Raw genomic sequence first — 55,659 nt, 5'->3', positions numbered from 1 at the left:
GGGCGAAGAAGGCCGATGCCTTTTTTAGGATCAGGTTGTCCTCCTTCAGGCGGCGGTTTTCCTCTTCGAGCTGGCGAATGCGCTGCTGCTCAGGCGTCAGCGGCTTGCCCACTCCCTTGCCGCCAGCCACTTCAAGGTCATACTGGACCAGCCAGCGCCGTAGGGCGGTCTCCCCAATCGCCATCGTGTGGCAAACCTCGGCGACCGATAGGCCCTGATCCCGGACCATCCGGACTACCTCCAGCTTGAAGGCGGCGTCAAACTTGCGGCGTTGCTTTGTCATGTCGTCTTTCCTCGTCGATCGTGATTTTCCACCTATCGACCTGTCTGAGGAAATTGGACCACTGCACACTCCGCTCTCCCGCCTTACGAGGGAGGGAGAAACCGCCGGCAACCCTGAAGCCTTACGACTTCACGCACGCCGGCGTGATGCCCTTCTCCTTGGCGTACTGCGCGGCCGTGGCCTTGAACAGCGGGTGGATCAGGTTCTTGTTGCCCTCGATCCAGTCCGACACCACCACCCACTTGGTGCCGTCCCACTGCTGGATCTTCACCTTGCCCGATCCTTCGTGGTTGTCGCAGCTGGTCTTGATCTCGGGCAGCAGGCCCGTGGCGCCCAGTTGCTGCAGGCGAGCGCTCGTCAGGTTCAGGTTCTCGAAGGCCCAGCGCATCTCGTCGCCGGTCATGACCTTGCCCTTGCCAAACTTGCCCTGTGCCACGCGGATGGCCTCCACCGTCACCACCGCCGCCGACACGCCACGGTTATAGAGCACCGAGCCCACCTTGTTGCGGTCCTGCATGTTGCCCTTGTTGGCGCCGTAGACCACCTTCTCGATATCGGCGATCAGCGGCACGCTCTTGCCGGCCACATTCCACGTGGCGCTCATGTAGCCCTTGGCGGCGTCGCCAGCCGGCGTGGTGTCCTCCTCGGACCCGGCCCACCACGACCCGATCATCTTTTCGCGCGAGAATCCCACCTTCTGGGCCGCCTTCAGCGCGGTCTGGTTCATCACGCCCCAGCCCCAGAAGATCACATAGTCGGGGTTTTCCTGGCGGATCTTCAGCCATTGCGCGCCCTGCTCGTTACCGGGGTGCGCCACCGGGATCTCCACCAGGTTGAACTTGCCGAGCCTGGCCTCGGCCTCCAGCGCGACGATCGGCTCCTTGCCGTAGGCCGAGTCGTGATACAGGTAGACGATCTTCTTGCCGGCCAGCGACCCGCCGTTCTTCGACGCCAGGTACTTCACGATGGCCGACACCTGCATCTGGTACGTGGTGACCAGCGGAAATGCGTACGGGAACACCGATCCGTCCACGGCGTCGGTGCGGCCGTAGCCCATCATCACCAGCGGCACCTTGTCGGCGGCGGTCTTGTCGACCAGCGCGTACGAAATGCCGGTGGACATCGTGTGATACGCAGTGCCCTTGCTCTGGCCGTTCTTGGCCTTCAGGCGCTCATAGCACTCCACGCCCTTGGCGTTGTTGTACTCGGTCTCGCACTCTTCCCACGACAGCTTCACGCCGTTGACGCCCCCCTCCTTGAGGTTGACGTAGTTCAGGTAATCGACAAATCCGCCATAGAACGATTGCCCGTTCGAGCCATACGGGCCGACGCGGTAGCTGGGCAGCGCCACGAACTGGTCATTGGCCTGCGCCAGGGCCGGCAGGGCCGGCGCCAGCAGGGCAGCCGCGACGCTGACCACCAGGGCGGCGCGCTGCACATTGCGGAATACGGTTGTCATCACAGTCTCCTTCACCTCGAACGGGCGTTGTTATGGGAACGACTAATGGGGGAATGGCCAGAGGCGGAGCTTCTCCTTGGCAATCTGCCAGAGCCGGGCCAGGCCATGTGGCTCGACGATCAGGAAAAAGATGATCAGCGCGCCGAACACCATGAGCTGGATATGCGACACCGTGGCGTTCGTGAACGGCAGGTGCAGCAGCGCGGCCAGCGCGGGCAGCACGTTATCGAGAAAGATCGGCAGCAGCAGGATGAACGCCGCGCCCAGGAACGACCCCAGGATGCTGCCCACCCCGCCGATGATGATCATGAACAGGATGCGGAACGACAGGTCCAGCGAAAAGCCGTCCGGCTCCACCGATCCCAGATAGCAGAACGCGTACAGCGCGCCCGCCACGCCGCAGTAGAACGAGCTGACGGCGAAGGCCAGCAGCTTGGTGCGCATCAGCGGAATGCCGATGACCTCGGCAGCCACGTCCATGTCGCGCACGGCCATCCAGGCGCGGCCCGTGGCCGAGCGCACCAGGTTCTTGGCCAGCATCGCCAGCACCGTGACGATGGCCAGCACGAACAGGTACTTCCTGATCGGGGTATCGAACGCCACGCCGAACAGGTCCAGCCGCTGCGCCGTGATCACGCCCGACGAACTGTTGTTCGAGAACCAGGGGAACTTGGTCAGCGCCCACACCACGAAGAACTGCGCGGCCAGCGTGGCCACGGCCAGGTAGAAGCCCTTGATCCGCAGCGACGGCAGCCCGAATGCCACGCCCACCAGTGCCGACGACAGTCCGGCCAGGATGAACGTCAGCACCACCGGAATGCCTTCGATCCGCAGCTGGAAGTTATAGGCTGCATAGGCCCCCACGGCCATGAAGGCCGCCGTGCCCAGCGATAGCTGTCCGGCATAGCCGGTGAGGATGTTCAGGCCCAGCGCAGCCAGCGAGAAGATCAGGAACGGCGTCAGGATGGCGTTGAACCAGTATTCGCTGCCTGCGAACGGGATGACGACGAACGCCACCGCCATCAACAAAGCAAAGAAAATACGATCTTGCCGGATCGGGAAGATCTGGCTGTCGGCAACGTAGCTGGTCTTGAACTGTCCGGATTCGCGGTAGAGCATGAAATTCTCCAAATTTCAGCATGCGTGACGGCGTGGCGGATGCTTTTGCCTCCGGCCGCCGCTGCGCGACTTGACTTTGCTGCGCAAAGTCAGCCTTCGCCGACAACACATGGGCCCGCTATACGCGGTCAATGTGTTTTTCTCCGAATAGCCCCTCTGGCCGCACGAGCAGAAACAGCAGCGCAAACACATACGGGAACCAGCCTTCGATCCCGCCGAAGTTGCCGCCGAACGCCGACTGGAACACGGGCGGGATATAGATCTCGGCCAGTTTTTCCGATGCGCCGATGATCAGGCCGCCGACGATGGCGCCCGGCACCGACGTGAAGCCGCCCAGGATCAGCACCGGCAGCGCCTTGAGCGCGGTCAAGGTCAGCGCAAACTGCACCCCGTTGCGCGATCCCCAGAGCATGCCCGCCACCAGCGCGACAAAGCCGGCCACGCCCCAGACAATGGCCCAGATGTTCTGCAGCGGAATGCCCAGCGACAGCGCCGCCTGGTGATCGTCGGCCACCGCGCGCAGCGCACGGCCCACCTTCGTGTACTGGAAGAACAGCGCCAGCACCGCCACCAGCACGGCGGCAATCAGCGCGGCGGCCAGGTCGAACTTCGACACCACGATATTGAAGTGGGTCAGGATCGACTCGATGGGCTCATCGACGATGCCCAGCTGGATCGGCCGCACCTCGTTGCCGAACAGCAGGGGGCCCAGGCCTTCAAGGAAAAACGACAGGCCGATGGTGGCCATGAACAGCGTGATGGGCGGCTGGTTCACCAGTTTGCGCAGCACCAGGCGCTCGGTGCTCATGCCGACCACGATCATGACGATAAAGGCGCCGATCACGGCCGCCCACATCGGCAAGCCTTTGTCCATCAGCCCCACCACCGCCAGCGCCGCAAAGTACACCATCGCGCCCTGCGCGAAGTTGAACACGCCCGACGCCTTGTAGATCAGCACGAAGCCCAGCGCCACCAGCGAATACATCAGCCCCGAAAGCAGCCCGCCGATCAGGATTTCGAAGAAGAATGTCATCGTAGTTTCCTGATTTCTTCAGTGGGAAGTACCCAGGTAGGCCTTGATCACGTCGGGGTTGGCCTTGACCTCGGCCGGCGTGCCGTCGCCGATCTTCTTGCCGTAATCGAGCACCACCACACGGTCGGAGATATCCATCACCACGCCCATGTCGTGCTCGATCAGTACGATGGTGGTGCCGAACTGCTGGTTCACGTCCAGGATGAAGCGGCACATGTCCTGCTTCTCTTCCACGTTCATGCCGGCCATCGGCTCGTCGAGCAGCAGCATCGACGGTTCCGCCGCCAGCGCGCGCGCCAGCTCCACGCGCTTCTGCAGCCCGTATGGCAGGCGCCCCACCGGCGTCTTGCGGATGGCCTGGATCTCCAGGAAGTCGATCACTTCCTCCACCTTGCGGCGATGGCGCATTTCCTCGGCGCGCGCCGGACCCCACCACAGCGCATGCGCCAGCATGCCGGTGCGGAACTGCGTGTTGCGGCCCGTCATGATGTTGTCGAGCACGGTCATGCCCTTGAACAGCGCGATGTTCTGGAACGTGCGCGCGATGCCCTGGCGGGCAGCGGCCGTCGGATGCATCTTGCGGCGCTCCTGCCCCCGGAACACGATGCGGCCCTGCTGCGGGTGATACACGCCGTTGATCACGTTCAGCATCGAACTCTTGCCGGCGCCGTTCGGGCCGATGATGGCGCGGATCTCGTGCTCGCAGACGTCGAACGAGATATCGGTCAGCGCCTTCACGCCGCCAAACGAGAGCGAGATGTTCTGCAGGTCCAGAATCACGTCGCCGCGCGTGCTGGCGTGGGCCGGGGCATCGGGCCGATGGGCGTCGCCGGTGCGCGGGCTGTCGCCGTGGATGGTGTCCGCCTGGCCCGGCGGGGCGATGGTGCCGGGCGACGCCATGGTGCCCGTGGCATCGACACGGGCCATGCCGCCCTGCCACGCTGTCTGGGTTGCCGTCATCTGTGCGTCTCCCTGTCTCACGCCGCGCGCGCGCCGCCCACGGGCGGGAATCGCTTGACGTCCACCAGCTTCAGCGTGGCCGACACACTGCCCTCGCGGCCATCCTCGAACTTCACGCGCGTGTCGATGAACTGCTCCGGCTTGTCCGCGTACAGCGCGTCCACCAGCACCGCGTATTTCTCGGCGATAAAGCCGCGCCGCACCTTGCGCGTCCGCGTCAGTTCGTCGTCATCGGGGTCCAGCTCCTTGTGCAGGATCAGAAAGCGCGCCACCTGCGAGCCGGCCAGCATCGCGTCGGCGGCCAGGTCGGCGTTCACCTGCTCCACGCATTCGGCAATCATGGCGATCACATCCGGCTGGCCCGCCAGGTCCACGTAGCCGGCATACGGCAGGTGGCGGCGCTCGGCCCAGTTGCCCACCGCATCGAAGTCGATATTGATGAACGCGCAGACGCGGTCGCGGCCGGTGCCGAATGCCACCGCCTCCTTGATGTACGGGAAGAACTTGAGCTTGTTCTCGATGTACTTGGGCGCGAACATCGACCCGTCGGCCAGCTTGCCCACGTCCTTGGCACGGTCGATGATCTTCAGGTGCCCGTCGGCATCGATCACGCCGGCGTCGCCGGTCATGAAGTAGCCCTCGTCGTTGATGGCCTCGCGCGTGGCATCGTCGCGCTTGTAGTAGGCCTTGAGCAGGCCTACGCCGCGCACCAGCACCTCGCCGTTGTCGGCGATGCGGATCTCCATGCCCGGCGCGGCCGGGCCCACCGAATCGAACTTCACCTGGCCGTCCGGCTGCAGGCACACATAGGCGCAGGTCTCGGTCTGGCCGTAGAACTGCTTCAGGTTGATGCCGATCGAGCGGTAGAAGCGGAACAGGTCCGGCCCGATGGCCTCGCCCGCCGTGTAGCCCACCCGGATACGGCTCATGCCCAGCACATTGCGCAACGGCCCGTAGATCAGAATTTCGCCAATTCCGTAACGCAGGCGATCCAGCGCCGGCACGGGGCGCTTGTCCAGGATGTCCGATCCGCACCGGCGCGCCACGCCCATCGCCCAGTGGAACAGGCGGCGCTTCACCCAGCCCGCGTCTTCCATGCGGATCATGACCTGCGTGAGCAGTCCCTCATAGATGCGCGGCGGCGCAAAGTAGTACGTGGGGCCGATCTCGCGCAGGTCGGTCATCACGGTTTCGCGCGACTCGGGACAGTTCACGGTGAAGCCGGCCACCATGGCCTGCGCGTACGAGAACAGGTTGTCGCCCACCCAGGCCATCGGCAGATACGACAGCACGTCGTCATCGGCGCCGAGCCCGTCGAACTGGCAGCCGTTGCGCGCGGCGCCGATCAGGCCCGCGTGCGCATGGCAGACCCCCTTCGGCTTGCCGGTCGTGCCCGACGTATAGAGGATGATCGCGGTGTCATCGGGCGCGCCCGCCTGCACCTGCGCATCGTAGAAACCTGGATTCGCCCGATCGAATTCGCGGCCTATTTCCTGCACGCGTTCGTACGACAGCAACGACGGATGATCGTAGTCGCGCAGCCCGCGCGGGTCTTCGTAGATGACATGGCGTACGGCGCGGCCGCGCGACGCCAGTTGCGATTCCACTTCCAGCAGCTTGTCGACCTGTTCCTGGTCTTCGACGATGGCGAATTCGATCTCGGCGTCGTCGAGCACATAGACCATCTCGCCCGCAATGGCGTCCTGATAGAGCGGCACGGGCACGCCACCCAGCGCCTGCGCGGCGGTCATCGCCCAGTACAGGCGCGGACGGTTGTCGCCGACCACGGCCAGGTTCATGCCCCGGCGGTAGCCCAGCGCGGCCAGGCCACAGGCCAGCGCGCGCACTTCGGCCGCTGCCTGCTGCCAGCTGTAGGTCTGCCAGATACCGAGATCCTTCTCGCGATAGGCCGGATGATCGGGCCGCTGCCGGGCATGCGCCAGCAGCCATCGCGGAAAGGTCGTTGCCGACGATTCCTGCATCGCTGTCTCCTCTCCCCTTCGGATGGCCTAGGGACCATGCCGGGTATCAAGCCGCCAGACCGGTCGCTATACTGGGCGCGCCTTGTCCGGTGCGACGATTGCCGCACCGCATCACGCCCGCCTTGCCTTGTTGGGTGAGGAATGCTGGCAGGGGCGGTTCCGGGTGATCGTAAGATAGCCGATGCCATTCCGCCGGGTTGTCGCGCCGGCGACAATTCCGGGTTAATCCCTACGGGAGCGCAATGCCTGCCGCCGACACCTTCTCGTTCATCGACCGCTGCGCCTGGGCCGCCGACCTGAGCCCCGAACAGCGCGATCGTGTCAAACGTGTGATGACCGTGCGCGAATACGCACAAGGTGATTACGTCTGTCACAAAGGTGAAATGGCCGAGCACTGGCTGGGCGTGGTGGAGGGCATCGTCAAGATCACCACCGTGTCGCCATCGGGCAAGTCGGTCACCTTCACCGGCGTGCCCACCGGCGGCTGGTTCGGCGAAGGCGCCGTGCTCAAGCAGGAAATCCGCAAGTACGACGTGATGGCGCTGCGGCGCTCGCGTATCGCTTTCGTCCCACGCGAAACTTTTCAGTGGTTGCTGGATACCAGCCTGCCGTTCACGCGCTTCCTGCTGATGCAGTTCAACGAGCGGCTCGGCCAGTTCATCGCGGCGGTCGAATACGAGCGGCTGCTCGACATCGATTCGCGCGTGGCCCGCGCGGTGTCATCGCTGTTCAACGAACACCTGTATCCGGCCATCGGCTCGACGCTCGAGATCTCGCAGGAAGAAATCGGCCTGCTGGCCGGCATTTCGCGCCAGCGTGCCAACCAGGCCCTGAAGGTGCTGGAACAGCAGGGACTGGTGCGCGTGGACTACGGCGTGATCGACGTGCTCGATCTGGAGGGATTGCGGCAGTACGGGGAGTAGTTCGACCGCACTGCCGGGACTCCTCTCCCGCCTTGCGGGGAGAGGAGCGGCACCGGCGACCGGCTTACTTCGAATACACGTACACGCCGCGGCCGGTCTTGCGGCCCAGGTAGCCCGCAGCCACCATTTCGCGCATCAGCATCGCCGGGCGGTACTTCGGATCGGCGAACTCGGTGTACAGCACTTCCATCACCGCCAGCATCGTATCCAGGCCAATCATGTCGGCCAGGGCCAGCGGGCCGATCGGATGGTTGCAGCCCAGCTTCATGCCTTCGTCGATTTCTTCCGGCGATGCCAGGCCTTCGCCCAGCACGCAGAACGCCTCGTTGATCATCGGGCACAAAATGCGGTTGACCACGAAGCCCGGGCTGTTCTTGACCGTGATCGGGTACTTGCCCAGCTGCTTCGCCAGGGCCTCGACATCGGCGTGCGCGGCGTCGCTGGTCTGCAGGCCGCGAATCAGTTCCACCAGCGCCATCATCGGCACCGGGTTGAAGAAGTGCATGCCGATGAAGCGGTCGGCGCGGGACGTCACGGCGGCCAGCTTCGTGATCGAAATCGACGACGTGTTCGACGCAATGATCACGTCCGGGCCGACGAGGCCATCGATCTGCTTCAGGATCTTGACCTTCAGGTCGAAGTTTTCCGTGGCCGCCTCGATGACGATGTCGGCGCGCTTCAGATCGTCATACGACGTGCTGCCGTGGATGTGCGCGAGCGCGGCCGCCTTGTCGGCCTCGGTGGCCTTTTCCTTCTTGATCAGGCGGTCCATGCTGCCGGCCACCGTGGCGATGCCCTTCTGCACGGCGGCGTCGCTGATATCGACCATCACCACGTCCAGCCCCGCCACCGCGCAGGCCTGCGCAATACCGTTGCCCATCGTGCCGGCACCCACGATGCCCACTGTCTTGATTGCCATGTCTCGCTTCCTTGCTATTTCAATGATTGGATGGGTCTGCTAGATTCGGTGCGCCTGACGGACGGCTGAGGGGACGGCCGAAGGTCGCCGTTCAGCCCTGCAGCCTGGCCAGGGCAGCTACCACGCGTGCGGCATGCTGCTTGAGCAGTTCCATGTCCTGCTGCTGGCGGGCGTGGCCGCGCAGGGACTGGTCGGCATAGCGCGGCACGATATGGAAATGCACGTGCGGCACGGTCTGGCCGGCCGCCGCGCCGTTGAACTGGCTGATCACCACGCCGTCGGGCTGGAATGCCTCGCGCACGCCACGGGCCACGATCTGGGTGACGCGGATCGCCGCGGCCGCACCCTTTTCGGAAAGGCCGAACAGATCCACGGCAGCCTCCTTCGGCACCACCAGTGCGTGGCCGTCGGATTGCGGCATGATGTCCATGAACGCGATCGCGTCGGCGTCCTCGTAGATCTTGAAGCACGGGAGTTCGCCACGCAGGATGCGGGCGAAGATGTTGTTGCTGTCGTACTCGGCTTGCATGGGTGTCTCGGGAATGGATGGCCTGACGGCGACGGAGCAAAGAGTGTAGCCCCAGTGCTCCGCGCCGTGAACCGGCCGCCCGCCATTCACGGCGGGTTTTTTACATGTTGCGACGGTACTGGCCGCCCACCTCGAACAGCGCATGCGTGATCTGCCCCAGCGAGCACACGCGCACCGCATCCATCAACACCGCGAATACATTGCCATTGTCGATCACGGCCTGGCGCAGCCGCTCCAGCATGGCCGGGGCCTCTGCGCCATGGCGGCCGTGGAATTCCGCCAGGCGGGTCAGCTGACTCTGCTTTTCCGCCTCGCTCGACCGCGCCAGTTCCAGCGTTTGTGGCGTCGGGTCGCCATTCGGATTCCGGAAGGTATTCACGCCGATGATGGGCAGCGTGCCGTCGTGCTTGAGCTGCTCGTAGTACAGCGATTCCTCCTGGATCTTGCCGCGCTGGTAGCCGGTTTCCATCGCGCCCAGCACGCCGCCCCGCTCGGCGATGCGCTCGAACTCCTGCAGCACCGCCTCTTCCACCAGGTCGGTCAGTTCTTCGGTCAGGAAGCTGCCCTGGTTGGGGTTCTCGCACTTGGCCACGCCCCATTCGCGGTTGATGATCAGCTGGATCGCCAGCGCCCGGCGCACCGATTCGGCCGTGGGCGTGGTGATGGCTTCGTCATAGGCGTTGGTGTGCAGCGAGTTGCAGTTGTCGTAGATGGCGATCAGCGCCTGCAGCGTGGTGCGGATGTCGTTGAAGTCGATCTCCTGCGCGTGCAGCGACCGGCCCGACGTCTGGATGTGGTACTTGAGCTTCTGGCTGCGCTCGTTGGCGCCGTACCTGTCGCGCATCGTCACGGCCCAGATGCGGCGCGCCACGCGGCCCAGCACGCTGTACTCGGGGTCCATGCCGTTCGAGAAGAAGAACGACAGGTTCGGCGCGAAGTCGTCGATATGCATGCCGCGCGCCAGGTAGGCTTCCACGAACGTGAAGCCGTTGGCGAGCGTGAACGCCAGTTGCGAGATCGGGTTCGCGCCGGCCTCGGCAATGTGATACCCCGAGATCGACACCGAATAGAAGTTGCGCACCTGGTGGTGGACGAAGTACTCCTGGATGTCGCCCATCACCTTCAGCGAGAACTCGGTGCTGAAGATGCAGGTGTTCTGCCCCTGGTCTTCCTTGAGGATGTCCGCCTGCACCGTGCCGCGCACATTCTGCAGCACCCAGGCGCGAATCTTGGCCTCTTCGTCGGCGGTCGGCTCGCGCTGGTTATCGGCTCGGAATTTGTCCAGATTCTGGTCGATGGCCGTGTTCATGAACATGGCCAGGATGGTTGGCGCCGGGCCGTTGATGGTCATCGACACCGACGTGCTGGGGCTGGTCAGGTCAAAGCCCTCGTACAGCACCTTCATGTCGTCGAGCGTGGCGATCGACACGCCCGAGTTCCCCACCTTGCCGTAGATGTCGGGGCGCTCGTGCGGGTCTTCGCCGTAGAGCGTGACCGAATCGAACGCGGTGGACAGGCGCTTGGCGTCCATGCCCTCGGACACCAGCTTGAAGCGGCGGTTGGTACGGAATGCGTCGCCCTCGCCCGCGAACATGCGCGTGGGGTCTTCCCCCTCGCGCTTGAAGGCGAAGACGCCGGCCGTGTACGGGAAGCTGCCCGGCACGTTCTCGCGCATCAGCCATTTCAGGATCTCGCCTTCGTCCTCGAAGCGCGGCAGCACGACCTTGCGAATCTTCGTCCCGGACAGCGTGGTCGTCACCAGGCCGGTGCGGATTTCCTTGTCCCGGATCCTTACGACGTACTCGTCGCCGCTGTAGGCGGCCTGCATCTGCGGCCACATCGCCAGCAGCTTGCGTTCCACGCTGCCCAGCGATGCATCGCGCTCGGCAGCCAGCAATTCGAGCGCCTGCCCGTCGGCATCGCTATTCGACGATTTCAGCATCGCACCGGCTGCGCGCAGTTGCTGACGTTCGCGCGCCAGGCGGCTCTGTTCGGCCACGCGCCGATGGTAAGCGCGCACCGTATCGGCAAGCTCGGCCAGATAGCGGTTGCGCGCCGGCGGAACGATCACGTTCTGGCCCGACGAAATACGGCCGGCCAGCTTGGGCAGCACGCCCGGCCCCACATTCAGGCCGCGCTCGGCCAGCGATGCCACGAGGCCCTGGTAGAGCATGGTCACGCCGTCGTCGTTGAAGCGCGATGCCTGCGTGCCGTAGACCGGCATCTCGTCGGTCCTGGCGTGCCACTGCTCGCGGTTGCGCTGCACCTGCTTGGCCACGTCGCGCCAGGCGTCCTGCGCGCCCTTGCGGTCGAACTTGTTGATCGCGACGAAATCGGCAAAGTCGAGCATGTCGATCTTTTCCAGCTGGCTCGCGGCGCCAAACTCGGGCGTCATCACGTAGAGCGACAGGTCCACATGCGGCACGATGGCCGCGTCGCCCTGGCCGATGCCCGACGTCTCGACGATCACCAGATCGAAGGCGGCCGCCTTGCAGGCCGCGATCACGTCCGGCAGCGCCTGAGAGATCTCCGAGCCGGCATCGCGCGTGGCCAGAGACCGCATGAAGATGTTCGGATGGTTGATCGCATTCATGCGAATGCGGTCGCCCAGCAGTGCGCCGCCGGACTTGCGCCGCGACGGGTCGATCGAGATCACGGCGATGGAAAGCGCGTCCTGCTGGTCCAGGCGGAAGCGGCGGATCAGTTCGTCGGTCAGCGACGACTTGCCCGCGCCGCCCGTGCCGGTAATGCCCAGCACCGGTGTGGTGGAAGCCCCGGCCCGCTCCTGCAGCGCACTGGTCAGCGCCGGCGCGGCCTTGCCGTTTTCCAGCGCGGTGATCAGTTGCGCCAGCGCGCGGCGGTCGCCAGCGGTCACCGCATCGAGCGTGGAGGGCGCGTAGCGGGTCAGGTCGATATCACACCGCTGCACCATGTCGGCGATCATGCCGGCCAGGCCCATGCGCTGGCCGTCTTCGGGGCTGTAGATGCGCGCCACGCCGTAGGCCTGCAGTTCGCGGATCTCGTCGGGCACGATCACGCCGCCGCCGCCGCCGAACACCTGGATGTGTTCGCCGCCGTGCTGGCGCAGCAAATCGATCATGTACTTGAAGTATTCGACGTGGCCGCCCTGGTAGCTGGAGATGGCGATGCCCTGCACGTCTTCCTGCAAGGCGGCGGTCACCACCTCGTGGACGGAGCGGTTGTGACCCAGATGAATCACTTCGCAGCCATGCGACTGCAGGATGCGCCGCATGATGTTGATCGATGCGTCATGGCCGTCGAACAGCGACGCGGCGGTGACAAAGCGCACCTTGTTGGCCGGGCCCTGCCCTTGGGTCGCCGGGGTCGCCCGCGGCCGCGCGGCCGCCGTCCTGCTCACATCCGAAAGATCAGTCATTGTCTCCACCGCTCTGTTATGTGGCTGGCTGCCCATGCTGGCGATGCGCCGGCGGTTCTGCGACCGCACTGACAGGGCCGGACGATTATATGACGTTTACGTTAACGTAAGTCCAGGGGCGCGGGAAAGCACCGAGGGCCATGGCTGGCATCGTCGCACGGCGGCGGGGACGGAAAAAGGGGGGAAAACCGGGAAGAATGCGGAAGAAGGGCCCGGAAGCCGCCGCTTCGCCGCGGGAGGTCGGCGAAGGTGACGATGGCGGCTCCGGATCCCAGGAGAAAGTATCTGACGCCCTGTCAGGCGTGGATCTGCGGGCAGTCGCCGAAGGCGTCGGTCTTGCGGGCGTCCCAGCGACGCTTGAGCTGGCGGACGACGAACACCGCACGGCGCAGCGACCACCGCGCCGGCGTCTCGGTCAGCAGGAAGCGGGCCACCGGCGCCTCGCCGGACAGCCAGACGCGGTCGCCTTCGACCAGCGCGTACACATCGCCGGGGCGCAGCCAGATGTCGGCCATCTGCCCTTCCAGGGTCAGCCACAGGCTGCCTTCCAGCGCGGTCACGCTCTGGCCGTGGCGCGCACGCCAGCTGACGGGCCGGCCGGGTTCGTCGAGTTCGAAAGTCCTGAGTTCACGCATGGGTGTCTCCTTGTCTTGCCGGTGCAGCCGCTCTGGATCAAAGGATCGGAGGCAAAAGGGGGCGCTGCACCACGCTTCCATTATTCATGGCGGGGACTACAATCCCATGCACAGTTCCGAACAGTTTTCGTTGAACTGTTCAGTAGTTTTGACTGACAGTTGCCGTCCCCGTCACCCATGAAACTCGTCATCGATTCCTCTACCGGCGTGCCCCTGACCGAACAGATCGTGCTGGGCGTGAAGGACTGGATCAGCTCGCGCGAGGCCACGCCGGGCGCCCGCCTGCCGTCGATCCGCGCACTGGCCGCCGAACACGGCATCAGCCGGTTTCCGGTCATCGAGGCGTACGACCGGCTGGTGTCGCAAGGTCTGGTCGATTCGCGCCAGGGTTCGGGCTTCTACGTGGCCGAGAGCGCGCTGACGGGGCGCCGCGGGCGCGGATGGTCGGACCCGAGCCTGGCCGAAGACCTGTCGCTGCATATCATCGACCAGTTCCACCATCCCAGCGGCACCCTGAAGCTGGCGGGGGGCTTCGTGCCCGAGGAATGGCGCGATGTGGAGGGGCTGACGCAGGCCATCCGCCATATCACCCGGCACGACATCGACAGCGTGATCCACTACGCCACCCCGCTGGGCCACCCGGCGCTGCGCAAGCATGTGCTGACGCGCGCGCGGCAGGTGGGGATCGAGGCGGAGCTGTCCCAGGTGCTGATCACCTCGGGCGCCAGCCAGGCGCTGGACCTGATCGTGCGCCATCTGCTGAAGCCGGGCGATACGGTCTTCGTGGAAGACCCCGGCTACTACAACCTGTTCGGGTTGCTGCGCATGCATGGCGTGCAGCTGGTGGGCGTGCCGCACACGCCGAACGGCCCCGACTCCGAGGCCTGCGAGCGGCTCCTGCGCGACCACAAGCCCAAGCTGTTCTTCACCAATAGCGTGCTGCAGAACCCCACTGGCTCCACGCTGGCGCCGCCCGTGGCGTTCCGCCTGCTCGAACTGGCGCGCAGGCACAATTTCCGGTTCGTCGAAGACGACATCTTTTCGGACTTCCAGCTCAATTTCACCGACCGGCTGGCCACGCTGGACCAGCTCGAACACGTGATCTACATCGGCGGCTTTTCGAAGACGGTGTCGGCCGCGCTGCGCGTGGGCTATATCGTCGCGGACAAGGCGCTGATCAAGGACCTGATCGACGTGAAGGTGCTGACCAGCGTGGCGGGATCGCATTTTGCCGAAGCCGTGACGGCGACGATGCTGGAGCGCGGCGCCTATCGCAAATACGTGGAGCGGCTGCGCGTGCGCACGCGCGAGGTGACGGCCGATGCCGTGAAGATCCTGGGCCAGTACGGCTGGGAGGTATTCTGCGAGCCGGCCGGCGGCAACTTCCTGTGGGCCCGCTCGCCCGCGATCGAGGACTCGCGCGAGCTGGTGGCGATGGCCGAGACCCATGGCATCTCGCTGGCACCGGGGCATTTCTTCCGTCCCGGCGGCGAGACATCGGCCTGGGTGCGCATCAATTCGGCCTACGCGGGCGAGCCGCGCTCGCGCGCCTTCTTCGAGCAGGCCAGCGCGCGCTGATCAGCCCTGGGCGTCGCCGCCGTGGTTGTGCAGCACGGCGTTGCGGCGCGAGTAGGCGAAGTAGATCACCAAACCCAGCGCCAGCCAGCAGAGGAACGCGATCCACGTCAGCTTCTGCAGGTGCGCCATCAGAAATAGACAAAACGCCACGGACAACAGCGGCACCACCGGCACGCCGGGGCAGCGGAACGTGCGCGGCAGGTTCGGCTGCGTACGGCGCAGCACCAGCGTGGCAATCGAGATCAGCGTGAAGGCCGACAGCGTGCCGATATTGATCAGTTCCGCCAGCACGTTCAGCGGCACGAACCCGGCGATGGCCGAAAATACGATACCCACCGTCCAGGTGGCCGTGAAAGGCGTGGCGTGGACGGGGTGGACGGCTGACAGGGCCTCGGGCAGCAGGCCATCGCGCGACATCGCAAAGATGATGCGCGTCTGGCCGTAGGTCATCACCAGGATCACCGTGGTCATGCCCAGGATGGCGCCCAGGTCCACAAACCCGGCCACCCAGTTCTGCCCCGCGTACTGCAGCGCCAGCGACACCGGATGATCGACGCCCTCGAACTTCATGAAGGGCACGATGCCGGTCATGATGGCCGCCACCGCCACGTACAGGATGGTGCAGACCGCCAGCGACCCGATGATGCCGATCGGCAGGTCGCGGCCCGGGTTGCGCACCTCCTCGGCCGCCGAGGTCACGGCATCGAAGCCGATGAACGCGAAGAACACCAGCGCCGCCGCGTTGAAGATGCCCGTGAAGCCGAACGGCGCGAACGGCTGCCAGTTGGCCGGCTTCACATGCCAGACGCCCACCGCGATGAACAGCAGCACCACGGTGATCTTGATGGCCACCATCACGTTGTTGAGCCGCGCCGACTCGCGCACGCCGTACGACACCACCCACGTGATCGCCAGCATGATCAGGATGGCGGGCAGGTTCACCAGCGTATGGACGCCCGGCACGGCGCCCGGCGCGGCCGTGATCGCGGCCGGCAGGTGCAGCTCGAAGCCGGCGACAAGCGACTGGAAGTAGCCAGACCACCCCACCGACACCGCCGAGGTAGCCAGCCCGTATTCGAGCAGCAGGTCCCAGCCGATCATCCACGCGATGATCTCGCCCAGCGTGGCGTAGCTGTAGGTGTAGATCGATCCGGAAACAGGAATCGCGGACGCAAATTCTGCGTAGCACAACGCTGCAAAGCCACAGGCCATGGCCGCAATCACAAACGACACGGTCAACGCCGGCCCGGCCGTCAGCGCGCCGGTGCCGGTCAGCACGAAGATGCCCGTGCCGATGATGGCGCCAATACCCATCAGCACCAGATCCACCGGCCCCAGCACCTTGCGCAATCCATCATGCTCGCTGACATCCAGCATGGATTCGATGTTCTTGGTGCGGAAGAGACTCATGGGCGGCTCCGGGCGAAAATCAGTGCATTGACTATAGGTTGTACAAGTCGCGCCGGCGGCCTGGGCCGCACATCTTTTGGATGGTGGGAAGACAGGGGGCGCCAGCGGAAGGGCGCGATGATACGCGCCGGGGGCGCGGTTGTCATGGCGGAGCCACGTCACCGCGACGCGCCCGACCCTGCTGGCGCACGGACAAAAAAAAGCGCCCCGTTCGGGGCGCCTTCAAGACGACGATGCCGTCCGGCATCAGGGAATCAGGAATCTGCGATTTACTTCGCCACCGGCATGGTGAACTCCGCGCCCTTGGCGATGCTGTCGGGCCAACGCTGCATCACGCTCTTGTAGCGCGTGTAGAAGCGCACGCCTTCCTCGCCGTAGGCGTGGTGATCGCCGAACAACGAGCGCTTCCAGCCACCGAACGAATGCCAGGCCATCGGCACCGGAATCGGCACGTTGATGCCGACCATCCCCACCTGGATCTGGCGGGCGAACGCACGGGCGATGCCGCCATCGCTGGTGTAGCACGACACACCGTTGCCAAATTCGTGACGATTGATCAGGTCCACCGCCTCGGCAAAATCATCCACGCGTACCACCGACAGCACCGGGCCGAAGATCTCTTCCTTGTAGATCGTCATGTCCGGCTTGACGTTGTCGAACAGCGTGCCGCCGACGAAGAAGCCGTTCTCGTGGCCGTCCACCTTGTGGCCGCGGCCATCGGTCACCAGCTTCGCGCCCTCGGCCACGCCCTTGGCGATATAGCCCTCGACCTTGGCCTTGTGCGCGGCCGTGACCAGCGGACCCATTTCGGCGTCGCCTTCCATGCCGTTGCGGATCTTCAGCGATGCGGCACGTTCGGCCAGGCGCGGCACGAGCTTGTCGGCCACCTCGCCAACCGCCACGGCCACCGAGATCGCCATGCAGCGCTCGCCGGCCGAGCCGTAGGCGGCCCCGATCAGGGCATCGACGGCCTGGTCCAGATCGGCATCGGGCATCACCACCAGGTGGTTCTTGGCGCCGCCCAGTGCCTGCACACGCTTGCCGTGCTTCGTGCCTTCGGTGTAGATGTATTCGGCGATCGGCGTGGAGCCGACGAACGACAGCGCCTGCACGTCGGGGTGCGCCAGCAGCGCATCCACGGCCGCCTTGTCGCCCTGCACCACGTTGAACACGCCATCGGGCAGCCCCGCCTGCTTGAGCAGGTCGGCGATCAGCAGGCTTGGCGACGGGTCACGCTCCGACGGCTTGAGCACGAACGTGTTGCCGCACGCCAGCGCCACCGGGAACATCCACATCGGCACCATCACCGGGAAGTTGAACGGCGTGATGCCGGCCACCACGCCCAGCGGCTGGCGCAGGTTCCAGTTGTCGATGCCGCCGCCGATGTTGTCGGTGAAATCGGTCTTGAGCAGGTTCGGAATGCCGCAGGCGAACTCCACCACCTCGATGCCGCGCGTGACTTCGCCCTTGGCATCGGAAAACACCTTGCCGTGCTCGCGCGTGATCAGCGCGGCCAGGTCGTCGTGGTGGCGGTCCAGCAGTTCCTTGAACTTGAACAGGATGCGCGCCCGGCGCAGCGGCGGCATCTCGGCCCAGGCCGGCCAGGCCGCCTTGGCGGCGGCCACGGCGGCGGCCACGTCGTCGGGGGTGCCCATGGCCACGCGGGCAGCGACGTCACCGGTGGCCGGGTTGAAGACATCGGCAAAGCGGTCCGTGCCCGCACGGTGCACGGTGCCGCCGATGTAGTGATGGATTTCGGCAATCTGCCGGTTTTCTGCGATGTTCACTGCGGTCTTCCTCTATGTCTCGGGCGGGTCTTACTGGATGCTCTGCAGGGCCTGGCGCACGGTGTCGAACAACTGGTCGATCTCGGCCTCGGAAATGATCAGCGGCGGCGAGAACGCCAGGATGTCGCCGGTGTAGCGTACCAGCACACCCAGCTCCAGGCATTTCAGGAACGCCTCGTATGCGCGCGCGCCCGGTGCGCCGGGGCGCGACTCCAGTTCCACGCCGGCCACCAGGCCGAGGTTGCGGATGTCCTTCACATAAGGCGCGCCACGCAGCCCGTGCACGGCGGCCTCGAATTTCGGCGCCAGCTCGGCTGCGCGTTCGAACAGCTTGTCGCGCTTGTACAGGTCCAGCGTGGCGATACAGGCCGCCATCGCCAGCGGGTGGCCGGAATACGTGTAGCCGTGCGGCAGTTCGATGCCGCCCTGCGGCGTGGCGTTGATCACGGCGTCGTGGACTTCGCGGCGCACGGCCACGGCACCCATCGGCACGGCGGCATTGTTGATGGCCTTGGCCATCGTGATCAGGTCCGGCGTGACCTTCAGGCGCTCTGCCGCGGTGGCCGCGCCCAGACGGCCAAAGGCGGTGATCACCTCGTCGAAGATCAGCAGGATGCCGTGCTTGCTGGTGATCTCGCGCAGTTTCTCCAGATAGCCGACCGGCGGGATCAGCACCCCGGCGGAACCCGCCATCGGCTCGACGATCACGGCGGCGATGTTCGACGCATCGTGCAGCGCGACCAGCCGTTCCAGGTCATCGGCCAGATGGGCGCCCCATTGCGGCTGGCCCTTCGAGAACGCCGCCTCGGCAATGTTCAGCGTGGCCGGCAGGTGGTCGGTGCCCGGCATCACGTTGGCCGACCACATCTTGCGGTTAGGGCCGATGCCACCCACGCCCAGCCCGCCAAAGCCGACGCCGTGGTAGCCACGCTCGCGGCCGATGATGCGCGTGCGCTGGCCTTCGCCGCGTGCGCGATGGTAGGCCAGGGCGATCTTCAGCGCCGTATCGACCGACTCCGAACCCGAGTTCGTAAAGAAAATGCGATCCAGACCCTTGGGCATCAGTGCAGCCACCTTGGTGGCGGCCTCGAATTCCAGCGGATGGCCCATCTGGAACGGCGGCGCATAGTCCAGCGTGGCAGCCTGCTGCGCGATCGCGTCGACGATCTCCTTGCGCGAATGGCCGGCGGCCACGCACCAGAGACCGGCGCAGCCATCGAGAACCTTGCGGCCATCGTGGGTCGTGTAGTACATGCCGCTGGCCGATGCCAGCAGGCGCGGGGCGGCCTTGTACTGGCGATTGGCGGTAAACGGCATCCACAGGGCTTCGAGATCGGGAATCACGGTCTTGGCGGCGTCCATACGTTCTCCTGGTGCGGTGTGCGGGGTGGCGCGCGAAATGCGGCGCCCGAGGTTTCCGGCAACTCTACCGGCGAGGTCTGGCGTAAAGAATATACGGTCACGAGATCGCCGCCTTACCGTACAGTTCAGTCACCGACAACCGTACAGGTGACCACCCCGCCGGCGGCGCGGCCGGACGGCGGCACGGTCCTTGTCACAGCCCTGAAACCGATCCGGCACAAGGCCTGCGCGCTGCAGCGCACCAATTCGGGCATCCTGCAGGGGTTGCCAGTACACTGTACAGGTTTCGCACCTTGCAGCCCTCCCATGCTGAACCTGAACCTCGCACGAAGCCGCCGTGGCGGAGAAACCCTGACCGAACAGATCGTGGCCGGCATTGCCGGGCTGGTGGACCAGCGCGCCTTGCGAGCCGGCGCCCTCCTGCCCTCGGTGCGGCGCTTCGCGCAGCAGCACAACGTCAGCACCTTCACGGTGGCGGAGGCCTATGGCCGCCTGACGGCGCTGGGCTATCTGACCGCCCGGCCGGGCTCTGGCTACACCGTGGCCCATCGCCACACGCCGGCGGGCCAGGCGCGCACGTCGCAATGGGAAGCCCCGGCGCTCAATGCCGCCTGGCTGCTGTCCGATGTCTTCGCCGACCATTCCGTGCCGATCAAGGCGGGCGCCGGCTGGCTGCCCGGCGACTGGCTCAACGAAGAAGGCCTGCACCAGGCCATGCGCAGCGCGGCGCGCGTGCCGGCGGCGCAGGTGTCCGGATACGGCCACCCATACGGCTTCGGCGCGTTGCGCGAACACATCGCCACGCACCTGAGCCAGTACGGCATCCCCGTGCAGGCCCAACAGGTCGTGTTGACGCAGGGCGCCACGCAGGCGCTGGACCTGGTGGTGCGCACCCTGCTCCGGCCCGGAGACACGGTGCTCGTGGAATCGCCGTGCTATTGCAATCTGTTGCAGATCTTGCGGCTGGCCGGCCTGCGCGCCATCGGCGTCAATCGTACCGAGCCCGGCCTGGACACCGATGCGCTGGAAGATGCCATCCGCCAGCACGCGCCCCGGGCCTTGTTTGTCAACACGGTGCTGCAGAACCCCACCGGCGCCAGCCTGACCAGCATGAATGCGTTTCGCGTGCTGCAACTGGCCGAGCAGCACCGGCTGCTGGTGGTGGAAGACGATATCTATCGCGAACTGGCGCCGGCCGGGTCGCCGATGCTGGCGGCCATGGACGGCCTGTCGCAGGTGATCTACGTCAATGGATTTTCGAAGACGATCACGCCGTCGCTGCGGGTGGGCTACCTGGCGGCCAGTCCGGACCTGGCCAAGGCCTTCGCGCAGACCAAGATGGCGGTGGGCCTGACTTCATCGGAAGTCACCGAACGGCTCGTGTATTCGGTGCTGACCAGCGGTCACTACGGCCGGCACGTGGCCGCGCTGGCCGAACGGCTCCGCGCGCAACAGGATCGGGTGGCGGAAAAGATGGAAGCGCATGGTCTGGAGATCATGCTGCGGCCCGACGGCGGCATGTTCGCCTGGGCCCGCCTGGCGCAGGAAGACGGCGCGCCGGCACTGACTGGCAACGAGCTGGCAACGCTGGCGCTGGAGCACGGCATCTGGCTGGCACCCGGTTCGTACTTCGAACCCGATGAAACCGATTCGCCGTGGATCCGCTTCAACGTGGCCACCGGCGATGCCCCCCAGCTGTGGGCGTTTTTCGACGCGCTGCGCGGCGGCCGGGCCCGCACCCGGGCCGCCTGACGCCGGCGATCAGAAGCGATAGCGCACGTAGCCGGTGTAGAAGTTGCTGCCCGGGTTCGGTTCCTTGATGCCGGCATTGGAAATGTGCTGGAACCGGAAACCGACCTCGGTATTGGCGTTCTTGCCAAAGCCCACGCCCACGCCGAGCATGTCGGAGAACTGGAAGGCGCTGCCCATGCGGTGTTCGTCGGACGTGCCGGTGTGCGTCAGCACGCGCAGGCCCACCGATGCTTCGGCGAACGGCACGAAGTAGCCACCGCGCTTTTCGACGCGCAGGATCGGCGAAATGCCAAATTCGAACAGGTTCTGCTGGTTGGTGCCCCCGCGTGCATCCCAGCCGGCCACGTTGAACTCGGCCTGCAGCCGGAACAGCCAGCCTTGCGGGTTGCCGTACTGGATCGGCGTGTTGAAGTTGACGCCCAGCTCGTACTTGTTGACGTCGTGGCTGGTATCGCGGCCATAGGCCACGTGCACGGCCGGATGGGCCCAGCCCACCAGCTCTTCGGCGCTGGCGGCCGAACTGGCACCAGCGACGGCTGCGGCGACGGCCAGGGTACGGAGGACGAACAGGGATCGGGGTGACTTGGCGAGATGCATGCGGCGTTCTTGTTGTGCTGTCTTCATGGATGAAGACATCGAAGAGAGTGACTCGGCAACTAGACGAAATCGACTGCCGGCCCCGCCAAAGCACCTTGGCGCTCGGGACGGGTCAGGCCCAGAGCCGCTCTACCACCCAGCTCGCGGCAACACAGATCCCGAGCCAGATGGCGAGGCAGCTTGCAATAAATCGGTACGTCATTGTGGGAATTAACAGCTGAGGAGAAATTTTGATGGAATTTTTGCGACGGATTATACATACATTCACGAATGCATGTAAATCGCCTGCTGGCTACGGATGTGCAGGCAACGCGGCAGTCCCATCAAAAAAACCTCCAGCTCGCGATGATGCCAGCACATGGCCGACCGTGCAGACGGGAAGTGAAACAGGCGTATCAACCGAAACGAGGTGGCAGCCTCTTCAGATGTGAAGCAAACGTCTTATTGGCTGATCGCGCCCAGGCCCTCGCGTCCCGGTCTGTCATGGCCGCCGCGCGCAGCCGGCCGGCTGCGGCGGGGAGAGAAATCTCTGAGAAATCAGAGAGTTGTTGATAATCAGTCGCGCAGGAACGGCAGGACTTCGGCCAGCAATTGCTCGGGTACTTCCTCGGCGATGTAGTGCCCGCAGGGCATGGCATGGCCCGTCACCCGGCGCGCAATCTTGCGCCATTCTTCCAAAGGTGAAAAACACTGTTCCACGGCACCGTTGGCGCCCCACAACGCCAGCATGTCGCATTCGACCTTTCGGCCGGCCTCGATGTCGGCGCGATCGTGCTCCAGGTCGATACCCGCGCTGGCCCGGTAGTCCTCGCACAGGCCATGCGCGGCGCCGGGCAGCTTCAGGCAGCGCAGGTACTCGGCCAGTGCGGCGTCGGTGAACGGCGTCATGCCGGCGCTGCGGCCGCCCATGGTCTGGCGCAGGTACAGCGCCGGATCGGCCTCGATCAGCGTTTCGGGGAACGGCGCCGGGCGGATCAGGAAGAACCAGTGGTAGTAGGCACGCGCAAAGGCCTCGTTGGTCTGGTTGTACATGGCCAGCGTCGGCGCGATGTCGAGCGTGACCAGCTTTTCCACGGCCTGCGGGTGATCGACCGCCAGCCGGTGCGCCACGCGGGCGCCCCGGTCGTGCGCCAGCACCCGGAATCGCCCGAAGCCAAGCTGGCGCATGACGGCCAGCTGGTCGGCCGCCATCACGCGCTTGCTGTAGTTGCTGTGGTCCGGCAGCCCGGCCGGCTTGCCGCTGTCGCCATAGCCTCGCAGGTCGGTGGCCACCACCGTGAAATGGCGCGCGAGTTCGCCCGCCACCTTGTGCCAGATCACGTGCGTCTGCGGGTGCCCGTGCAGCAGCAGCAGCGGCGGCCCCTCCCCGCCCACCACGGCGTGGATCGGTACCCCGTCATGGTCGATCCGGTGCGTCTTGAAACCTTCGAACATCGTCCTGTCTCCTTAGCCCGCCAGTCGGGCCATGGTAGTGCGGGCCACATCGCGAAGCCAGGGGCTGGCCGCATGGTGGCGGCGCGCGAATGCCGCAATGGCGTCGGCGTGGGTCAGCGACATGCCAATGATGTCCAGCCCGCGCCGGAACATGTCGAAGTGCCGGGCCGACATCGTGAACGGCGCCGTGAAGTCTCCGGCGGCCACGGTCATCGTGCCAAGATCGATGCGGATCGATGCCGGTGCCGTCGGGTCGCTCACGGCGCGCATCAGCACATCCACCTGGGCCTGGGGCAGCATCACCAGCAGCAGGCGGTTGTTCATGGCGTTCGAGTAGAAGATCTCGCCGAAGCTGGGCGCGATGACCGCGCGGATGCCGTACTGCTGCAGCCCCCAGACGGCGTGCTCGCGGCTGGAACCGCAGCCGAAGTTGGAGCCGGCCACCAGCACGCCGGTATCGCGCCAGGCCGGCTGGTTCAGCACGAAATCCGGGCGCGGCGCGCCATGCTCGTCGAAACGCATGTCGTAGAGCAGGCCACGGTCCAGCCCGGCCTTGTCGATGCCCCGCAGGAACTGCTTGGGCATGATCTGGTCGGTGTCCAGGTTCGGCAACGGCAGCGGTGCGCCCGTGCCTTCGATCAGGGTGAATGCGGACATTGTGAGTCTCCGGTCAGCGGGAAAGGCCGAGCTGGCGCACGTCGGTGATGCAGCCCGTGATGGCGGCCGCGGCGGCCATCGCCGGGCTCATCAGGTGGGTGCGGCCCGCCCGGCCCTGGCGGCCCTCGAAATTGCGGTTGGTGGTGGACGCGCAGCGTTCGCCGGGCGCCAGCACGTCGTCGTTCATGGCCAGGCACATCGAGCAGCCGGGCTTGCGCCATTCGAAACCGGCTTCCCGCAGCAGCGCGGCAATACCCTCGGCCTCGGCCTGCTCGCGCACGGCACCGGACCCCGGCACGACCATCGCGCGCACGCCGTCGGCCACCTTGTGTCCACGCACCACATCGGCCACGGCACGCAGATCCTCGATCCGCCCGTTGGTGCAGGAGCCGATGAACACGCGCTGCACCGGCAGGCCCTGCAGCCGGCTGCCGGGCGCCAGTCCGATATAGTCCAGCGCGCGTTCGGCCGAAGCCTGGGCGATGGCGTCGGAGGCGTCCGCCGGATGCGGCACGGCGGCGCTAACCGGGATCGCCTGGTCGGGGCTGGTGCCCCAGGTCACGTAGGGTTCCACTGCCGAGGCATCGAACACCAGTTCGGTGTCGAAGGCAGCATCGGCATCGGATGCCAGTTGCGCCCAGGCCGCGCGCGCGGCCTGCGCCATCGCCCCGTTGATATCGGCGGCGCGCTCCAGCACGTAGTTCACCGATGTCGCATCGGGCGCGATCAGCGCGCCACGTGCGCCGGCCTCGACCGTCATGTTGCACAGGGTCATGCGCGCTTCCATCGACAGGGCACGGATGGCGCTGCCCGTGAACTCCACCACGTAGCCGCGCGCGCCCTGGGCGCTGATGCGCGAGATGATGTGCAGGATCAGATCCTTCGACGTGGTACCCGACGGCAGCAGGCCATCCACGCGGATGCGCATGTCGCGCGCCAAGCGGTAGACCAGCGTCTGCGTAGCCAGTACGTGCTCCACTTCGGACGTCCCGATGCCAAACCCCAGCGCGCCAAACGCGCCGTACGTGGTGGTGTGGCTGTCGCCGCACAGCACGACCATGCCGGGGCGGATCATGCCGTGCTCTGGCGCGATGACGTGTTCGATGCCCTGCAGCGGATCATTGGTATCGAACAGCGGGATGCCGTGGAGATCGCAGTTGCGCTTGAGATTGCGTGCCTGCAGCGCCGACGCCGGGTCCTGGATCACGCGCGGCGACTCCGCGTGCGTCGGGATGATATGGTCGACCACCGCCAGTTGCTGGCCCGGCGCCGGCACCTTGCGGCCGTGCTCGGCCAGCCCCGCGAAGGCCTGCGGGCTGGTGTACTCGTTCATGATGTGCAGATCGGCGTAGAGCAGCACGTTGTCAGCGTCGAGCGTGACCACGGTGTGCGACTCCACGAGCTTGCGATACAGCGTGCGTCCGGCCATGTTGCTTGCCTGCCTGTTGTGGGGATGGAATGACAGGCAGTCTAATCGCGGAATCCATCGCTATAATTTCGCCAATCGCATTTCATTCGTGCCATGGATTCACCAGTCACGCTGGCGGATTTCAGCACGATCGCCGCTATGGACACCTTCTCGGACCTCGCCTTCTTCATCCTGCTGGTCAAGCGCGGCAGCCTGGCCGGCGCCGCTCAGCAACTGGGCCTGACCCCCTCGGCCGCCAGCAAGCGGCTGGCCGCGCTGGAGGGCAGGCTCGGCGTGCGGCTGCTGAATCGCACTACCCGGCGACTGTCGGTGACGCCCGAGGGCGAGGCCTACCTGGACCAGGGCGGGCGCATCCTGGCCGAGCTGGAGGAACTGGAACAGGGACTGGGCGGCAGCCGGGTGGCACCGCGCGGGTTGCTGCGGGTGAATGCCACGCTTGGCTTTGGCCGCCGGCATATTGCGCCGGCGGTGGGCGATTTCCTGCAGGCGTATCCCGATGTCGAAGTCCAGCTGCAGCTCACCGACCGCGCGCTGAACCTGGCCGAGGAAGGGTTCGATGTCGGCATCCTGGTGGGCGACCTGCCCGATGCCAGGCTCAACGCGCGCAAACTGGCGCCGAACAGCCGGCTGCTGTGCGCCGCGCCGGCCTACCTGGCGCGCCATGGCGAGCCGGCGTCGCCGCGCGCCCTGCAACAGCACCGCTGCATCGTCATCCGCGAGAGCGAAACCGCGTACGGCACCTGGCACCTGCAGGCGGCGGGCCGTCAGGAGACGGTCAAGGTGCGCGGCCCGGCGGCCACCAACGATGGCGAGGTGGCGGTGAACTGGGCGCTCCAGGGGCACGGCATCCTGCTGCGCTCCGAATGGGAGGTGGCGCCGCTGCTGCGCTCCGGGCGGCTCCGGCACGTGCTGCCCGAATGGTCGGCGCCGCCGGCCGATATCTACGCGGTGTATCTCTCGCGCGACAAGCTGTCGGCCCGCGTGCGCGCCTTTGTCGACTTCATGGCCGATCACTTTGGCGGCTACGACACGGCGGCCGACTATCACGGCTGGTAGCCGGCCCCGCCGGCGCCGCAACACCCCCCTGCCCCCATGGTTGTCAGATGACTGTCGGGATGCGGCTGCTACCCTAGAGGCTGCATCCATCCCGCATCACGGACTACCTCATGCATACGCACAATTTCTCGGCGTGGACCCATTCCCACGTCTTCGACACCGGCAACCAGGCCGCCGAACGCGGCACCCGCCTGGTGATGTGGATCACGCTGGCGATGATGGCCATCGAGATCGCCGCCGGCCTGGGCTTCAATTCGATGGCCTTGCTGGCCGACGGCTGGCATATGAGTTCGCACGCGGTGGCCATCGGCCTGTCGGCGTTTGCCTATGCCGCGGCCCGGCGGCTGGCACAGGACGCGCGCTTCACGTTCGGCACCTGGAAAATCGAGGTGCTGGCCGCCTTTGCCAGCGCCGTCTTCCTGCTGGGTGTGGCCGGCCTGATGGCATTCGGCTCCATCGAGCGGCTGTTCAGCCCGGCGCCGATCCACTACCGCGAAGCCATGGCCGTGACCGCCATCGGCCTGCTGGTCAACCTGGGCTGCGCGCTGATCCTGGGCGGCGCCCATCACGGGCATGACCACGGGCATGACCACGGGCACCATCACCACCACGGCCATGGCCATGGTCACGATCACGGCCACCCGCATCACGACATCAACCTGCGCGCTGCCTACCTGCACGTGATTGCCGATGCGGCCACGTCGGTGCTGGCCATCGTGGCACTCGCCGGCGGCTGGTGGCTGGGCTGGAGTTGGCTTGACCCGGTGATGGGTCTGGTGGGCGCCGTGCTGGTGGGTCGCTGGGCGATCGGCCTGCTGCGCCAGAGCGGCACGGTGCTGCTGGACCGCGAGATGGACCACCCCGTGGTAGACGAAGTGCGCGAAGTGCTCGACGAATTCGCCCACGGCGAAGGCCACACCCGCGTGGCGGACCTGCACGTCTGGCGCGTGGGCCGCGAGCAGTTTGCCTGCATCGCCAGCCTGGTCACGCACGACGCCACGCTGACGCCGCAGCGCGTGCGCCAGGCGCTGTCCATCCACGAGGAACTGGTGCACGTCAGCGTCGAGATCAACCAGTGCGACGACGGCGCGGCACCGGGCCGCGCCACGCATCGCCACTAGATCGCGGCCGACGTCGGGGATTCAGGGCTGCAGCAGGATCGCGCCGGTCGTCTCGCGGCGCTCGGCCGCCTCGTGCGCGTGCGCCACATCGGCCAGCGGGAAGCGGGCGCCGATATCGACCTTCACATGGCCGGCGGCGATGGCATCGAACAGATCCCGGGCATTGGCGCGGAAGCGCGCCGCATCGGCGTTGTGCGGGAACACCGACGGCCGGGTCAGGAACAGGCAGCCCTTCTTGTTGAGCAGCTCGGGCTCGATGGCCGGCGCCGGGCCCGATGCCGCGCCGTACAGCACGACCATGCCGAAGGTCTGGGCGCAGTCGAGCGACCCAAGGAAGGTGTCCTTGCCCACGGCGTCATAGACCACCGTCACGCCGCGCCCGTCGGTGGCATCGCGCACCTGCTTGACCCAGTCGCCATGGCTGTAGTCGATGGCGACATCGCAACCGGCCGCCCGCGCGCGCTCGCACTTGGCCGCCGAACCGGCCGTGCCGATCACGCGCGCGCCCAGCGCCTTGGCCCAGCCACTGAGGATCTGGCCCACGCCGCCGGCCGCCGCATGCACCAGCACCGTGTCGCCGGGCTTGACCGCATGGGTATGGCGTACCAGGTACTGCGCAGTCATGCCCTTGAAGATGGTGGCGGCGGCCTGTTCGTCGCTGACGTTGTCGGGCAGCTTGACGAGCTTGTCGGCGGCCACGTTGCGGCCTTCCGAATAGGCGCCCAGCCCCGCGTTCATGTAGGCCACGCGGTCGCCCACGGCCACATCGGTCACGCCCTGCCCCACCGCCTCCACCACGCCGGCCGCCTCGAAGCCCAGCCCGGTCCCGGCCGGCAGCGGATACGTGCCACGGCGCTGGTAGATATCGATGAAATTGAAGCCGATGGCCGTGTGCCGCACGCGCGCCTCGCCGGGGCCAGGATCCGGCAGTTCCACCGATTCCAGCCGCATGACCTGCGGCAGACCAAATTCGTGAAGGCGGATGGCGCGGACGGTCGTCGGCATGGGGTCTCCTCGTTGTACTGGCTGAACGTGAAGGCCCGATTATTGACGCTTTTACGAAACCTTGCCGGCGCTCACATCAGTTCGGCGCTCATGCACAGCGCGCTGGTATCGCGCAGCCGCCGGAACTCCTGGCTCTCCAGTACCTCGGTGGGCAGCTTCGACGCGTGAATCAGCGAGAAACCGTAACGCGCGAAGTAGCTGGGGCAGGTGGACGTCAGCAAGACCGCGCGACGGCTGCCGTTGGCACGCGCGCGCATCATCACGGCGTGTACCAGATGGCTGGCCACGCCCTGGTCGCGCCATTCGCGCAGCACGGCCACCGATCGGATAATCGCCGTATCGCCAAATAGCTCGGCACAAGCGCAACCCACCAGTTGCGCTTCTAGCACGGCCACATGAAATTCGCCGACGAGTCGCGGCAGATCGTCTATCGGCAAGCCGCACCGCTCAAGAACAGTGCCGATAGCGAGCGTATCCGACGGCTGCGCCATCCGGATTCGCATGTCTTTAATCATTGGGAGCCTCTGTTTCTCTCATCACGTTGCGACGGATACGCCATGGAAGCCCTGCATGGTGAAACGTGGTGCGCCAGCTGCCGTGCCGCCACGACCGGCGGGTCGTACGACAACGGCACCAAGGAGAGCGGTGAATTGCTGACGATTGGTGCACGCGGGCCTCACAGTATCGCAATCGCGCCCGAGTTTCCAGAGGGAAATCACCGAATGCGACGCGTGCCATGCATAGCCAGAAAGCGAGCATAAATAGCGCCAGGCCTGCCCCTCGGTATCGGCATGTTTCGTGAAGATAATGCGTGCGTGGAAGAACGCCCACCGAGGTGACTGCAGCGGAGAAAACCGGGAAGGAAGACGGGATACGCTTCGGGGAGTGGAGGCGGGGATACGGAATCGAACCGTCGTAAACGGCTTTGCAGGCCGTCGCATAACCACTCTGCCACCCCGCCCCGGGATGCCGGCCCGAATGGGCCGTTCTGTGGTGCGGGGCGCAGTGTAGCCGAAGTGAGAAAAGTCTGCAGGACGTGGATCCGTCCTGCCAGCCGGCAAGGGAGCGGCGCGGAAGCAGGGGAACGCGCGGGGTGGCCGGCCCGGCTATTCCTCCGGCCCACCCATGGCCGACTGCAGGTAGTTCTGCACGCCGACCTTGGCGACCAGTTCGATCTGGGTCTGCAGCCAGTCGATATGGTCTTCGGTGTCGTCCAGGATATCGGTCACGATGTCTCGCGACACGTAGTCACTCACAGATTCAAAGTACTTGATCGCTTCCTTCAGGCTGGCCTGGGATACCAGTTCGAGCTTCAGATCGCAGCCGAGCATTTCCTCGGTGTTCTCGCCGATCATGAGCTTGTCCAGATCCTGCAGGTTGGGCAGGCCGTCGAGCATGAGAATACGTTCGATCAGCCGATCGGCATGCTTCATTTCCTCGATCGACTCTTCATACTCATGTTTGCCCAGCGCCTGGAGACCCCAATGGCGATACATGCGGGCGTGCAGAAAATACTGGTTGATTGCCGTCAGTTCGTGCTTGAGCTGACCGTTGAGCAACTGAATTACCTTTTTGTCTGCTTTCATGACCTTGGTCCCCTTCGATCCTTAATACGGGCCAGCGACGATTTTCATGGTAATTCCCCGCTCCGGAACTTCAAGCTCCGCGCGGCTTTCCGGCCGATCATTGTTTGCAAACCCGGCAAAATGCCGCACAACGATGAATATGCGAGTGATACTGATTCCGATTCATGGGAAATAAAAAAGGCGCCTCGCAATGGAGGCGCCTTTCTTCATATTGACCGGACCATTCATTCACCGCTCGCACGATAGCGATTGCGCAGATCCCGAATCAGGTCGTGATTGCGCAGCACGCCCTGATATTGCCGTTCGATCAGTGCCCGAATATCGAAACTGAGATCGCTTTCCTGCAGCGCATCGGCGTACTTCTTCTTGGCAACGTCCTCGCCCTTCTCGGTTTCTTCCAGAATGGCCAGATCGGTGCGGTCCGTTACCGCCGTGCGCAGGCTCAGCCAACCGCGATGCAGCGCACCGGCCACGCTGCCGTGGTCTTCAGGCTTGCCGCCGAGCGCGGCCACCTGCGCCTGAAGCTCGCGCACAGCCGCGCCAATCTCCGTGGCCCGGCTCGAAAACAGCGTCTTCAGTTCCGGATTCTTGGCATCTTCGGCAGCCTTGCGAAACCCTTCCTCGCCATCCCGCGAGACTTCAATCAGGTCATTAAGCACAGAGACGTTGTTGTCAGCCATGTCGGACTCCTCTCATCAGCGCGCACGCACCGCGCGACGCGCATGGAACATCCCGCGCGGCCTGAAGCCACGCGGCCCTTGTGTTCCAAGATAGAAGAGTGGCCCCGGCCGGGCTGTCGGGGGGCCTCGCAAGCCGCTGTCGGCCTATGCCTACAGGCCCGCAGCGCGGAGGATCAGTCCAGCAAGTGGCCCATGCGTGACCGCTTGGTGGCCAGGTACTTCTCGTTTTCGGAGTTGGACGGCACGATGTGACGCATCTGCTCCGTCACCTTGATGCCCGCGTCTTCGAGCGCCTTGATCTTGATGGGGTTGTTGCTCATCAGGCGAACCGACGTGACGCCCCATTGGCGCAGGAAATCGGCGGCAAACGCATACGTCCGCGAATCGATGGCCTGGCCCAGCGCCAGGTTGGCATCGACGGTATCGAGCCCGGTGTCCTGCAGCGCATAGGCGCGGATCTTGTTGGACAGGCCGATGCCCCGGCCTTCGTGGCCGCGCAGGTACAGCAGCACGCCGCGGCCTTCCTCGGCGATCTTCTTCATGGCCAAGTCGAGCTGTTCGCCACAGTCGCAGCGGCACGAGCCGAACACATCGCCGGTGAGACACTCGGAATGCAGGCGCAGGAGCACGTCCTCGCCCGAGATATCGCCCATCGAGAGCGCCAGGTGTTCGGTGCCAGTGTCCACGCCCTGGAAGGCATGGGCAGTGAATTGGCCATAGCGGGTCGGCAGCCGGGCGGAGCCGATCAGCTCACTTTCTAGGTCTTTCATATTGATGTTCGCTGGAGGCGCCATGGTGCCCGCGCGGCATGATGCGGGCGCGGGGCAGGCGCGCCACGAAGCGCCGATTGGGAGAGGCGCCGACGCGGCATGCCGGCAAGGATACCGCGAAATGCAATCCGCCATCTGCAGAGGGGTTACCGGGCGGTAGGCCGCAGGCCGGTTGCAGTGGGATCAATCGGGGACGAACAGCCCGCCCGACCGGGCACGGCGGATGCGAACCGGCTGGTTGTTCCGGCCAATCTGGGTGAAGCGATACCTGAACTCCACCGGCGTCAGAACCGCCGGATCGGGCACATGCTTGCGGCAACGATACCGCTGAAGGCCCCGCTCGGAGAGCAGGAAGTCGAGGCGCTTGCGCCAGAAGGCGGCCTGCAGGTCGTCCCGCATGGGGGATTCATGTCCAACTTTTGGGGTGCAGTTCAAGCGGGAGGCCTTTTACTTTGTAGCGCGCCGGAAACGCAACGGCTATGAGACAACGCCGCAATCGTGCTGGACCTTGCGTCAGCTCGTGCCGGGACGCGTTCGAGACGACCACTTCAGACGACCGCTTTCGCCCCGACAGCATGGCCCGACAAAGACAAAGGCCGCCCGGAGGCGGCCCTTGTTCGATGGTCGATGGCCCGATAGCCCGATGGCAGGGCCGGACGCAGGATTACTCCACCGTCACCGACTTCGCCAGGTTGCGCGGCTTGTCCACGTCGGTACCCCGGGCGCAGGCCGTGTGGTATGCCAGCAGTTGCAGCGGCACCACGTGCAGGATCGGCGAGAGCGCGCCGTAGTGCTCGGGCATGCGGATCACCTGGATGCCGTCCGACGACTGGATGTGCGTGTCCGAATCGGCAAACACGTACAGGCGGCCGCCACGGGCGCGCACTTCCTGGATGTTCGACTTCAGCTTTTCCAGCAGCGCGTCGTTGGGGGCCACCGTCACCACCGGCATGGCTTCCGTCACCAGCGCCAGCGGGCCGTGCTTGAGCTCGCCCGCCGGATACGCCTCGGCGTGGATGTACGAGATTTCCTTGAGCTTCAGCGCGCCTTCCAGGGCGATCGGGTAATGCAGGCCACGGCCCAGGAACAGGGCGTTCTCGCGGCGGGCAAAATCCTCGGACCAGGCGATGATCTGCGGCTCCAGCGCCAGCACGCCATGCAGCGCGGCGGGCAGGTGACGCAGGTTGGTCAGCGCATCGGCTTCCTGCTGCTCGGTCAGGTGGCCGCGTACCTTGGCCAGCGCCAGCGTCAGCATGTACAGCGCGGCCAGCTGCGTCGTGAACGCCTTGGTCGACGCCACGCCGATTTCGGTGCCGGCGCGCGTCAGGAAGCGCAGTTCCGTCTCGCGCACCATCGCGCTGGTGGCCACGTTGCAGACGGCCAGCGTGTGCGTGTGGCCCAGCGATCGGGCGTGGCGCAGCGCGGCCATCGTGTCGGCGGTCTCGCCCGATTGCGAGATCACCACCACCAGGGCGCGCGGGTTCGGCACGGTGTCGCGGTAGCGGTATTCGCTGGCCACTTCCACCTGGGTCGGGATCCTGGCGACCGATTCCAGCCAGTACTTGGCCGTGCAGCCCGAGTAGTAGCTGGTGCCGCAGGCCAGGATCAGGATGCTGTCGATCTCTGCAAACACCTGCGCGGCGCTGTCGCCGAACAGGTCCGGCGTGATGGCGGCGATGCCTTCCAGCGTATCGCCAAGCGCACGCGGCTGCTCGAAGATTTCCTTCTGCATGAAGTGGCGGAACGGGCCCAGTTCCACGGCCGCGGCATGCGCTTCCACCACGCGCTCCTCACGCTGCACCTCGGCGTCATGGACGTCGCGGATCGTGGCGCCGGCGCGGGTCAGTTCGACCACGTCGCCCTCTTCCAGATAGATGATGCGGTTGGCCGTGCCGGCCACGGCCAGCGCGTCCGACGCCAGGAACGACTCGTCGTTGCCCAGCGCCACCACCAGCGGCGAACCGGCGCGCGCGCCGACCACCACGTCGGGCTGGTCCTTGGCCACCACGGCGATCGCGTAGGCGCCATGCAGGCGCTTGGTCACCGCGCGGACCGAGCCGAACAGGTCGCCACGGGTGGCGCTGCTGGGATAGGTGTAGGCCTGGTGAATCAGGTGGGCCACCACTTCGGTATCGGTCTGCGACTCGAAACCGTAGCCCACGGCACGCAGTTCGTCGCGCAACGGCTCGTAGTTCTCGATGATGCCGTTGTGCACCAGCGCGATGGTCTCGTCCGAGAAATGCGGGTGCGCGTTGACGGTATCGGGCTTGCCGTGCGTGGCCCAGCGCGTGTGGGCAATCCCCAGCTGGCCCCCCAGACCCGACGACTGGGTCTGCGTATCGAGGTCGGCCACGCGCGACACGGTGCGCGCACGCTCCAGGATCGCGTCGCGCACCACGGCCACGCCGCAGGAGTCGTAGCCACGGTATTCCAGGCGACGCAGCCCTTCAACCAGGACGGGAACGATATTGCGGTGCGAAACCGCGCCGACGATGCCACACATAACTGAACCCCTTTATTTTTTCGGTTGCTTGACCGGACGCTGCCAGGCGTCGATCGTCATCTGTTTCGCGCGAGACAGCGTGAGCTTGTCGGCCGGCGCTTCCTTGGTCAGCGTGGTGCCCGCGCCGATCGTGGCGCCACGGCGCACGGTCACCGGCGCCACCAGCTGCGTATCGGACCCGATGAAGACATCGTCCTCGATCACGGTGCGGTGCTTGTTCACGCCGTCGTAGTTGCAGGTAATCGTACCCGCGCCAATGTTCACGCGCTGTCCCACCGTCGTGTCGCCCACGTAGGCCAGATGGTTCGCCTTGCTGTGGTTGGCGATCTGGCTGTTCTTGACTTCGACGAAGTTGCCGATATGCACGTCCTGGCCCAGCTCGGTGCCGGGGCGCAGACGCGCGTAAGGGCCGATGCGGCCATCCGGCCCGATCTTTGCTTCCTCGAAGTGGCAGAACGGTTGCACACGTGCGCCGGCGCCGACCACGGTGTTGCGGATCACACAGTGCGCGCCGATGTGTACGCCATCTTCCAGGTGCACGCGGCCCTCGAACACGCAGCCTACGTCGATGGTCACGTCGCGGCCGCAGGTCAGCTGGCCACGCACGTCGATGCGCGCCGGGTCCAGCAGCGTGACGCCCGCTTCAAGCAGGCGTTGGGCGATGTTGCGCTGGTGGATGCGTTCGATCTCGGCCAGCTGGACCTTGCTGTTGATGCCCAGCGTTTCCCACACTTCGGCGGGCTGGGACGACACGATCTCCACGCCGTCGGTGGCGGCGCGCTCGATGGTGTCGGTCAGGTAGTACTCGCCTTGCGCGTTGTCGTTGCGCAGCGTGGACAGCCAGCGGCGCAGGTGGGCGGTCGGGCAGACGATGATGCCGGTGTTGATCTCGCGTATGGCGCGCTCTTCCTCGCTGGCATCCTTCTGTTCGACGATGCGTACGACATTGCCGGCCGCATCGCGCACAATACGGCCATAGCCGCTGGGATCGGACATTTCGACGGTCAGCACCCCCAGCCGTTCACTGCCGGCGGCCTGCACCAGGTGCTTGAGCGTGGCGGTCGAGGTCAGCGGCACGTCGCCGTAGAGCACCAGCGTGGGCTGGGCGTCATCGAGCAGCGGCAGGGCCTGCATGACGGCGTGGCCGGTGCCCAGTTGCTGCGCCTGCTCGGCAAAGGCAACATCGTTGGCACCCACCGCCTGGCGCACATGCTCGGCGCCGTGGCCGACCACGACGACCAGCCGCGACGGCGACAGCGTACGGGCCGTGTCGAGCACGTGGGCCAGCATCGGTTGGCCGGCGACCGGGTGCAGCACCTTGGGCAGCGTGGAGTTCATGCGCTTGCCCATGCCCGCGGCAAGAATGACGATATTCACAAGGAGGTTCCTAAGTGAGTGTGTCTGAGAAAAAGCTGAAGAATCCGAGCCTGGGAGCAGTGTGGCCGATGTGGCTGAACCGTTGCCACGACTGGGCTGGCGGGCGATTCGCCGGCCCCGGAAACATGCGCGCCGATTCTAGCACGCGGGCCTGTGCCGCATCGGGTCCATCACCTCGCGTTACCGTTGTTCACATTTGGTCACGCGGCGTTTTTGCATGGTTTGCAGCATTTACCATGATCCTGGCGTTGGCTGGATGCAACGCCATGAAGCTGGGATACCAGCAGGGCGACCGCCTGGCCTACTGGTGGGTTGACCGCTATGTCGATGTATCCGACGCCCAGGAGCCGCCCACCAAGGAAGCCATCGCCCGCTTCTTTGCCTGGCACCGGCGCGCCCAACTGCCCGAAATCGCCACGGTGCTGGCGCGCGTGCGCGGTGAAGTCGGTGGCGAAGTCACCCCGGCCATGGTGCGGCAGGTCCAGCAGGACTCCCAGCGCCTGGGCCGCCAGGCCTTCGACAACGCGGTGCCCGACCTGGCCGACCTGCTGCTGACGCTAGAGCCCGACCAGATCCAGCGGATGGAGGCGAAATTTGCCGAAAGCAACGCCAAATACCGCAAGGAATTCCTGAAATCGGACCCCGCAGCCCGTACCGACGCCCGCTTCGACAAGATCATGAGCTACGCCAAGCTGATCTACGGGTCGTTCTCCAACGAGCAGGAAAGAGCCATCCGCGAGGCGATGGGCCCTTATATGCAGAGCGCGGACGCGCGCTATGCCGAGCGCGTCAAGCGACAGCAGGAATGGGTGGCCCTGGCCCGCGAGGTCTCCGCGAACCGCCCTCCCAAACCCCAGGTGGAAGCCATGCTGCGCAAATACGCCGACGACTGGCAGCGGCCCGGCGGCGGCGAGCAGCGCAGCACCTCGGCCGGGGTGGATCTGACCGTCAGGATCGCCAATATGACCACGCCGGAGCAGAAGGCCCATGCCGTCAAACGCTTCGACGGCTGGATCAACGATACGCGCTCGCTGATGGCCGAGAGCGGCCGGGCACCCCAGGCACCCCAGACACCCCAGGCAACCAGATAGGCGTCGGGCCTGCCGCCCCCTTCAACAGGAAAGCCCCGGGCCAGGCCACGGGGCTTTTTCTTTTCCGGGCACGGCGGCCAGACTCAGGCCGCCGGCTGGCCCGCCTTCTGGATCTTGTCGAAGCGCACGAATTCCATGCGGTTCGGCTCCACGTTTCCGGTGAACTGGAGCGCCTGCTGGCTGTAGGTGGTCTCGCCGAACAGCGACGCCTCATCCACCTTGGCCAGGCCGGTGGCCAGCCCCGTGAACGGGAACAGCTCGGTATCGGCCAGGTGCGATGGCACCACGTTGCGCAGCGCCGAGAAGATGTTGTCGATGCGGCCCGGGTGCTCGCGCTCCCACTGCTGCACCATCTCGCTCACCTTCTTGCGCTGCAGGTTTTCCTGCGAGCCGCACAGGTTGCAGGGGATGATCGGGAATTCCATGGCGCGCGCATACGACGCGATATCCTTTTCCGCGCAGTAGGCCAATGGACGAATGACGATGTGCTGGCCGTCATCGGTGGCCAGCTTGGGCGGCATCGCCTTCATCTTGCCGCCGAAGAACATGTTCAGGAAGAACGTGTTGACGATGTCGTCGCGGTGGTGGCCCAGCGCGATCTTGTTCGCGCCCAGTTCCTTGGCCGTGCGGTAGATCACGCCACGGCGCAGGCGCGAGCACAGCGAGCACGTGGTCTTGCCCTCGGGCACCTTCTCCTTGACGATCGAGTACGTATCGGCCTCGACGATCACATACTCCACGCCGGTGGACTTCAGGTACTCGGGCAGGATGTGCTCGGGGAATCCCGGCTGCTTCTGGTCCAGGTTCATCGCGATCAGCTTGAACTGGATCGGCGCCCGCTTCTGCAGCGCCATCAGGACCGACAGCATCGTGTACGAGTCCTTGCCGCCGCTCATGCAGACCATGACGGTGTCGCCGTCCTCGATCATGCCGAAGTCGCCGATAGCCTTGCCGGTCAGCGACTGTAAGCGGGTTTCAAGGCGATAGAAGTTAGCCGAGTGACTCATAGGACGTACCTGTAACGGGTGCGGCGCTGAATAATGGCCGCGCGCCCGATAGAAATGCCGGAATTGACGGGGCGATATTCTACTGGACCGGCCCGTCCGGCGCTGTGGGCGTCCCGAGTCGCGCCGGCCCGTCTTCAGCCCTTCTTGATGTGGAACACCTCGACGCCAACCGAATCGCAATCGGGGTAGACATCGGGCTTTTCGGTCGACACCCGCACGGCGCGGACCTTGGGATGCTGCAGCATGGCGCGGGCCACGTCGTCGCACAGCGTTTCCTGCAGGTGGATATGGCCCTGGGCCATGCGGGCGGCTACCGTGTTGCGCATGAAATCGTAATCGACCACTTCCTCCAGGCGGTCGGCCTGCGGGGTGGTTTCAGACAGCGACACGAACAGGTCGATGTTCACCAGCACGCGCTGTTCGCCCTTTTTCTCGAATTCATGCACGCCGATGTTGATCTGCACTTCGTAGTTGCGCAGGAACATGCGGCGGCAGTCTTGCAGGCTGGGATGGGAAAGGGCGGCAAAGGTCATGGCAGGGTCAATCAAGGTACGGCTTCATTCAGTCAGGAACATCACGTCGCGGGCCAGCGGCATCAGGTGCTGGCCGCCGTCAACGTACAGCGTGGTGCCGGTCACGGCGCGCGCCCCGGCCAGATAGGCCACGGCCTGGGCGATATCGTCGGGGGTGCTCGACTTGCCCAGCGGCGTCATGCCGTGGGCCCGTACGAAGCCAGGGTCGGACTGGTCGCCGGACACCAGCGTGATGCCCGGCGCCACGCCCACCACGCGCAGGCGCGGGGCCAGGGCCTGCGCCAGCTGCACCGTGGCAGTCTGCAGCGCCGACTTCGACAGCGTGTACGACAGGAAGTCGGGATTCAGGTTGTTCAGCTTCTGGTCCAGCAGGTTGATCACCACGCCGCGCTGCTCGCCGGCATTGTCGGCATTGCTGCCGTCGCCACCAAGCGCCTTGTGCATCTCACGCGCCAGCAGCAGCGGGGCTGCCACGTTCGTGCGCATATGGGTGTCGAGCGATCCGTACGAGAAGCTCGTCGCCACGTCGTACTGGAACAGCGAGGCATTGTTGACCAGGCAGGTCGGCGCGCCCAGCGCATCGACGCAGGCGGCCACCAGCTTGCCCGTGGCGGCCTCGTCGGACAGGTCGGCCTGCAGCACGGCGGCCCGGCGGCCCAGCGCGCGGATCTGCGTGGCCAGCACCTCGGCTTCGTCACGTGACCGGTTGCAGTGGACGGCCACGTCCCAGCCCTGCGCGGCAAGCTCCAGCGCGATGGCACGGCCCAGCCGGCGCGCCGCGCCGGTCACCAGCGCCACGCCGCGCGATTGGACGCCCGGGGCGCCCTGAGTATTCGAATCTGGCATTGCTACAATTCGCGGTATGCAGAAAGTCGCTAGTCTACCCCTTCCCTCCGCCGATGCGCTTGACGCGTCCAAGGCCCTTTCCATCGTTATCGGCGACGCCATCACGGCTTCCGGCGGCTGGATCGGCTTCGACCGCTACATGTCGCTGGCGCTCTACGCCCCCCGCCTGGGCTATTACAGCGGCGGCGCGGCCAAGTTCGGGCGAGGCGCCGACGACGGCAGCGACTTCATCACCGCCCCCGAACTGACCCCGTTCTTCGCCCGCACGCTGGCCCGCCAGTTCGCGCCGCTGATCCAGATGTCCCTGCCGCGCGTGATGGAATTCGGCGCCGGCACCGGCCGGCTGGCCGCCGACCTGCTGCTGGCACTGGAATCGGAAAATGCGCTGCCCGAGTCGTACAGCATCGTCGAGCTGTCCGGCGAACTGCGGGCCCGCCAGCAGGACACGCTGGCACAGCGCGCCCCCCATCTGGCGGGCCGCGTGCAATGGCTCGATGCCCTGCCCGACAGCTTCGAAGGCGTCATCGTCGGCAACGAGGTGCTCGACGCCATGCCCGTGCGGCTCTTCGCCCGTATCGGCGGCCAATGGCACGAACGCGGCGTGGTGCGGCGGGGCGATACGTTCGCGTACGAAGACCGGCTGCTCGACGCCGCCGCCGTGCCAGCACAGCTCCACGAGATTCCCGGCGACCACGATATGGTCACCGAGACCCATGCCGAAGGCGAAGGCTTCACGCGCGCCGTGGGCGCCCTGCTCAAGCGCGGCGCGGCGTTCTTCATCGACTATGGCTTCCCGGCATCGGAGTACTACCACGCGCAGCGCGTGGGCGGCACGCTGATGTGCCACTACCGCCATCATGCGCACCCCGATCCGTTCCTGTATCCGGGCCTGCAGGACATCACGGCACACGTGAATTTCAGCGGCATCGCCGAAGCGGCGGTCGATGCAGGACTCACCGTGGCGGGCTTTGCGTCGCAGGCGCGCTTCCTGATGAACGCCGGGATTACCGAGCTGATGATGTCGCTCGACCCGTCCGACGCGCGCAACTTCCTGCCGCAGGCCAACGCGGTGCAGAAGCTGCTCAGCGAGGCCGAAATGGGCGAGTTGTTCAAGGTCATCGCGCTGGCACGCGACGTCGACGATGCCTTGCCGCTGGCCGGATTCGCTCGCGGCGACCGCAGCTACGCACTCTGACCGATCAACGGGCCATCACCATGTTGCGCTGGACCTTCACCATCTTCCTGTGCGTGATCGTGCTGTCGGCGGCGTTGCCGTGGCTGCAGAAGATCGGCCTGGGACGCCTGCCCGGCGACGTGCGCTTCCGGCTGTTCGGCAAGGAATACGTCCTGCCGTTCGCCTCGACGATCCTGCTGTCGCTGGTGGCGCTGGTGATCGGGAAGGTGCTGTAGCGCTGTAGGGCTGTAGGCGGTAGGGCCTGGACGGCAGCGATCTAGTCCGGCAGCCCCAGTTTCTCCGCCACGGCCGCCACGCGCGCCTTGTGCACCTTCTCCTTGATCAGATCCACCCGATCTCCACACGCCTTCGCCACGGCCCCGGCATCGACCGATGCCGCCGCCTCGCGGGCGGCCAGCAGCCGCGCGGTCTGCGGATAGTCGCGGTCCTCGAACCCCAGCCGGCCACGGGCGTCGGCCTCGCAGGCCTGCAGCGCCTCGGCGAACCGGTCGGGCTTGCGCAGCGCGTCGCTGCGCTCCACCAGCCGCGTCAGCGCGGCCGCGCCGAACGCCTCCGAGCGATGGATGTTGCCGTGCTCGCGCGCAACCAGCAGCGCCAGTTCGCGGCAGTCGTTCGGCACGCGCAGGCGCTTGCACACCGCTTCCAGCAAATCCACGCTGCGTTGCTCGTGGCCGATATGGCGCGGCAGCACGTCCTCTGGCGTGGTGCCCTTGCCCAGGTCGTGGGTCAGCGCCGCAAAGCGCACCGGCAGCGACGCGCCCTGCGCGGCGGCGTAGTCCACCACCATCATCACGTGCACGCCGGTATCCACCTCGGGATGGTAGTCGGCGCGTTGCGGCACGCCCCAGAGCCGGTCCAGCTCCGGCAGCAGCCGCGCCAGCGCGCCACATTGGCGCAGCACGTCGAACATGCGCGATGGCCGGGCTTCCATGAGGCCGCGCGCCAGTTCCTGCCAGACGCGCTCGGGCACCAGGGCGTCGACCTCGCCCGCATCCACCATCCTGCGCATCAACGCGACGGTTTCCGGCGCCACCGAGAAATCGTGGAAGCGGGCGGCGAAGCGTGCCGCGCGCAGGATGCGTACCGGGTCCTCGGCGAAGGCTTCGGATACATGGCGGAACAGGCGCGCCTGCAGGTCCTGCTGCCCGCCGTACGGATCGATGATCGGCCCCACCAGGTTGTCCTGCTCGTCCACGGCCTGCGCCATCGCATTGATGGTCAGGTCGCGGCGCACCAGGTCGTCTTCCAGCGTGACATCGGGGCCGGTATAGAACGCAAAGCCCTTGTAACCCACGGCCGTCTTGCGCTCGGTCCGCGCCAGCGCGTATTCGGCCCGGGTCTGCGGATGCAGGAAGACCGGGAAATCCTTGCCCACCGGCTTGTAGCCGGCGGCCTCCATCTGCTCGGGCGTGGCGCCCACCACCACGTAGTCGCGATCCTGGCTCGGCTTGCCCAGCAGTTGGTCGCGGATGGCCCCGCCGACGGCGTACACCTGCATGATCAGCCCGTGACGATGATCGCGTCGGCCCGTTCAGGCTGCGTGCGGTAGGGTTCGTCGGCCGGCACGAAGTCGCGCTCCTCGCGGGCACCCGCCACCCATTCCTGCATGGCCGGCAAGGCCAGGATGAAATCGGCGTAGGTCTTGGCGGCTTCGGGCAGATGCACGCCATAGGTGGCGAAGCGGCTCACCACGGGCGCGTAGAACGCATCGGCAATCGTAAATTCGCCAAACAGGAACGGGCCGGCGGCGCCGTAGCGCGCACGCAGGTCGGTCCAGATCGCGGCAATGCGGTCCACGTCCTGCTGCACGGCGACGTTCCAGCCCAGGCCCGGCAGCACGGCCGTACAGTTCATCGGCATCTGGCTGCGCAGGTTGCCGAAGCCCGAGTGCATCTCGGCGCAGACCGAGCGAGCCATGGCGCGTGCGGCCACGTCGGCCGGCCACAGCTGCTTGTGCGGAAATCGCTCGGCGGCGTATTCGGAGATCGACAGCGAATCCCACACGGTCACGTCGCCGTCGATCAGCGCCGGCACCTTGCCGGCGGGCGAATAGCGGGCAATCTCCGTCCCGAAATCCTTCGTGAACAGGCGCAGCGGGATTTCCTCGAAGTCGATGCCGGCGTGGCGCAGCAGCAGCCACGGACGCAGCGACCAGGACGAATAGTTCTTGTTGCCGATGACGAGCTTCATCGTGAATTCCTTGGGGGCGGAAACAGAGGGGGCAAATGCGAACCGCGCAAAGACGACGGCGCGGGCGCGGGCGCGGGCAAATCGCCAGGCGCCCCGAACCAGACATTCTATCGGCGCGGCGCGCGGCCTCCAAATGAATTGCGCTCGCAAGGCTGTGAGCGCCAATCACATCGGTGCAAATTGCGTGCCCTGCCGTGCCGGGGCTTCAGCGATGCACGCTGCCGCGCATGGACTGGAAGAACGTGTCGCGGCTGCGGCCGGCGAGCACATCGGTCATTACGACCTCCAGGCTCACCGGATGGACGCCCAGTTCCGCCGCCATCGGCTCGCCGAGCACGTTGTCCAGGCGCATCGAGTCGAGGTTGTCGCGCGACAGCACCGTGCCGCCCGGCATGTGTTCCAGCACCGCGGCCTGCATGCGCGCCAGCGCGTCGGGCAGTGCGATGATCGGCCGCGGATGACCCGACGCCCGGCCCGCGAACTTGACCAGCTCCTCCAGCGTGTACACCTGCGGACCGCCCAGTTCGTAGGTCTGCCCGACCGTCGAGCCATTGGCCATCGCGTTCACGAAGGCCTGTACCACATCCATCACGAACACGGGCTGGAAGCGCGCATGGGCGCACGCCAGCGGCACCACCGGCGCCATCTGCTGCAACTGGGCGAACAGGTTCAGAAAATGATCGTCGGGGCCGAACACGACGGATGGACGGAAGATGGTCCAGTCCAGCCCGCTCTCGCGTACGATGCGCTCGCCTTCGCCCTTGCTGCGCAGGTACATCGACGGCCCTTGCGGGTCCGCGCCGAGCGCGCTCATGTGAATCAGCCGGCGAACGCCGGTGCGGCTGCAGGCCTCCACCAGCTGGCGCGGCAGATCGACATGCGCGGCGGCGAACTGGGGTCCGTACGGGTCGCCACGGTCGCCGTGCAGGACGCCCACCAGGTTGACGACGATGCCATCGACGCCAAGCGGGCCGATCGCGTCATCCAGCGAAGCCGCGTCGGCCAGGCCGAGTTCGGCCACTTCCACGCGCGGCAACAGCAGCAGATGCTGCGCATGTTCGACGCTGCGCGAGCCGACCACGATGCGGTCGGGCGCGATGGGACTATCGGGATTGGTGGCCGGATCGAGCGGTGCGCCAGAGGCGGACGCCGCGCCGGCCAGGCGGGACACGAGGTGGCTGCCGATGAAACCGGCGCCCCCGACGACAAGGACGTTGCTGGTCTTCATTCTGGGGCTCCGTGACGATTCGTGTGACGCTTGCGTGATGCACGCGTCCCGACGGTCACGGAGCCGCCGCCCCGTCCCTATGCAGGGTGTTGCAGGGTCAGGGCAGGCTGGTCGTCGTGACCGAGGACGGCGCGACCACCCCAAGCCGGTCTTTCAGCGACTGGGGACGGCCGCTCATCAATGCAGCATAGTACGTAGCGTTGGAAAGCACATTCTTGACATACGTTCGCGTTTCCGTGAACGGGATCGTCTCTGCAAAGATCGCGCCTTCCACGGGCCGCGACAGGCTCGAACGCCACGATTTCGGGCGTCCCGGGCCGGCGTTGTACCCGGCGGACGCCAGCGTCCATGAACTGTCGAGGTCCGTCAGTACCATGCTCATGTAATTTGTACCGAGCAGGATATTGATATTCGGATCGCCCATCATCGACGGCGAGAAGTCAGCCATGCCGATCTTCTTCGCCACGTACTTGGCCGTGGCCGGCATCACCTGCATCAGGCCATGCGCCCCCGCCGACGAGCGCGCATTCATGATGAAGCGCGATTCCTGGCGGATCAGGCCGTACGCCCAGGCCATGTCCAGGCCGACGTCATCGGTGGCCCGCTGCATGATGTCGCGATACGGCATCGGAAAACGCTGGGCGAAATCGTGTTCGGCCTTCGTACGGTCCGACGTGTTGACCGTGCGGTCCAGCAGGTCGATCTTGCGCGCGTACTCGGCGGCGGCGATCAGTTCGCGGTCGCTCATGCCGCGCAGTTCCCAGTTCCACTCGCGGTTGCCCTCGAAGCGCAGGTTCAGGTCATAGAATTTCTGCGCGCGGACAAAGCCGGGTCGCGTGCGCATGGCCATGGCCTCCGCGTCGCCGACCGTGGTGCGGGCCGGCAGCGTGATCCGGTTGCCCAGTTCCTCGCTGGCCAGCTGCCCGTAGAAATTGAACTGGCCCGCGATCGACTGGAATTGCGCCTGGGCTTCGGCGCCACGGCCATCGGCCTTCAGCGCGCGGGCGTACCAGTACGTCCACGCCGGGTCCTTGGCGCGCAGCTCGGGGCGCATCAGTTCGATCGACTGGCGCACCTGCTTCCAGTCGCCCTGGCGCAATGCCGCGCGCACGCGCCATTCCTGCGTTTCGTCCGACAGCCACTGGTTGCCGCCCAGGTCCATCTGGCGGCGGTAGTAGCCGGCCGCTTCCGGCATCAGCTTCTTGGCCGCGTACTGGCCAACCACGCCCCACGCGGCACCCTGTTCGTCGCGCGACAGGCCGCCGGCGATCGTGTTCAGGTACGACGCGGCCTGCGACGGGTCGTTGCGGGCCATCTTGACCACGGTGGCCAGCGAGTCGCTGTCCACGCGTGCATCGGGCACGGCAGCCGCGATCTTCGCGGCCAGCGTCGTGTAGTTCTGTTCCAGCGCCTGACGTGCCTGGAACGCCACGTCGCTACGCTGGATCTGCTGGCTCTGCGCCAGGTAGCCCACCAGATCAACGCAGCCGTCGCCGTAGTAGCGCGGATCCACCAGCGTCGCGCGCGCCTCGGCGGCCACGTTCTGGCCCTTGAGCGCCTTCGACAGCAGCGCGTAGCACTCCACCTGCGTGTCGTCCTTGAGCACGAACTGCGGGTACTGGATATCGAAATTGGCCCACTCGCGCTTCTTGCCCAGCACCAGCAGCCAGTCGTTGCGCATGCGGTCGGCAATCGCCTCGCCCTGGTAACGCTGCAGGAACGCTGCCACTTCGGCGTCGGGCGCGTCGATGCGCGCCTGGCCGCCGGTATCGAACATCTGCGGCTTGATGCGGAAGTACTCGACGTACGACGGAATCGGGTAGTCCACCAGCGTGGCCGAAATGGCTGCGGCGCGGTCCGCGTCGTTCTTGCGGGCCGCTTCGCGCAGCGCCACGAAGGCGTCGTCCGGGTTGGACGGAATCATCGTCGACGCGGCGGGCTGCTGCGGCGCCGGACGCGATGGCGCCGGCTTCTTCTGCGCGTATGCCGGCATGGCCAGCACCGCGCCTGCGAACGCGAGCCAGGCGAAGCGGCCGGCCCGGCGCAGATATACTCCCTTCGACATTCTTGGCTATCCCTTATGTGGTGGCGCGTGCCCATTCACGAACACAGGCACGCATGCTTCATCTGTTTCTGATTGTCTGATCGCGGTCATTATTGCACGCCATGCCCCCATCCCAAGCCCCGGACAACGGGCCGGACGCCCGTCAATTCCCGGCCATCACGGACCAGCCTGCCGCCCCCGCCAACGACCGGCGCGCCCTGCGCCGCGACCTGCTGGCGCGGCGCGCCGCGCTGCCCGATCGGGCCGCATCGGATGCCGCCATCGACCGGGCGCTGGGCCCCCTGCTGGAACGCCTCGGCGTACGGAATCTGGGGTTCTACTGGCCGATCCAGCACGAATTCGACGCCCGCGGCACGGTGGCCCGCTGGCTGGGCGGGATGCCCGGCCGCATGGCCGCCCTGCCCGTGGTCTCGGCCCCGGGCACGCCGCTCGATTTCCATTTCTGGACCCCTGACACGACGATGCGCGCCGGACACTACGGCATTCCGGTACCCGACGGCACCGAAGCCATGACGCCCGACGCGCTGCTCATTCCCTGTGTCGGTTTCAGCGCCAACAAGTTCCGCCTCGGTTACGGCGGCGGCTTCTACGACCGCACGCTGGCCGCCCTGGCCGGGCTCGGCGTCACGCCCATCGCCATCGGCATCGGCTTCGACGCCTGCGAGATCCCGCTTGTTGCAGAAGCGCACGACCTGCCGATGGACTGGATGGTGACGGAGCGCGGTGTGCGGTAAGCTCGCGAAGCCGCCAAAACGGCACCTGACGCCCATCCCGGCCTTGCTCGACGGTTGTGGAACGGCCAGCCTTTCGCTGCTGCCGGCGTCAGGGCGCACTAAAAAAATAACGAACACTAAGAACAAGAGCAGGGAAAAGTCATGCAATTGACGGGTAGGGTTTCGGTGGCCCTGGCGGCCGCCGCGCTGTTGTCCGGTTGCGCTAGCGGGCCGAACTTCCAGGAAATGGCGTCGTCGATCCCGACGCTAGGCAGCGACGCCGGCCGGGTCTATTTTCTTCGCGACTCCACGCCCCTCGGCATGGCCATCCAGCCGGAAATCCGCGTGAACGACGAAGCGGTCGGCCGTAGCCGCCCTGGCGGCTTTTTCTATATCGACCGCAAGCCCGGCATGTATGTCGCGGCTGGCACGACGGAAGTGGAATCGCAGTACACGTTCGACCTGAAGGCTGGCGAGACACGCTACATCCGTACATCGATCACCTTCGGCATCCTGGCTGGCCGGCTGGCGTTCCAGGAAGAGCCTGCCGCGAATGGCCACGCATTGCTGGACAAGTTGTCCTATACAGGCGACGCGTCGGCCGACATGGGGGGCACCCAAATGGCGTCCGTACCCGCTGCCAGGCAACCGGTCGCGATGCCCGCCACGACGCCGTCGCTGGCTCCGATGTCCCCGGCACCGGCTCCCGTGCAGACTGCGGCCGCCGCGACGACGGCAGCCCGGCCTGCCGATACCGCCGGCAAGGTGCCCACGCTCGACGACTTGCGCTACCTGTTGCCCGCCCGCTGAACTTTCACCGAACCTTTCGCCACTGCCGCCCCATGCGTAACACCGCCCCGCGCGTCACCACGGGCCTGCTCGCCCTGTACGCCCTGCTTCCTTCTTCCGCGTTCGCGCTCGACTCTGCCCAGATGCTTGCGAAAATTTCGCCAAGCGTCTATGCGGTGGCCACCTTCGGGCCGCAACGCGCACCGCTCTCTACCGGTTCTGCCGTGGTCATCGGCGCGGGTCAGCTCGTGACTGCCTGCCATGTGCTGGCAGGCGCGCGCACCGTGTCAATCCAGCGCGACAACGTGAGCTATGGCGCCACACTGGAAGCCCCCGACGTGGAGCGCGACATTTGCCTGCTCAAGGTGGCCAACTTCAACGCGCCAGCCGTTACGGTTGCTATCGGCGCGCCGGCATTCGCCCAACGGGTTTTTGCCGCCGTAGCCACGGAAAGCGGGCAGGTTTCGCTGAGCCAGGGGGCGATCGCAGGCTTGCGTGCATCCGCAGATGGCGGCCTGGACCGCATTCAGGCATCGATCGCGCCCAGTGCGCAGATCAGTGGAGGCGGCATGTTCGACGACAGCGGCCGCCTGATCGGCGTGCTGACGCGCCCGGCCGCCGGCGACACGCTGACCAGTGCGCTGCCCGCTGCGTGGATCGCTTCAGCCTCGGCACGTGGCACGCGCGCCCTTGCCGGATACACGCCGGGCCCCGCGCCCGCCGCCGTGACGGCCGCAACGCCGGCACCCGCCGCTGCACCGACGGCCAATGCTTCGCCCCGCGTGGGCGAGACGTGGCGCTACCAGCTGACCGACAGGCTGACGGGCGTAAAGCGCGATGTGGTCTATCGGGTCGACCGTATCGACGGTGACAAGGTCACGTTTAACCAGGGGGCCAGGGTGGAATCGCGCGATGGCCAACTGCAGAACCTGGCCACGCCCCTGGGCGGCGAGTTCGACTCGCTCAGCCCCCCGGCCGGCTGGGTGCCGGCGAATGTCAAACCAGGCATGACCTGGAAATACTCGTACAACGCGCCCGGCAGCGGCGCGCGCATGGAACTGCAAGGTCGCGTTACGGGCCCGAGCGCGGTCCGGCTGCCGATGGGGGAATTCCAGGCGCTGCGCATCAGCTACGAAGGGCTTCAGCTGCGGTCTTTTTACGGCGCAGCAGCCGTCGGAAGCCTGATCTCCGTGCCTTACAAGATCGTCGTCTGGTATGTACCGGATCTGCAACGCGTGGTGAAGTTCGATGCCACTTTCATTCACAAGTTCGACCGACTCGATGAGAGCCTGACTCTGGTTGAACACCGTTTCGACTGACCCATCGTCCCCCGCTGCCCGCTGTCCGTTGCGCGGCAGGGTGGCGGGAACGAACGCCGGACGCACTGGCGGCCCCGGCTTCCGCGTCCGGCATCAACGACGCACCAACCCATCCACCAGTTCGCGCATCCGCTTCCAGTGCGAGCCTTCCCAGAACACCCTGCGGCAATGCGGGCACGTGACAAAGCGGTCGTGGCGCTCGAACACGCCGTCCGGCACGCGGCCCTGTGCCTGGGCCTTGTCGATCCGTTGCAGCGGCACGTTGCAGGTCAGGCATAGCGAGAACGGGCGGGCGCTGCGTGCCAGGTCGAGCCGGGCGAAGATCTCGTGGGCCTGCAGCGACGGCTTGATCGCCCGCACATAGCAGCCGTGCGTGATCTCGCGGCGCTTGAGCAGTTCGCGGTCGCGCGTCAGCACGATGCGCTGCGCGTCGGCTGCGATGCGGGCAATCTCGCTGTCTTCGAAGTGGTTGTCGTAGAGCGTGTCGAAGCCGGTCATGCGCAGCAGGTGCGCCAGGCCGCCCAGGTGGGCATCGGCGACAAAGCGGATGTTGCGCAGCGGACGCTCGCGCACGCGCAGTAGCGGCGTGACATCGAAGGATTCGAATTTTGGATAAACAGCTATGCGGTCACCGTCCTCGACGAGGCGCTCGAACGGCGCCGATTCGCCATTCACGAGGATCAGTTCCACTTCGGTATGCGGCACGCCCAGCGCCTCGATCATGTGCTTGACCGTGGCGGCGCGTGCGCAGGGGCACGACAGGTCCCGGCGGCGCTGCGATGGCGCCAGAAAGTCGTTCAGTTCCTCGTAGAAACGGAAGGTGGCGGTGACCATGGCGGCGAGTATGCCACCATCGCCCACGGTTGCCGATATGCCTACTTCGCGTTCCCGAGCCTCAGCGCGGCTTCCACTGCCATGCGCGCCCAGGGCGTCATGGCGGACGGCGACTCCAGGCAGGCCGCCGGCAGGCTCAGGTAGTGACGCATCGTCACCTCGCGCCGAGCCGACTGGTAGCGGAAGGGCTCGCTGCCCTCGGCCGCGAAGCGGGGCAGCGTGACGTCGTCCGCCTTCAGGTAGCACTGGCCGCCGCTTGCCAGCGCGAACATCAGCCCGTCGTAGAACAGGCCATGGCCGCCAAACATCCGTCTGGCCGTGACCGGCCCGATGCTGGCCGCCAACGGCGCCATCAGTTCCAGCAGATGCTCGATGAACGGGTCCGGACGGCGCGCGGCGGGCATGCGCTCAGAGCTTCAGGCGCTGCCAGATGGCCTTGGTGGCGCCGGCCGTGTTCAGCGTGTAGAAGTGCAAACCCGGCACGCCCGAAGCCAGCAGGCGTTCGCACAGCGCCGTCACCACGTCCAGGCCGAAGGCCCGGATCGACTCCTTGTCGTCGCCGAACGATTCAAGCCGCTTCGCCACCCAGCGCGGCACTTCGGCGCCGCACATCTCGGAAAAACGCATCAGTTGCGAGTAGTTGGTGATCGGCATGATGCCGGGCACGATCGGCACATCCACGCCCATCGCGCGCACGTCGTCGACAAAGCGGAAGTAGGCGTCGGCGTTGAAGAAATACTGCGTGATGGCCGAGTTCGCGCCGGCCTTCACCTTGCGCACGAAGTTGTCCAGGTCGTGGCGCGGCGAACGGGCCTGCGGGTGGTATTCGGGATACGCGGCCACCTCGATGTTGAACCAGTCGCCGGTTTCGGCGCGGATGAACTCCACCAGTTCGTTGGCATAGCGGAATTCGCCGATCTCGCCCATGCCCGAAGGCATGTCGCCCCGCAGCGCCACGATATGGCGGATGCCGCCATCGCGGTAGGTCTTGAGGATGTCGCGGATGCTTTCGCGCGACGACCCCACGCACGACAGGTGCGGCGCCGCCTCGATGCCCTCGCGCTGGATTTCCAGCACGGCGTCGAGCGTGCCCTGCTGCGTGGTGCCGCCGGCGCCGAACGTCACCGAAATGTACTTCGGCTGCAGCGGTGCCAGCTGGGCGCGGGTGTTGCGCAGTTTCTCGGCGCCCTCCGCCGTCTTGGGCGGGAAGAATTCGAAGCTGTAGTAGCGATCAGTCATGGTTGGCACGCCGCACGCGCGGCGCCCCGAAGAATTTCAGTCGCGCTTAGTCCCGGCCGCCGAGCAGTACGCTGGCGAGAATCGTCGAGATCACGCTATAGAGAATCGAGCCAAGCAGCGCGGCGCCGAATCCGGCCACGACAAACCCCTGCAGCAGGTTGCCGACGAACAGGAACAGCAGCGCGTTGATGACGAAGATGAACAGCCCCAGCGTCAGCAGCGTCACTGGCAGGGTCAGGATGACCAGGATCGGCCGGATCAGCGTATTGACCAGACCCAGCACCAGCGCGGCAACCATCGCCGCGCCAAATCCGCGCAGCTCGATACCGCCGATCAGGTAGCTCACCAGGAACAGCGACGCGGCGTTGATGATCCAGACGGCCAACAGTCTCATTGGGACTCCTTGTTATTGGATGACATCGGAACTGCGCGCTTCTGGCGGAGCCCGGTCGCGCAGTCAGCTCAACGCCCTCTCCCCCGGGCCCCTCTTCCGCCGGGCGGGAGAGGGGAGAACACCGTCGGGGAGAATCTCGGGCCGATCAGTAGCGGTAGTGGTCGGCCTTGTACGGGCCTTGCTTCTGCACGCCGATGTAGGCGGCCTGCTGGTCGGTCAGCTCGGTCAGCTGCGCGTTCAGCTTCTTCAGCTGCAGGCGCGCCACCTTCTCGTCCAGGTGCTTCGGCAGCGTGTAGACGCCCACCGGGTACTTGCCGCTGTCGCGCTCGGCCCACAGTTCGATCTGGGCGATGGTCTGGTTGGCGAACGAGCTGCTCATCACGTACGACGGATGGCCCGTGGCGCAGCCCAGGTTCACCAGGCGGCCCTTGGCCAGGATGATGATCTTCTTGCCGTCCGGGAACTTGACGTGGTCCACCTGCGGCTTGATCTCGTCCCACTCGTACTTCTCGACCGATGCGATGTCGATCTCGTTGTCGAAGTGGCCGATGTTGCAGACGATGGCCTGGTCCTTCATCCTGGCCATGTGGTCATGCGTGATCACGTGGTAGTTACCCGTGCAGGTCACGAAGATGTCGCCGTGCTCGGCGGCGTAGTCCATCGTCACCACGCGGTAGCCTTCCATGGCGGCCTGCAGTGCGCAGATCGGGTCGATTTCGGTGACCCACACCTGTGCCGACAGCGCGCGCAGGGCCTGGGCGCTGCCCTTGCCCACGTCGCCGTAGCCGGCAACCACGGCGATCTTGCCGGCGATCATCACGTCGGTGGCGCGCTTGATGCCGTCCACCAGCGATTCGCGGCAGCCGTACAGGTTGTCGAACTTGCTCTTGGTCACCGAGTCGTTGACGTTGATGGCCGGGAACTTCAGCTCGCCGCGCTGGGCCATCTGGTACAGGCGGTGCACGCCCGTGGTGGTTTCCTCGGTCACGCCGCGGATGGCGTCCAGGTTACGGCTGTACCAGCTCGGATCCTTGGCCAGCTTTTCCTTGATGGCGGCGAACAGGTAGGTTTCTTCCTCGCTGGTCGGCTTGCTGATCAGCGATGCGTCCTTCTCGGCGCGGGCGCCCAGGTGCAGCAGCAGCGTGGCGTCGCCGCCGTCGTCCAGGATCATGTTCGGCGTGCCGCCGTCGGCCCAGTCGAAGATGCGGTGCGTGAAATCCCAGTATTCCTTCAGCGACTCGCCCTTGAACGCGAACACCGGCGTGCCCGATGCGGCGATGGCGGCGGCGGCGTGGTCCTGCGTAGAGAAGATGTTGCACGAGGCCCAGCGCACGTCGGCGCCCAGTGCCTTGAGCGTCTCGATCAGCACGGCGGTCTGGATCGTCATGTGCAGCGAACCGGCGATGCGGGCGCCCTTGAGCGGCTGCGCAGCGGCGAATTCGTCGCGGATGGCCATCAGGCCAGGCATTTCGGTCTCGGCGATCGCGATTTCCTTGCGGCCCCAGCCGGCCAGGCCGATGTCGGCGATCAGGTAGTCTTGCTTCAGGTCAGTCACAGCGTTCATGTTCACTCCGATGTAAGAGTGGCGCATACGCGGGACGGGAGACGGGTAAGGCCCGTAAAACCGGGGCCCGGGCCGCGTCACGGATGCCTCACGTGAGGCCATGACGGGCAGACAGGTCGACTCGCGCCCCGTGCGAACCACGGAACAGCGAGCGCCGTTGAGACATTCCGAGCCTGGCGGATGGCAGTGCATCCGTTGCAACGCTCCTCGGAGTGGCGGTATTGTAGCGTGCCTGTTCGCGCCGAGCGGGCAGAAATGCCAGATTTTTTCCCGCTTAATTGTTTCCGACTGTTCCCGTCCCGTTCCCGCCTTCCACATGCTCCCCACGCCACCCCGCACCCTGACCATCGCCGGCTCCGACTCCGGCGGCGGCGCCGGCATCCAGGCGGACCTGAAGACATTTGCCGCGCTTGGCTGCTTCGGCATGAGCGCGATCACGGCCATCACGGCCCAGAACACGCTGGGCGTGACCGGGGTACACGCCATTCCGGCCGACATGGTGGCCGCGCAGATCGATGCCGTGGCCAGTGACATCGGCGTGGATGCCGCCAAGACCGGCATGCTCGGCACGGCGGCCATCGTCGAGGCCGTGGCCGACGCGGTGGACCGGCACGGCATCCGCAAGCTCGTGGTCGACCCGGTCATGATCTCGACGTCGGGCGCCACGCTGTCCGACGACGCCACCAGCCAGGCCATGGTGAAGCGCCTGTTTCCGCGCGCCATCCTGGTCACGCCGAACCTGCCGGAAGCCTCGTACCTGCTCGGGCGCCGCATCGCGCGCCGCGCCGAAATGGAAACCGCCGCCGCCGACCTGCTGGCCCTGGGCTGCCAGGCCGTGCTGCTCAAGGGCGGTCACCTGGAGGACGATGGCTCCGACGCCACCGGCCTGGACGACCTGCTGATGCTGGCCGACGGCACCACGCGCATCTACACGCATCCACGCATCGACACCCCCAACCTGCACGGCACCGGCTGCACGCTGGCGGCGGCCATCGCGTCGCAGCTGGCGCGCGGCGACACGCTGCCCGACGCCGTGGGTATCGCGCTGGACTATGTGGCCCGGGCCATCGCGGCTGGCGCCCCGTTGCGCCTCGGCGCCGGCAACGGCCCGCTCAACCACGGCTTCGCCCCGCGACAGCTGGGCTGACACGGCATTGGATTCGACATGGAAACCCTGAAAGACATCGACCTGCGCGACGATCCCGCCGCGCGCTGGTACGTGAAGGACGAGACCGTGCAGGTAGCGTTTGCCGCCGAGCCCGGTGAATTGATCAGCCGCGAGGGGCCGAACCGCTATCAGCGCGCGGATGCCATCGTGACCGGCGCCACCGGCGACCGCTGGGTGGTGTCGCGCGGGCGTTTCGACGCGCGCTATGTGGCCGTGGGGCCGAACGCGCACGGCGAGGCCGGCCCGTATCGCAACAAGCCGGTGCCGGTGCTGGTCAAGGAAATGCCGGTCGCGTTCGCGCTGGAGCGCTCGGCCGGCGGCGATGTGCTGACCGGCAAGCCGGGCGACTGGCTGATGCAATACGCGCCCGGCGACTATGGCATCACCGAGCGCGCGAGGTTCGTGGCGGTCTATCGCCCTACGGAAGGCCCTGCGGACGGGCCGGACGCCTAGTTGCCGCCGGCCAGCTGCACCAGCTTGAACGACGCGCGGGCCACGCAGCAGACGGTGCCCGATGCGTCGCGGGCCTCGCCCTCGCAGAAGGCAATCTTGGCGCCCCGGCGCAGGATGCGCGCCTCGAACGTCAGCTCGCCGCGCGCGGCGGCCAGGAAATGCGTGGACATGTCGATCGTGATCACGCCCACGTCCAACGGGGCATGCGAGCGCGCCGCGCCGCTCAGCGTGAAGTCCAGCACGGCCATCAGCGTGCCGCCATGCACGTCACCACGGCTGTTCACCACGTTCGGGCTGGCCGGCAGGCGCGTACGGCATAGCCCTTCCTCCATATGCACCGGCTGCAGGCCCAGCAGGCGCATCAGCGGAATCTCGATACCGAAATAGGGCTTGTCCGGGGTGCCCGGGGCGGCGGGGATGATCTCGTTCACTGCTGTTTCCTCTCTGCGGGTTCCGTTCCGTACTGCGGAACCTCTATCCATTGGTGACTGGATGGAGAGGATATGCGGATTGTCCGGTCGCGACCAGCCGGGGTGGCCGGTCAGCGCCCAAACTGTGAGTTCCTGATACGCCGGCCCTCTCCCCGGCCCCTGTCCCGCCATGGATCAAGCGCCGGCGGTTCGCTCCCTCAGAGCAGTTTGGGGGAGCGGTTAAAACCGTTCAGCCAGCGACCATCAGGCAAACAAGGCATTAAGCCCCGCCACCGCCGCCGGCACATCGGTGGCCTCGGTGATGGCGCGCACCACGGCGGCGCTGCCCACGCCGACATCGAGCACTTCGCGCATATTGCCGGCGTTCACCCCGCCGATGCCCACCAGCGACGGAATCACCGGCTTCATCAGGGTCACATACGACTGGAAGCGGCCCATGCCTTGCGGCTGGGTCGGCATGACCTTGGTCGTGGTCGGGAAAATCGCGCCCAGCGCCAGGTAACTGGGCTGGATCGCCGCCACGCGCAGCATCTCGGCGTAGCCGTGCGTCGACACGCCCAGGCGCAGACCCGAGGCGCGGATGACATCGAGGTCAGCCTCGTCCAGGTCTTCCTGGCCCAGATGGATGCCATAGATGCCGCTGTCTCCGCCGCAGGCCGCGTGATGGTCGATCGCCACGCGCCAATGGTCATTGATGAACAGGCGCGACTTCGAACCCTTTGCGGCGTTGGCCGCCCGCACCACTTCGGCTTTCACCTCGGCCGCGTCGGCCGACTTGAAGCGCAGCTGCACGGTGGGCACCTGCAGCGGCACGAGCTGCTCGATCCAGTCGGCGGTCGGCATGACCGCATACAGGCCCAGATCGGGCGGACACGGCGCAAAGGCTGGCGCCGGCTGGTCGGGCGACACCAGCGCGGCATGGCGCACGCGTGGGAAGCGCGCGAAATCGCCGGGCCACGCGGTGCTGCCCGGCTCCCAGGCGCGGGCGATGCACAGCGCGTCGTGCGCGGGAAAATGCAGCGACAGCGCCGCCGTCAGCACCGCCACGAAACCCGGCGAGTGCGCGGTGTCATCGTCGGCGTGCGAATCGAGCACCCAGGTGCCCATCCACGAGCGCACCGTGTCGATCCAGCGGCCGCCTTCGCGCTCAGACACGATCAGTACGGCATTGGCCGCCGCCACGCGGTCGATGATGTCGGCGGCCGCTTCGCCGTCCGACAGCACCACGTCGTGACGGCCCAGCGTGGCCGGTGCATT

At 66.1% G+C, this 55,659-nt stretch carries 53 protein-coding genes, 1 tRNA gene and 1 riboswitch (1 of these 55 running past the window's edge); of the genes, 14 read left to right on the top strand and 40 right to left on the bottom strand.

Annotated elements, in window-relative coordinates:
* The 6 genes from BLQ58_RS25610 to BLQ58_RS25585 all read right to left on the bottom strand — a co-directional run.
* Positions 1-283: transposase (locus BLQ58_RS25610; RefSeq protein ID WP_139186175.1), on the bottom strand; the 283-nt coding region annotated here is incomplete at its 3' end.
* Positions 284-404: 121 nt separating this feature from the next.
* Positions 405-1,742, bottom strand: coding sequence for an ABC transporter substrate-binding protein (locus BLQ58_RS25605; protein ID WP_092603047.1), 1,338 nt, complete (start codon positions 1,740-1,742; stop codon positions 405-407).
* A gap of 42 nt (positions 1,743-1,784) precedes the next feature.
* Entirely contained in the window at positions 1,785-2,861 is a 1,077-nt protein-coding gene (locus BLQ58_RS25600) for a branched-chain amino acid ABC transporter permease (RefSeq protein WP_092603045.1), read from the bottom strand.
* Positions 2,862-2,979: 118 nt separating this feature from the next.
* The gene (locus BLQ58_RS25595; protein ID WP_092603043.1) at positions 2,980-3,894 is read right to left on the bottom strand and encodes a branched-chain amino acid ABC transporter permease; all 915 of its coding nucleotides are present in this window, start codon (positions 3,892-3,894) and stop codon (positions 2,980-2,982) included.
* Between the two features lie 18 nt (positions 3,895-3,912).
* Positions 3,913-4,854 carry an ABC transporter ATP-binding protein gene (locus BLQ58_RS25590; RefSeq protein WP_092603041.1) on the bottom strand — a complete coding sequence of 314 codons (942 nt, stop codon included), beginning with the start codon at positions 4,852-4,854 and terminating at the stop codon, positions 3,913-3,915.
* 17 nt (positions 4,855-4,871) lie between these two features.
* Positions 4,872-6,836, bottom strand: a complete 1,965-nt coding sequence (locus BLQ58_RS25585) for an AMP-dependent synthetase/ligase (protein ID WP_092603039.1) — start codon at positions 6,834-6,836, stop codon at positions 4,872-4,874.
* Positions 6,837-7,078: 242 nt separating this feature from the next.
* Here BLQ58_RS25585 and BLQ58_RS25580 point away from each other — a divergent pair, with 242 nt between their 5' ends.
* Positions 7,079-7,759, top strand: a complete 681-nt coding sequence (locus BLQ58_RS25580) for a Crp/Fnr family transcriptional regulator (RefSeq protein WP_092603037.1) — start codon at positions 7,079-7,081, stop codon at positions 7,757-7,759.
* A gap of 64 nt (positions 7,760-7,823) precedes the next feature.
* On the opposite strand, the gene BLQ58_RS25575 is transcribed toward BLQ58_RS25580, so the two are convergent.
* The 4 genes from BLQ58_RS25575 to BLQ58_RS25560 all read right to left on the bottom strand — a co-directional run bounded on the left by BLQ58_RS25575 (position 7,824) and on the right by BLQ58_RS25560 (position 13,239).
* Complete coding sequence (locus BLQ58_RS25575) at positions 7,824-8,678, bottom strand: 3-hydroxybutyryl-CoA dehydrogenase (protein ID WP_092603035.1); 855 nt, start codon at positions 8,676-8,678, stop codon at positions 7,824-7,826.
* Positions 8,679-8,769: 91 nt separating this feature from the next.
* Entirely contained in the window at positions 8,770-9,207 is a 438-nt protein-coding gene (locus BLQ58_RS25570; RefSeq protein ID WP_092603033.1) for an HIT family protein, read from the bottom strand.
* Between the two features lie 100 nt (positions 9,208-9,307).
* Positions 9,308-12,604 carry a fused isobutyryl-CoA mutase/GTPase IcmF gene (gene icmF, locus BLQ58_RS25565; protein ID WP_092603031.1) on the bottom strand — a complete coding sequence of 1,099 codons (3,297 nt, stop codon included), beginning with the start codon at positions 12,602-12,604 and terminating at the stop codon, positions 9,308-9,310.
* Positions 12,605-12,900: 296 nt separating this feature from the next.
* Positions 12,901-13,239: a DUF2917 domain-containing protein gene (locus BLQ58_RS25560; RefSeq protein WP_092603029.1), complete on the bottom strand. Its 339-nt coding sequence runs from the start codon at positions 13,237-13,239 to the stop codon at positions 12,901-12,903.
* Between the two features lie 177 nt (positions 13,240-13,416).
* Here BLQ58_RS25560 and BLQ58_RS25555 point away from each other — a divergent pair, with 177 nt between their 5' ends.
* Complete coding sequence (locus BLQ58_RS25555; protein ID WP_092603027.1) at positions 13,417-14,817, top strand: aminotransferase-like domain-containing protein; 1,401 nt, start codon at positions 13,417-13,419, stop codon at positions 14,815-14,817.
* Here BLQ58_RS25555 and BLQ58_RS25550 read toward each other — a convergent pair whose 3' ends face one another.
* The 3 genes from BLQ58_RS25550 to BLQ58_RS25540 form a co-directional block, all read right to left on the bottom strand.
* Complete coding sequence (locus BLQ58_RS25550; protein ID WP_092603025.1) at positions 14,818-16,227, bottom strand: branched-chain amino acid transporter BcaP; 1,410 nt, start codon at positions 16,225-16,227, stop codon at positions 14,818-14,820.
* A gap of 269 nt (positions 16,228-16,496) precedes the next feature.
* Positions 16,497-18,014 (bottom strand): CoA-acylating methylmalonate-semialdehyde dehydrogenase, encoded by a 1,518-nt coding sequence (locus BLQ58_RS25545; RefSeq protein WP_092603023.1) that lies wholly within the window; start codon positions 18,012-18,014, stop codon positions 16,497-16,499.
* 30 nt (positions 18,015-18,044) lie between these two features.
* A complete protein-coding gene (locus tag BLQ58_RS25540; RefSeq protein WP_092603021.1) occupies positions 18,045-19,376 on the bottom strand; it encodes an omega-aminotransferase AptA in 1,332 nt (443 codons plus the stop codon).
* A 306-nt stretch (positions 19,377-19,682) separates the two neighbouring features.
* On the opposite strand from BLQ58_RS25540, the gene BLQ58_RS25535 reads away from it, so the two are divergent.
* Positions 19,683-21,128: an aminotransferase-like domain-containing protein gene (locus BLQ58_RS25535; RefSeq protein ID WP_092603019.1), complete on the top strand. Its 1,446-nt coding sequence runs from the start codon at positions 19,683-19,685 to the stop codon at positions 21,126-21,128.
* Between the two features lie 9 nt (positions 21,129-21,137).
* Here BLQ58_RS25535 and BLQ58_RS25530 read toward each other — a convergent pair whose 3' ends face one another.
* From BLQ58_RS25530 to leuC, 4 genes are all read right to left on the bottom strand, one after another.
* On the bottom strand, positions 21,138-21,725 hold the full coding sequence (locus tag BLQ58_RS25530; RefSeq protein WP_254776150.1) for an acyloxyacyl hydrolase: 588 nt from the start codon (positions 21,723-21,725) through the stop codon (positions 21,138-21,140).
* A 555-nt stretch (positions 21,726-22,280) separates the two neighbouring features.
* Positions 22,281-23,159: an alpha/beta fold hydrolase gene (locus BLQ58_RS25525; protein WP_092603015.1), complete on the bottom strand. Its 879-nt coding sequence runs from the start codon at positions 23,157-23,159 to the stop codon at positions 22,281-22,283.
* Positions 23,160-23,171: 12 nt separating this feature from the next.
* Positions 23,172-23,816 carry a 3-isopropylmalate dehydratase small subunit gene (gene leuD / locus BLQ58_RS25520; RefSeq protein WP_092603013.1) on the bottom strand — a complete coding sequence of 215 codons (645 nt, stop codon included), beginning with the start codon at positions 23,814-23,816 and terminating at the stop codon, positions 23,172-23,174.
* Between the two features lie 13 nt (positions 23,817-23,829).
* The gene (gene leuC, locus BLQ58_RS25515; RefSeq protein ID WP_092603011.1) at positions 23,830-25,245 is read right to left on the bottom strand and encodes a 3-isopropylmalate dehydratase large subunit; all 1,416 of its coding nucleotides are present in this window, start codon (positions 25,243-25,245) and stop codon (positions 23,830-23,832) included.
* 138 nt (positions 25,246-25,383) lie between these two features.
* On the opposite strand from leuC, the gene BLQ58_RS25510 reads away from it, so the two are divergent.
* Together BLQ58_RS25510 and dmeF are read left to right on the top strand one after the other, a co-directional pair.
* Positions 25,384-26,301 carry a LysR family transcriptional regulator gene (locus BLQ58_RS25510; protein WP_092603067.1) on the top strand — a complete coding sequence of 306 codons (918 nt, stop codon included), beginning with the start codon at positions 25,384-25,386 and terminating at the stop codon, positions 26,299-26,301.
* Positions 26,302-26,411: 110 nt separating this feature from the next.
* A complete protein-coding gene (gene dmeF, locus BLQ58_RS25505; protein ID WP_092603009.1) occupies positions 26,412-27,422 on the top strand; it encodes a CDF family Co(II)/Ni(II) efflux transporter DmeF in 1,011 nt (336 codons plus the stop codon).
* Positions 27,423-27,443: 21 nt separating this feature from the next.
* Here dmeF and BLQ58_RS25500 read toward each other — a convergent pair whose 3' ends face one another.
* Together BLQ58_RS25500 and BLQ58_RS25495 are read right to left on the bottom strand one after the other, a co-directional pair.
* Positions 27,444-28,427 (bottom strand): quinone oxidoreductase family protein, encoded by a 984-nt coding sequence (locus BLQ58_RS25500; protein ID WP_092603007.1) that lies wholly within the window; start codon positions 28,425-28,427, stop codon positions 27,444-27,446.
* Between the two features lie 71 nt (positions 28,428-28,498).
* On the bottom strand, positions 28,499-28,942 hold the full coding sequence (locus tag BLQ58_RS25495; RefSeq protein WP_092603005.1) for a GNAT family N-acetyltransferase: 444 nt from the start codon (positions 28,940-28,942) through the stop codon (positions 28,499-28,501).
* Between BLQ58_RS25495 and BLQ58_RS29240 the strand changes: the two genes are divergently transcribed.
* Complete coding sequence (locus BLQ58_RS29240; protein ID WP_175460001.1) at positions 28,823-29,188, top strand: hypothetical protein; 366 nt, start codon at positions 28,823-28,825, stop codon at positions 29,186-29,188. The genes BLQ58_RS25495 and BLQ58_RS29240 overlap by 120 nt on opposite strands.
* Before the next feature lie 125 nt (positions 29,189-29,313).
* Here BLQ58_RS29240 and BLQ58_RS25490 read toward each other — a convergent pair.
* From BLQ58_RS25490 to glmU, 7 genes are all read right to left on the bottom strand, one after another.
* A tRNA-Cys gene (locus BLQ58_RS25490) sits at positions 29,314-29,388 on the bottom strand.
* A gap of 145 nt (positions 29,389-29,533) precedes the next feature.
* Positions 29,534-30,013 (bottom strand): bacterioferritin, encoded by a 480-nt coding sequence (gene bfr / locus BLQ58_RS25485; RefSeq protein WP_092603003.1) that lies wholly within the window; start codon positions 30,011-30,013, stop codon positions 29,534-29,536.
* Positions 30,014-30,237: 224 nt separating this feature from the next.
* The gene (locus BLQ58_RS25480; RefSeq protein WP_092603001.1) at positions 30,238-30,693 is read right to left on the bottom strand and encodes a PA2169 family four-helix-bundle protein; all 456 of its coding nucleotides are present in this window, start codon (positions 30,691-30,693) and stop codon (positions 30,238-30,240) included.
* A 173-nt stretch (positions 30,694-30,866) separates the two neighbouring features.
* Positions 30,867-31,463: a GTP cyclohydrolase II gene (gene ribA, locus BLQ58_RS25475; RefSeq protein ID WP_092602999.1), complete on the bottom strand. Its 597-nt coding sequence runs from the start codon at positions 31,461-31,463 to the stop codon at positions 30,867-30,869.
* A gap of 183 nt (positions 31,464-31,646) precedes the next feature.
* Positions 31,647-31,862: a hypothetical protein gene (locus tag BLQ58_RS25470; protein WP_092602998.1), complete on the bottom strand. Its 216-nt coding sequence runs from the start codon at positions 31,860-31,862 to the stop codon at positions 31,647-31,649.
* A 265-nt stretch (positions 31,863-32,127) separates the two neighbouring features.
* Positions 32,128-33,966 carry a glutamine--fructose-6-phosphate transaminase (isomerizing) gene (gene glmS, locus BLQ58_RS25465; protein ID WP_092602996.1) on the bottom strand — a complete coding sequence of 613 codons (1,839 nt, stop codon included), beginning with the start codon at positions 33,964-33,966 and terminating at the stop codon, positions 32,128-32,130.
* Between the two features lie 12 nt (positions 33,967-33,978).
* Positions 33,979-35,343 carry a bifunctional UDP-N-acetylglucosamine diphosphorylase/glucosamine-1-phosphate N-acetyltransferase GlmU gene (gene glmU, locus BLQ58_RS25460; RefSeq protein ID WP_092602994.1) on the bottom strand — a complete coding sequence of 455 codons (1,365 nt, stop codon included), beginning with the start codon at positions 35,341-35,343 and terminating at the stop codon, positions 33,979-33,981.
* 266 nt (positions 35,344-35,609) lie between these two features.
* On the opposite strand from glmU, the gene BLQ58_RS25455 reads away from it, so the two are divergent.
* Positions 35,610-36,434 (top strand): DUF6279 family lipoprotein, encoded by an 825-nt coding sequence (locus BLQ58_RS25455; RefSeq protein ID WP_092603065.1) that lies wholly within the window; start codon positions 35,610-35,612, stop codon positions 36,432-36,434.
* A gap of 83 nt (positions 36,435-36,517) precedes the next feature.
* Here the strand turns inward: BLQ58_RS25455 and ttcA are convergent, their stop codons facing one another.
* From ttcA to BLQ58_RS25440, 3 genes are all read right to left on the bottom strand, one after another.
* Positions 36,518-37,441 carry a tRNA 2-thiocytidine(32) synthetase TtcA gene (gene ttcA, locus BLQ58_RS25450; protein ID WP_092602992.1) on the bottom strand — a complete coding sequence of 308 codons (924 nt, stop codon included), beginning with the start codon at positions 37,439-37,441 and terminating at the stop codon, positions 36,518-36,520.
* A gap of 134 nt (positions 37,442-37,575) precedes the next feature.
* Positions 37,576-37,974: a dihydroneopterin aldolase gene (locus tag BLQ58_RS25445; protein ID WP_092602991.1), complete on the bottom strand. Its 399-nt coding sequence runs from the start codon at positions 37,972-37,974 to the stop codon at positions 37,576-37,578.
* A gap of 24 nt (positions 37,975-37,998) precedes the next feature.
* On the bottom strand, positions 37,999-38,820 hold the full coding sequence (locus tag BLQ58_RS25440) for an SDR family oxidoreductase (RefSeq protein ID WP_175460004.1): 822 nt from the start codon (positions 38,818-38,820) through the stop codon (positions 37,999-38,001).
* A 16-nt stretch (positions 38,821-38,836) separates the two neighbouring features.
* On the opposite strand from BLQ58_RS25440, the gene BLQ58_RS25435 reads away from it, so the two are divergent.
* Together BLQ58_RS25435 and BLQ58_RS25430 are read left to right on the top strand one after the other, a co-directional pair.
* Positions 38,837-40,015 (top strand): class I SAM-dependent methyltransferase, encoded by a 1,179-nt coding sequence (locus tag BLQ58_RS25435; protein WP_092602989.1) that lies wholly within the window; start codon positions 38,837-38,839, stop codon positions 40,013-40,015.
* 20 nt (positions 40,016-40,035) lie between these two features.
* Entirely contained in the window at positions 40,036-40,230 is a 195-nt protein-coding gene (locus BLQ58_RS25430; protein WP_092602987.1) for a DUF2905 domain-containing protein, read from the top strand.
* Positions 40,231-40,271: 41 nt separating this feature from the next.
* Here the strand turns inward: BLQ58_RS25430 and BLQ58_RS25425 are convergent, their stop codons facing one another.
* The 4 genes from BLQ58_RS25425 to BLQ58_RS25410 all read right to left on the bottom strand — a co-directional run bounded on the left by BLQ58_RS25425 (position 40,272) and on the right by BLQ58_RS25410 (position 45,498).
* A complete protein-coding gene (locus BLQ58_RS25425; RefSeq protein ID WP_092602985.1) occupies positions 40,272-41,513 on the bottom strand; it encodes a multifunctional CCA addition/repair protein in 1,242 nt (413 codons plus the stop codon).
* Positions 41,514-41,515: 2 nt separating this feature from the next.
* Positions 41,516-42,205 carry a glutathione S-transferase family protein gene (locus tag BLQ58_RS25420; RefSeq protein WP_092602983.1) on the bottom strand — a complete coding sequence of 230 codons (690 nt, stop codon included), beginning with the start codon at positions 42,203-42,205 and terminating at the stop codon, positions 41,516-41,518.
* Positions 42,206-42,410: 205 nt separating this feature from the next.
* Positions 42,411-43,433, bottom strand: coding sequence for a complex I NDUFA9 subunit family protein (locus tag BLQ58_RS25415; RefSeq protein WP_092602981.1), 1,023 nt, complete (start codon positions 43,431-43,433; stop codon positions 42,411-42,413).
* Positions 43,434-43,530: 97 nt separating this feature from the next.
* A complete protein-coding gene (locus tag BLQ58_RS25410) occupies positions 43,531-45,498 on the bottom strand; it encodes a lytic transglycosylase domain-containing protein (protein ID WP_092602979.1) in 1,968 nt (655 codons plus the stop codon).
* A gap of 101 nt (positions 45,499-45,599) precedes the next feature.
* Between BLQ58_RS25410 and BLQ58_RS25405 the strand changes: the two genes are divergently transcribed.
* From BLQ58_RS25405 to BLQ58_RS25395, 3 genes are all read left to right on the top strand, one after another.
* Entirely contained in the window at positions 45,600-46,232 is a 633-nt protein-coding gene (locus BLQ58_RS25405; protein ID WP_092602977.1) for a 5-formyltetrahydrofolate cyclo-ligase, read from the top strand.
* Between the two features lie 141 nt (positions 46,233-46,373).
* Positions 46,374-47,021, top strand: a complete 648-nt coding sequence (locus tag BLQ58_RS25400) for a DUF2846 domain-containing protein (RefSeq protein ID WP_092602975.1) — start codon at positions 46,374-46,376, stop codon at positions 47,019-47,021.
* Positions 47,022-47,053: 32 nt separating this feature from the next.
* Positions 47,054-48,319 (top strand): S1 family peptidase, encoded by a 1,266-nt coding sequence (locus tag BLQ58_RS25395; protein ID WP_092602973.1) that lies wholly within the window; start codon positions 47,054-47,056, stop codon positions 48,317-48,319.
* Positions 48,320-48,412: 93 nt separating this feature from the next.
* On the opposite strand, the gene BLQ58_RS25390 is transcribed toward BLQ58_RS25395, so the two are convergent.
* The 5 genes from BLQ58_RS25390 to ahcY all read right to left on the bottom strand — a co-directional run bounded on the left by BLQ58_RS25390 (position 48,413) and on the right by ahcY (position 52,350).
* Positions 48,413-49,153 (bottom strand): Mut7-C RNAse domain-containing protein, encoded by a 741-nt coding sequence (locus tag BLQ58_RS25390; RefSeq protein WP_092602971.1) that lies wholly within the window; start codon positions 49,151-49,153, stop codon positions 48,413-48,415.
* 41 nt (positions 49,154-49,194) lie between these two features.
* Complete coding sequence (locus BLQ58_RS25385; RefSeq protein WP_092602969.1) at positions 49,195-49,557, bottom strand: TfoX/Sxy family protein; 363 nt, start codon at positions 49,555-49,557, stop codon at positions 49,195-49,197.
* A 4-nt stretch (positions 49,558-49,561) separates the two neighbouring features.
* Positions 49,562-50,392, bottom strand: a complete 831-nt coding sequence (metF, locus tag BLQ58_RS25380; protein WP_092602967.1) for a methylenetetrahydrofolate reductase [NAD(P)H] — start codon at positions 50,390-50,392, stop codon at positions 49,562-49,564.
* Positions 50,393-50,438: 46 nt separating this feature from the next.
* The gene (locus BLQ58_RS25375; RefSeq protein WP_092602965.1) at positions 50,439-50,786 is read right to left on the bottom strand and encodes a phage holin family protein; all 348 of its coding nucleotides are present in this window, start codon (positions 50,784-50,786) and stop codon (positions 50,439-50,441) included.
* 145 nt (positions 50,787-50,931) lie between these two features.
* A complete protein-coding gene (gene ahcY, locus BLQ58_RS25370) occupies positions 50,932-52,350 on the bottom strand; it encodes an adenosylhomocysteinase (protein ID WP_092602963.1) in 1,419 nt (472 codons plus the stop codon).
* A 142-nt stretch (positions 52,351-52,492) separates the two neighbouring features.
* Positions 52,493-52,565: riboswitch (S-adenosyl-L-homocysteine riboswitch) on the bottom strand.
* Positions 52,566-52,666: 101 nt separating this feature from the next.
* On the opposite strand from ahcY, the gene thiD reads away from it, so the two are divergent.
* Positions 52,667-53,497, top strand: coding sequence for a bifunctional hydroxymethylpyrimidine kinase/phosphomethylpyrimidine kinase (gene thiD, locus BLQ58_RS25365; RefSeq protein ID WP_092602961.1), 831 nt, complete (start codon positions 52,667-52,669; stop codon positions 53,495-53,497).
* 18 nt (positions 53,498-53,515) lie between these two features.
* Positions 53,516-53,971: a PGDYG domain-containing protein gene (locus BLQ58_RS25360; RefSeq protein WP_092602959.1), complete on the top strand. Its 456-nt coding sequence runs from the start codon at positions 53,516-53,518 to the stop codon at positions 53,969-53,971.
* On the opposite strand, the gene BLQ58_RS25355 is transcribed toward BLQ58_RS25360, so the two are convergent.
* Together BLQ58_RS25355 and BLQ58_RS25350 are read right to left on the bottom strand one after the other, a co-directional pair.
* Positions 53,968-54,453 (bottom strand): PaaI family thioesterase, encoded by a 486-nt coding sequence (locus BLQ58_RS25355; protein WP_175460003.1) that lies wholly within the window; start codon positions 54,451-54,453, stop codon positions 53,968-53,970. The genes BLQ58_RS25360 and BLQ58_RS25355 overlap by 4 nt on opposite strands.
* Before the next feature lie 192 nt (positions 54,454-54,645).
* On the bottom strand, positions 54,646-55,659 hold the 3' portion of the coding sequence (locus tag BLQ58_RS25350) for a thiamine phosphate synthase (protein WP_092602955.1). It continues 117 nt past the right edge of the window; the window shows 1,014 of its 1,131 coding nt (coding positions 118-1,131); its start codon lies off the right edge, out of view; the stop codon is at positions 54,646-54,648.

This window comes from Ralstonia sp. 25mfcol4.1, from assembly GCF_900104095.1.
Classification (GTDB): domain Bacteria; phylum Pseudomonadota; class Gammaproteobacteria; order Burkholderiales; family Burkholderiaceae; genus Cupriavidus.
This window is presented reverse-complemented; position numbering and strand designations above follow the sequence as displayed.

Excerpts from the sequence above, each read along its gene's own strand:
- BLQ58_RS25390 (WP_092602971.1), bottom strand. The coding sequence starts at position 49,153 with ATGGTCACCGCCACCTTCCGTTTCTACGAGGAACTGAACGACTTTCTG.
- BLQ58_RS25420 (WP_092602983.1), bottom strand. The coding sequence starts at position 42,205 with ATGAAGCTCGTCATCGGCAACAAGAACTATTCGTCCTGGTCGCTGCGT.
- leuD (WP_092603013.1), bottom strand. The coding sequence starts at position 23,816 with ATGTCCGCATTCACCCTGATCGAAGGCACGGGCGCACCGCTGCCGTTG.
- BLQ58_RS25585 (WP_092603039.1), bottom strand. The coding sequence starts at position 6,836 with ATGCAGGAATCGTCGGCAACGACCTTTCCGCGATGGCTGCTGGCGCAT.
- metF (WP_092602967.1), bottom strand. The coding sequence starts at position 50,392 with ATGACTGATCGCTACTACAGCTTCGAATTCTTCCCGCCCAAGACGGCG.
- ahcY (WP_092602963.1), bottom strand. The coding sequence starts at position 52,350 with ATGAACGCTGTGACTGACCTGAAGCAAGACTACCTGATCGCCGACATC.
- BLQ58_RS25385 (WP_092602969.1), bottom strand. The coding sequence starts at position 49,557 with ATGCCCGCCGCGCGCCGTCCGGACCCGTTCATCGAGCATCTGCTGGAA.
- BLQ58_RS25540 (WP_092603021.1), bottom strand. The coding sequence starts at position 19,376 with ATGGACGCCGCCAAGACCGTGATTCCCGATCTCGAAGCCCTGTGGATG.
- BLQ58_RS25360 (WP_092602959.1), top strand. The coding sequence starts at position 53,516 with ATGGAAACCCTGAAAGACATCGACCTGCGCGACGATCCCGCCGCGCGC.
- BLQ58_RS25375 (WP_092602965.1), bottom strand. The coding sequence starts at position 50,786 with ATGAGACTGTTGGCCGTCTGGATCATCAACGCCGCGTCGCTGTTCCTG.
- BLQ58_RS25355 (WP_175460003.1), bottom strand. The coding sequence starts at position 54,453 with ATGGATAGAGGTTCCGCAGTACGGAACGGAACCCGCAGAGAGGAAACA.
- BLQ58_RS25410 (WP_092602979.1), bottom strand. The coding sequence starts at position 45,498 with ATGTCGAAGGGAGTATATCTGCGCCGGGCCGGCCGCTTCGCCTGGCTC.
- BLQ58_RS25530 (WP_254776150.1), bottom strand. The coding sequence starts at position 21,725 with ATGCATCTCGCCAAGTCACCCCGATCCCTGTTCGTCCTCCGTACCCTG.
- BLQ58_RS25395 (WP_092602973.1), top strand. The coding sequence starts at position 47,054 with ATGCGTAACACCGCCCCGCGCGTCACCACGGGCCTGCTCGCCCTGTAC.
- BLQ58_RS25580 (WP_092603037.1), top strand. The coding sequence starts at position 7,079 with ATGCCTGCCGCCGACACCTTCTCGTTCATCGACCGCTGCGCCTGGGCC.
- BLQ58_RS25430 (WP_092602987.1), top strand. The coding sequence starts at position 40,036 with ATGTTGCGCTGGACCTTCACCATCTTCCTGTGCGTGATCGTGCTGTCG.
- ttcA (WP_092602992.1), bottom strand. The coding sequence starts at position 37,441 with ATGAGTCACTCGGCTAACTTCTATCGCCTTGAAACCCGCTTACAGTCG.
- BLQ58_RS25535 (WP_092603019.1), top strand. The coding sequence starts at position 19,683 with ATGCTGAACCTGAACCTCGCACGAAGCCGCCGTGGCGGAGAAACCCTG.
- BLQ58_RS25560 (WP_092603029.1), bottom strand. The coding sequence starts at position 13,239 with ATGCGTGAACTCAGGACTTTCGAACTCGACGAACCCGGCCGGCCCGTC.
- BLQ58_RS25590 (WP_092603041.1), bottom strand. The coding sequence starts at position 4,854 with ATGACGGCAACCCAGACAGCGTGGCAGGGCGGCATGGCCCGTGTCGAT.
- BLQ58_RS25470 (WP_092602998.1), bottom strand. The coding sequence starts at position 31,862 with ATGCGGGACGACCTGCAGGCCGCCTTCTGGCGCAAGCGCCTCGACTTC.
- BLQ58_RS25575 (WP_092603035.1), bottom strand. The coding sequence starts at position 8,678 with ATGGCAATCAAGACAGTGGGCATCGTGGGTGCCGGCACGATGGGCAAC.
- thiD (WP_092602961.1), top strand. The coding sequence starts at position 52,667 with ATGCTCCCCACGCCACCCCGCACCCTGACCATCGCCGGCTCCGACTCC.
- BLQ58_RS29240 (WP_175460001.1), top strand. The coding sequence starts at position 28,823 with ATGAAATTCGCCGACGAGTCGCGGCAGATCGTCTATCGGCAAGCCGCA.
- leuC (WP_092603011.1), bottom strand. The coding sequence starts at position 25,245 with ATGGCCGGACGCACGCTGTATCGCAAGCTCGTGGAGTCGCACACCGTG.
- BLQ58_RS25605 (WP_092603047.1), bottom strand. The coding sequence starts at position 1,742 with ATGACAACCGTATTCCGCAATGTGCAGCGCGCCGCCCTGGTGGTCAGC.
- BLQ58_RS25440 (WP_175460004.1), bottom strand. The coding sequence starts at position 38,820 with ATGCCAGATTCGAATACTCAGGGCGCCCCGGGCGTCCAATCGCGCGGC.
- BLQ58_RS25510 (WP_092603067.1), top strand. The coding sequence starts at position 25,384 with ATGGACACCTTCTCGGACCTCGCCTTCTTCATCCTGCTGGTCAAGCGC.
- BLQ58_RS25600 (WP_092603045.1), bottom strand. The coding sequence starts at position 2,861 with ATGCTCTACCGCGAATCCGGACAGTTCAAGACCAGCTACGTTGCCGAC.
- BLQ58_RS25525 (WP_092603015.1), bottom strand. The coding sequence starts at position 23,159 with ATGTTCGAAGGTTTCAAGACGCACCGGATCGACCATGACGGGGTACCG.
- BLQ58_RS25400 (WP_092602975.1), top strand. The coding sequence starts at position 46,374 with ATGCAATTGACGGGTAGGGTTTCGGTGGCCCTGGCGGCCGCCGCGCTG.
- BLQ58_RS25555 (WP_092603027.1), top strand. The coding sequence starts at position 13,417 with ATGAAACTCGTCATCGATTCCTCTACCGGCGTGCCCCTGACCGAACAG.
- BLQ58_RS25480 (WP_092603001.1), bottom strand. The coding sequence starts at position 30,693 with ATGGCTGACAACAACGTCTCTGTGCTTAATGACCTGATTGAAGTCTCG.
- glmS (WP_092602996.1), bottom strand. The coding sequence starts at position 33,966 with ATGTGTGGCATCGTCGGCGCGGTTTCGCACCGCAATATCGTTCCCGTC.
- BLQ58_RS25500 (WP_092603007.1), bottom strand. The coding sequence starts at position 28,427 with ATGCCGACGACCGTCCGCGCCATCCGCCTTCACGAATTTGGTCTGCCG.
- BLQ58_RS25405 (WP_092602977.1), top strand. The coding sequence starts at position 45,600 with ATGCCCCCATCCCAAGCCCCGGACAACGGGCCGGACGCCCGTCAATTC.
- dmeF (WP_092603009.1), top strand. The coding sequence starts at position 26,412 with ATGCATACGCACAATTTCTCGGCGTGGACCCATTCCCACGTCTTCGAC.
- BLQ58_RS25550 (WP_092603025.1), bottom strand. The coding sequence starts at position 16,227 with ATGAGTCTCTTCCGCACCAAGAACATCGAATCCATGCTGGATGTCAGC.
- BLQ58_RS25435 (WP_092602989.1), top strand. The coding sequence starts at position 38,837 with ATGCAGAAAGTCGCTAGTCTACCCCTTCCCTCCGCCGATGCGCTTGAC.
- icmF (WP_092603031.1), bottom strand. The coding sequence starts at position 12,604 with ATGACTGATCTTTCGGATGTGAGCAGGACGGCGGCCGCGCGGCCGCGG.
- bfr (WP_092603003.1), bottom strand. The coding sequence starts at position 30,013 with ATGAAAGCAGACAAAAAGGTAATTCAGTTGCTCAACGGTCAGCTCAAG.
- BLQ58_RS25495 (WP_092603005.1), bottom strand. The coding sequence starts at position 28,942 with ATGATTAAAGACATGCGAATCCGGATGGCGCAGCCGTCGGATACGCTC.
- BLQ58_RS25570 (WP_092603033.1), bottom strand. The coding sequence starts at position 9,207 with ATGCAAGCCGAGTACGACAGCAACAACATCTTCGCCCGCATCCTGCGT.
- BLQ58_RS25445 (WP_092602991.1), bottom strand. The coding sequence starts at position 37,974 with ATGACCTTTGCCGCCCTTTCCCATCCCAGCCTGCAAGACTGCCGCCGC.
- BLQ58_RS25455 (WP_092603065.1), top strand. The coding sequence starts at position 35,610 with ATGAAGCTGGGATACCAGCAGGGCGACCGCCTGGCCTACTGGTGGGTT.
- BLQ58_RS25415 (WP_092602981.1), bottom strand. The coding sequence starts at position 43,433 with ATGAAGACCAGCAACGTCCTTGTCGTCGGGGGCGCCGGTTTCATCGGC.
- ribA (WP_092602999.1), bottom strand. The coding sequence starts at position 31,463 with ATGAAAGACCTAGAAAGTGAGCTGATCGGCTCCGCCCGGCTGCCGACC.
- BLQ58_RS25595 (WP_092603043.1), bottom strand. The coding sequence starts at position 3,894 with ATGACATTCTTCTTCGAAATCCTGATCGGCGGGCTGCTTTCGGGGCTG.
- BLQ58_RS25425 (WP_092602985.1), bottom strand. The coding sequence starts at position 41,513 with ATGCAGGTGTACGCCGTCGGCGGGGCCATCCGCGACCAACTGCTGGGC.